This is a genomic window from Dehalococcoidia bacterium, from assembly GCA_028711995.1.
In the GTDB taxonomy this organism is placed as follows: Bacteria; Chloroflexota; Dehalococcoidia; order SZUA-161; family SpSt-899; genus JAQTRE01.
On record JAQTRE010000006.1, the window covers coordinates 1 to 54,718 of the forward strand.

Sequence of the window (54,718 nt, forward strand, 5' to 3'; positions counted from 1 at the left end):
ACGAGTCCTCTTCTTCTTATTGTCATAGGCCAGGCTGGCAAATGTGGGTCCATTTATCACGGCAGGTCTCCTTGAGTTGATCTGCCATTATTATCGCATGATTCGGGACTTAATCAGAGATTCCTTAGTGTAACAACGCTTGCTTTGAATATTCAGGTAATGGTATTGTCGTTCCCGCGAAAGCGGGAATCCATATAACGAATCCTGGATTCCGGATCAAGTCCGGAATGACAGTCATCATTGTAAAGCCATTATCAAAATACTACTGCGCTAGGCAACTTTCTTGAACTCGTCCTTTCCTGCCCCGCAAACCGGGCAAACCCAGTTATCGGGCAATTTCTCAAATGGAGTGCCCGGCGGGATTTTGCTTTCTGGATCGCCTGCTGCCGGATCATAGATATAACCGCAGACACCGCATTCGTACTTATCCATCTTCACGGCCTTTTCCTCCTTCTTTTCGATATAGGATGGGGCAGTCTTGGGAGTTGTGCCCTTCTTGACCTTTTGATAATAGGCATAGGTCAGAGGTTCGCCCTCTTTGATTACTTCTGCCGCCACCACCTCGCCAATGAACATCGTGTGAGTCCCGATATCTTGCTCCCCGGTGACCTTGACCTCCAGATAGGATAACGCATAGTCCGTGAGGATCGGCGCGCCGGTCTGGCCTTTCTTCCATTTGAGCCCCGCGAGCTTGTCCCCATCACGTCCCGATTTGAATCCCAGGCTGCCGATATAGTTAAGCGGAGTATCCTGCTCCAGAATGGAAGCCGAAAAAGCTCTGCTTTGCTTGAGCAGCTCATGGGTGAAGTTGTTTTTGTTGATGCAAATGGAAACCCTCAATGGCTGCGAGGTCACCTGGATCAACGTATTGATGATCTGCGCGTTGTTGATCTTGCCGTTGCTGGCTCCGATTACATGGAGGCCATAGGTCAGACTGTATAAAGCTTTTGGGTCCATTCTGCCCCCTTCAAGTGTTTTTGGAATCTCTGGGGCGTATCATATACGCCCTTACTAATAAGACTCACACCAGAGTTCATAGTATGCCTGCGGATGAGCACAGGCCGGACATTCAGTTGGAGCCTCGGCGCCTTCGTGGATATAGCCACAGTTGCGGCAATGCCACTTAACCACCTTGTCCTTCTTGAAGACCTTGCCTTCCTTGACGTTGGCCAGCAGTTTGCGGTATCGCTTTTCGTGCTCTTCCTCAACCTCCCCGATCTCCTTGAACAGATCGGCGATTTCCTTGAACCCTTCCTCGCGCGCCACCTTTTCCGCTTCCTTGTAAAGCTTGGTCCACTCCAGGTGCTCACCCTCTGCTGCGGCAAAAAGATTGGCTGCGGTGTCACCGATGACCCCCGCAGGGTAGCTGGCGGTGATCTGAACCTCTCCGCCCTTCAGGAACTGAAAGAATCTCTTGGCGTGCTCCTTTTCGTTATCGGCAGTCTCTAGGAATATCGCCGCGATTTGTTCAAACCCGGCCTTTTTTGCCTCGGAGGCAAAGTAGGTGTAGCGATTCCTCGCCTGCGATTCTCCGGCAAACGATGCCAGTAGATTCTGTTCTGTCTTGCTTCCTTTCAGATGATGCATTCTCTACTCCTTTCTTATTCGTGAGGAAATTTTGATTAAATCCAAGTCAACCCCCTGGCCCCCACTCTTGGGGGAAGATTAAAGAATTTGGGGGACACCCCCAAACCCCCGGCAGGGAAGTATCCCTGCACTCTCTGGAATTCCCGTTCCCGTTATCAGAATAGCTCTTCCTCGCTCTCTTCGATCGCTCGTTTCAGCTCTGCCTCAAGCTCAGGCGGCAGTCCTTCGATATCCACTTTCAAAAATCCCCTCACGATCATAGCCGTAGCTTTATCGCGAGTGAGCCCGCGCGCCATCAGGTATTCCACCTCTTCCTCAGCAATCTTCCCCACGGCGGCCTCGTGCGAAAGATCGACTCCGGCCACGCGTCCAATCAGTTCCGGGATGGCATGAATCACGCCTTTCTCTCCAAGGATCAATCCCCGGCATTCCAAATGCCCCTTGACGTCTGGCACGTTTGCCTGAATATCGCCCCTGGCAATGATGGTGCCGCCGGTGGTGATCGTCCGGGAGACGATTTCAGCGCGGGCTCCTTTGCCGTCCAGAATTGCCCGCGATCCCACATCGATATGCGAACCCTCGGGAGCCACCAGCACGCTATTGAATCGGACAATAGAGTTCTGGCCCACGCAATGCGCCGTGGGATACATCTGCATTGAATGCACGGGCTTCATGGATACGTAGTTGTTCAGAAAAATACCGTCATCTTCAATAATGGCCACACTGCGGGGACGGACTTCCACCTCAGGAGCCCAGTTGTGAATCATGGTGAAGGTGATTTTGGCCCCTTTCTTGATATAAAACTCAGACACCCCAAGATGCAACCCTGCCGACATCGGATGAGTGGTGCATCCGGTGATGATATGAAGCTCAGAGCCCTCTTCGGCGATGACCACGTTATGAACCCGCTGGGCCAGTTGCTTGTGCCCCAGGTAAAGACAGGCCTGAACCGGGAAGCTGGTCTTGACGCCGGGCAACGTCCGAATGAAATACCCATCGGTTTCGTTCAGCTCCACGTGCGCCGTGTACTTGTCCGCATCGACCTTCACCGCCTTCCACCAGTAATCCCCCAGCCAGGCGTGCTTTTTGAAGGCCTCGGAAATGCTCATCACCTCCACACCTTCCTGGACCGTGGAAAAATGTACCGGTTTCTGATCCTGCTGAATGAAGGTTCCCGTGCGCTGGCTCAGGTCATCCAGAACCACCCCTACCTTCATCATGATGGCCTTTTCTTCCGGGGTCATTTGTGAAGGGTCTTTATGGTAATCGTGTTCGTCGCTCTTGCCGGTATACTTGCTCAGATCGATATCGGGCCCGAGTGCGGCGGCTTTGCCGATGGCTTTTTCCGCCAGATCGCGGCTGCTTTGAGTCTTCATCTCTGACATACGCGGCACTCCTCAAACCCTTTTTCCTTGATGCACTTCAGGATTTCTACCGACTCGCCATCGGAGATCACCCGGCCATCGATCATCACATACCCTTTCCCGGCATGGACATAATCTAGGATGTGCCCGGTATGGGTGATGATCAGTCCGGAGCGAGTGCGGGAACGGTGCAAATCCTTCTGGAGCAATTCATTGGTCATCTGACCGATCAGCGCCATATTGACCAGGTCCACTCCCGATTCGGGTTCATCCAGAAGCACCAGATCGGGTGCCTGTGCCAGAAGCTGCATCAGTTCCGACCTCTTGATCTCACCTCCGGAAAAACCATAGTTGATCTCTCGGTCCATGAGTTCGACCACATTCAGTCGTTGGGCCAGAGAGTCGATGGCCAGATCATCGGCTTTCCCTCCTGAAGAAGCCACCACTAAGTCCCGGGTTTTCACTCCTCTCACCACCGGCGGGCGCTGGAAAGACATGCCGATTCCCATGCGGGCCCTCTCATCAAGTGATGTGTGAGTGATATCTTGCCCTTTGAAGATAATCTTCCCGCGCGTTATCTTGTAGCGAGGAAAGCCCATAATCGCCATGAGCAGCGTTGTCTTGCCGCTGCCGTTAGGCCCAAAAAGGGCTTGCGTTTCGCCTGCTCCGATAGCGATGTTGACGTCGCGCAGGATTTCCTTATCCCCTATGGCCACAGCCAGGTGTTGTATTTTCAACATGGTTTCTAACCTCCGTCCAAGCTGATATGTTCGCTCTTGGCAAACCATCCGGCGGTATCGATCAGATACTCGCGATAGTCCACCAGAGAAAGATAATGCCCCCGTTCCTCTTGTTCCAGAGCGGTGAAGAATCTTTTTTCAAAATCCGACCCCGCATGACCGCTGTTATCTTCGTAGAATTTGCGGCTCTTCTCTTCCATGTTCAAGGCAAGCTTGATCACTTCCATCTCATTCGAGGCGACTTTGCGCCTGGAGGCAAGCCCCTTCTTGGCTTTGGCGAAAATGGATTTCGTTTTCTTGCCCTTATCGAGAGATTCCTCTATTGCCATCGGCTTCTCGCCCCGCTTCAGGAAGTCGCTGATCTCTCGCGCCTTGGCGGCGTGGGAATCCTCCTCCTGAGCCAGCCGTGCGAAAAGCTCCTTGCCCAGTTCATCCCCTGCCTTTTCACTGGCCTTGAGATAGAATTCCTTGCCCTCGATTTCCATTTGAATAGCCATTTCCAACGGTTCCATCACCCACCTCCCTTTGAGATGCCCGCGATCACTTATCAGCGATCAGCTATGGTTCTGGCCGACTGCTGAATGCCGATGACTGATCGCCAATCGCTACTTCGTTTTCTTGACGTACACTTTATACTGGCCTTTTTCCTCTTCCATTCCCACAAACTGGTTCCCGGTGGTTTTGCACCAGGCAGGCATATCCGATTTGATTCCCTCGTCATCGGCCAGAATTTCCAGCACTTCTCCCACCTTCAGATCCTTCATCTTTTTGGATGTGTGGGCAATGGGCATGGGACAGTAAAGTCCAACGCAATCTAATGTGGCATCTGCTTTCATGAATGCATCTCCTCTATCTGTCATTGCGAGCCCTGGAAGGGCGTGGCAATCTCCATTGATTACCTCACCCCCTCGATCCCCCTCTCCTCAAGGAGCGGGGGAAGAAAAAGAAACTTGGGGGACACCCCCAAACCCCCGATCGAGGTCGAGGGCGGGCCTCCGGCAGAGGGAAAGCCCTCTGCACACCCTGACAACTGATCTTAGATTCCCCGTCACTCCGCTGAAGGCCGGAGTCTATACCAATATTAGAGGGTATCCCTGTCTCCTATACTCTCTCGAAGGGCGATCACAGGGAATCTCCCCTACCGACAATTGATAACTGGTGTTCACTGATCTCAAATAAAGAGATTGACCTGGCCCTCAGAGGCATCGGCCAGATAGGTGGCCACACCGGCAAAGGTATCCACTTCGGGGATAAAGGCTTCTTTCCCGATTCCCATCATGCCCATCGAGGTGGTACAGGCGATAAACTTCACTCCCATCTCATGGGACATGGTTACCAGCTCCTCCAACTGAGGAAAGTTCACGTCTTTCATCAGGCGTTTCATCATCCACGTGCCCGCGCCCATCATGTGGAATTTGGAGAGCTTGGCCCTTTTTGAGCCGCCCCGATTCATGAAGTTGAGCATCTTCCTCATGATCCCTTTGCTCTTGATAGGGCCTTCGTCCTTTTTGATGATATTCAGCCCCCAGAAGGTGAAGAACATGCTGACTTCCATCCCCGAAGAAGCAGACCCGATCGCAATATTGAAAGCGGCCAGAGCCTTATCCATTTCCCCGCTGAAGACAATAATTGTAACCTTTTTTGCCATAAGAAGCTCCTGCATTTAATCCAGACAAGCTTCGCTAAACCCTTATCAACCCCCTCGCCCCCAATCTTGGGGGAACAGAGGGAAATCGGGGGACATCCTTCGACAAGCTCAGGACAGGCTCCCCGAACCCCCGGCAGGGAAGTATCCCTGCACCTTCTTGTTAACTATTTCAGCTTGGCCCCGCAGTAGGGACAAGTGGTCGCATCTTTTGGCACCACCTCGTGACAACTGGCGCAAGACGGCAAAGTCACCCCGCAGGGTTGGCAGAATGGGTTTTTGGCGTTTTTGACTTCTTCATCGCAATAGGGACATCCCGGCCTTTGCGCTTTGTCCTTTTCCCCTTTCAGTTCGTTTCGCATGATTCTCCCTCCTCATGCTCGTGCTTTTCAGGCGACGGCTCTTTTCTGCCCTGTTTCACCAGGTAGTTATCGATAGCTTTATTCAGCGCCTGAGCGCCGAGATTGGAACAGTGAAACTTGTTCTTGGGCAGCCCGTCCAACTCTTTAGCCACCAGTTCCGGCGTGATCTTTTGCGCTTCCTCGATGGTTTTGCCCTTGGCCATCTCGCTCACCATGCTGGAAACCGCAATGGCAGCCCCGCAGCCAAAGGTTTTGAACTTGACATCGCTGAGGCGGTCCTTGTCATCGACCTTGATATAGAAGGTCATCATGTCCCCGCAGACCGGATTGCCCTCCTCGCCGATGCCATCGGCATCCTTGATCCCCCCCACGTTGCGAGGGTTGGAAAAGTGATCCATTACCTTTTCGCTGTAAATAGGCATCGCATCATCCTCCCTTCTTTTCTTTGAGGAACTTGTCATAAAGTGGCGACATCTGTCGAAGCCGCTCGACTATCGGCGGCATCACTTCGAGCACGTAGTCGATATCTTCCGGCGTACTCTCCAACCCCATACTGAACAGCAAAGACCCCTGGGCAATTTCCGGAGGGAGCCCCATAGCCGTCAGCACATGCGAAGCTTTGAGCGCCCTTGAGGTGCATGCCGAACCACTGGAGACAGCAACCCCCTTGGCTGAGAGCATCATCAGCATCGATTCCCCTTCGATGAATTCCACGCAAAAGCTGGCATTGCAGGGAAGCCGGTTTTGCGGATGCCCTGTCAAAATAACATGGTCGATCCCCGATATAAGCCCCTTGATCAATCGGTCGCGCAGAAAGGAGAGATGCTCAATGCGCGATTTCATGTCTCTCCTTGCCAGTTCCGCGGCCTTTCCCATACCCACGATGGCCGGGACGTCCTCTGTTCCTCCCCTCCTCCCGCCTTCCTGGACTCCGCCATCGAGCAAAGGGATTACTCGCGTGCCCTTGCGAACCCATAACGCGCCTGCCCCTTTGGGACCGTAAAACGGGTTTGCCGCCATGCTGAGGGCATCGACTCCGAGGTCGGCGACGTTCACCGGTATTGTGCCGGCAGTGGCTACCGCGTCCGTGTGAAATACAGCACCGGTCTTCTTGACCACCTGCGATATTCTCTTGATATCCTGGATGGTACCTACTTCTCCGTTGGCGTGCATGATGGAAACGAGGATAGTGTCGTTTCGTATTGCAGCAGCCAGCTTATCGATATCCACCAGGCCGTGTTTATCGACCGGAATATGGGTGATCTCAAAGCCGCGCTTCTCCATCGTCTTGGCGGCATTGGCCACCGAAAAGTGCTCGATGGAGGATATGAGAATATGCTTGCCCTTGGTTTGCTGGGCCTGAGCCAATCCCTTGATGGCGAGGTTGTTGGCTTCCGTCCCGCTGGAGGTGAAGATGATCTCCTCGGGTTGGCCCCCGATCAAGTCGGCGACTTTCCCCCGGGATTCTTCCACAGCGTCTCTGGCACCATCTCCCCATCCGTGAATCGATTGAGGATTGCCGTATATTTTGCTGAAGTAGGGGAGCATGGCTTCCAGAACTTCCGGAAGCAACGGAGTTGCGGCGGCATTATCTAGATAAACCTGGCGCATTGAAATCCTCCCTCCCCACGGGCAGAGCCCGGGCACTCGTATTCGAGTCCATTCGATGCCTCGATTTGTGTTTTCTCTCCTTGCGCTGGAACTCAGGGTAGCTGGCCCGACGTCGGGCCAGCTACCCTCTTAATCTATTGCATCAACTCCATGTTCTTACCGCAACAAACCAGGGTTCCCCCACCCACTTTCGTTACGGTGACCTCGTTGCCGCAAATCTTGCAGCGATACTTTTCGCCCTCTTTTTTGACTGCCATTTTCTTTTCCTCCTTTTTATCGGCGCTCGTTGCCAAGCCTTTCAACCTTCAGCTACCCCTGACGATCAGCAAGCTTCCCGTTGAGCTCGGAGAGCTCTCGTAAATGCCCCCTCTCTTCATTAATGATCCTATCCAGCAGCTTGAATGTAGACTTCGGGACAATCCGGCGCATCTCCGAATAGAAAAGTATGGAGTCCTTCTCCGCCCCTATGGCAATCTGAATGGCCGCAGCATCGCTGGTGACTTTCTCTGCCATTTGCCGGGCGGTTTTGTCGTCTCTAAAAATCGCGGAATCAACCAGGGCTTTGAGATATCTATCGAATTCCTCGGCATAAGAAGCTTTTGGGTCATAGCCGCCCAGTACTGAGCGTAATCCCTCAAATATCTGGCCATGCTGCCTCTCCATCGCAGCCAGACCCTTGTACACGCTCTGAGCTGCTACCTCTCCATCCAATTTCGCCAGCGTTTCATAGAATGCAGCGCCGTTGTTCTCGATACCAACGGCAACGTCTATAATCTCAGAACCGGAAAAAAGGATGCTCATCTATTTCTCCTCCGATCAGTCTCGTATTGTAACACCAGCCTTGTTGAGCGTTCCCTTCGAAGCTTTTTTATGGTACTGCCATATTACTTCAAGTGAAGGCTATTGGCAAGAGTCATCCCAGTAGGCCCGGTATCCATTCGAACCATCTTATTTCCGATCCGTTGTGGCTCACTACAGGACCGAATCGATTGATTCGATTCTAACGGCGCGCTTGAATTCCAACTATGACTGAAGTCACATACATATCTCTCATAGTCCCAACTCCAGCTATTGGTGATCAGGCATCAGCAGTCTGTGGGGGCGATCCTCTGTGATCGCCCTAATTCGGGAATGTCAGAGGAGTTTCAGATGGGAGCCTGTTTCCGGCCTTGTGGTTGGAGAAAGGATTGAAAATCCCGTAACTTTTCCGGAGGTCCCTGAATCTCACCGGATGCAGTTACCCTCAATCCCCAGAACTTAATCAGACCATCCCGGCAGCCTCGCCGGTGGAGGCCGGATGTCCATTCCCGGCAGGCGGCGGGCTTGAAAGGATGAATCGAGCAAGCTTTCAAACGAGTGCCTTCCACTGGCTTGAGGAAAACACAGGCTCCATCAGACTGGCGAAGGCAGAAGCTGTCAATCACATATGGGAACGCCTCAACGTATTGCTCCAGAAACTCATCCGAGCTGATGCCCAACTCCTCGGCGATGTGCATGGCCTCCTCCAGACTCAATTTCACCCGATACAGACTGCAGCAAGTACCACATTGGAAACATGGGATATGCGGATCTGCCGGTTTGTAGGAGCAGTTGTCCCTATACGGTAGAGTTCCTTCTTTGGACATCTCAACTGCCAGCTCACCAAATTATGATTGGAGCTGCCTTCCATGATGCTGATTCGAGCCAGTCAAGTCTTCTAGCGGGGTAAGCAGGGCTTCACCTGAGGTTCCCTGATCGGTCTTGATGGCGCGCCTGGGGGGATTCGAACCCACGACCTCAGCCTCCGCAGGGCTACGCTCTATCCAACTGAGCTACAGGCGCGTGTAAACAGTGACTTTTCCCAGAGGCGCAGATTGTTGGTGCCGAGGGAGGGATTTGAACCCACACGTCCTTTCGAACACTGCGCCCTGAACGCAGCGCGTCTGCCATTCCGCCACCTCGGCATTTTGTGTCCATTTTCGAAAAGTGCTGTCTGCTGCAATCAATGCGCAACAGGATGATTGTAGCAATAAAGATCGTGGTCTGCAACTGGCAGTCTCTTCTGCTGATCCCGGATGTCAGGGTTCAGTGGGGAATTCCCCTCTTAATCTGGATCTCGGCTGATTCGAGTGGACCGTAGGGCAGAAGGGCATCACGAAGTCTATTAAGATCAACAGAGATGGGCGCCGAAGAGATTTTGCCCTGATTCGAAGTTGCTTTCGAAAATGGTAGGCCGCACAGGACTTGAACCTGTAACCTACTGATTAAGAGTCAGTTGCTCTGCCATTGAGCTAGCGGCCCACGGATTCGAATTATACCTCATTTTATGCCGTCTTGTCCATATTTAGTCTCTTCCAATACAAGATGAGTTCGGAAGAGCAAATCTTGTGAGCCTGAAAGGGCGTCTGTGAAAAAGAAAGTGCTATCATCGTGCCTAGAAGGAAGGCCTCTTATCTCAAAACGTATCCCGATTTTCACAAGGAGACCGTCATCTTTGACTAGCGCAATATTATAGCGTTAACTCTATATAATCGCATAAATAGTGTTAACCTATTGACACAAAGTGGCAATCTTTCTCAGGCTGCTGCTGATCATATGGGTCTGAGCAGAGAGAACTCGAAGTCGTTTTCCCCGTCGTTCTTTGGGCCTTGATATGACGAGATGTTCATGCCTTCTAAATCTTTAGGCCCATGAACAAATTGACAAAGTGTGGTATAATGCGTTCTATGTTCAATTCCGAATCCCGAAAAGAGCCATCTGAAGGGAACACCGGAGTCATGGTCTACATTCATTACTGTGGCTATGGGCACGGTGAATTTAGCCGCGATGAGCTTCTGGACGATCCTGACAGAGTATTCGGATGGCTGTGCCCTGTTTGTTATAAACCCATCTTGAGCAAACTTGTGGAGTGGAATGGCGGAGACTTTTATGTATAAGCCATCCTCAAGTTCGCAGTCATCAATCACACCCCAAAATCTGCTTCAATAAGAATGGCGCAAACCGTTTTCAATGGTTGGGCATCAGTATCGATATCCTCACCGATCCTCAATCCTTCGTAAGGGCGCCTAAAGAGAGCCCTTGAAGGGGACGCTCTCAGGCCCCTGGAAGGAAGAGTCCAATCACATCGTGTTGGAAAAACACGGCATGCCCATCATGAGCCGCTCCACGTCAAGAAAGGGCCTCAGGGAAGGGAACAAAAACAGGCGAACGATCGTTCATGCAAGTACTCTGATTGACCCAACGAGACGGTACCATCGTGATAGTTGATTCAGTCCCGTGCTTATGTTATATTCCTCATGGGAATTGGAAGCATAATGCTTCAGAGAGAAGCAGATTAACACAGGCATGTAGTTTACATAACATAATCCCCTGAATAAATTGCTGTTCTTGGCCGGTTGAATCATTCCGCATCCAGGAGAATCAATGGTCAGGCAGGGAAAGGAGTCGGCCCGATGTTAGTTCTCTATGAGAAGAAAGACAAAGTGGCAATTATCACCCTCAACCGCCCCGAAGCATTCAATTCGATCAACCCCGATCTTCTACAAGAAATCAGCAATATCCAGATCAAATTCCGAGATGACCCCGATGTTTTGGTCGGTATCGTCACCGGCAGTGGGAAAAAAGCTTTCTGTGCCGGAGCCGATATCAAGACAATGATCCCCAGACTAGCCGATAAGTTATACGTCCAGCCCTCTACAACGATGAGAGGCCTCGATATATGGAAACCCCTGATAGCCGCGGTAAACGGCATGGCGCTGGGCGGCGGCATGGAACTGGCGATGTCCTGCGATATCAGGATTGCTGCGGAGAATGCCGTCTTTGGGCAGCCCGAAGTCAAATGGTCATTCATACCGGGATGGGGAGGCACTCAAAGATTGCCCAGGTTGGTTCCCTCGGCAAGGGCTGCGGAACTGCTGCTCATGGGGAATAACATCGATGCCAATGAAGCTTATCGCATCGGATTGGTCAATAAGGTGGTTCCTCAGGATCAGCTTCTGAGCACGGCTCTGGAATGGGCTGCCAAGATATGTGAGAACGGTCCCATGGCCGTGAGGGCAGCGAAAGAGGCGATGATGAGAGGACTCAATACGAACCTTGAAGACGGCTTGTATGTGGAGAAGTATTTATTCGATTATGCCCTCTCCACCAAGGATGCAGCAGAAGGTTCTGCCGCCTTCTTGGAAAAGAGAAAGCCTCAATATAAAGGAACATAGCTTCCCTGATCGGGTGAAGCTGCAAGTCTGGGAAAAGGAGATGAAGTTATGCAGATAAAGAAGGTAGGGGTTGTGGGATGTGGACAAATGGGGGCCGGCATTGTGCAAACCTGTGCTCAATCCGGGTACGAAGTCGTAGCGTCCGAAATCAACGAAGACCTCCTGCAAAAAGGTTTGGCAGGAATCAAGAAAATTCTGGACAAGAATGTAGAGAAAGGCAAGATGGCCAAGGCCGATGCCGATGCCACTCTGGCTCGGATCAAAGGCACTACCAATATGAATGATTTCTCCGGTTGCGATCTGGTGATCGAGGCAGCCGTGGAGAAGATGCCGCTCAAGAAGCAGATTTTTGCCGATCTGGATAAAATCTGTCCCAAACATGCCATTCTAGCCACCAACACCTCATGTCTGTCGATCATTGAGATCGCATCAGCGACGAAACGCCCTTCTCAGGTGGTGGGTCTGCATTTCTTCAATCCGGTACCGATAATGAAGATCGTGGAGATCGTAAGGACCATCGCCACCAACGACGAGACAATGGAAGCCAGCAAGAAGTTCAGTCTGTCCCTGAACAAGGAAATCGTTATCGCCAAGGATACGCCGGGATTCTTGGTGAATCTTCTGCTGATCCCTTACCTTTATCAAGCAATAACAACCCTTCAAAATGGGGTTGCCTCCAGGGAAGATATCGATGCAGCTATCCGGTTGGGCTTGAATCATCCCATGGGGCCTTTGACGCTGGCCGACTTTATCGGGCTTGATACCGTTCTGTTCATCGGCCAGGCGATCTATGAAGAGTGGAAGGATCCCAGGTACGTGCCACCGACCCTCCTGAAGCAGATGGTCATCTCCGGCTGGTACGGGAAGAAGTCAGGCAAGGGTTTCTACGATTACAAATAATGAACCGAGCTTACCCACAATGTGGGGGTTTTCGAAGCGAGATGCAAAACTAATGAAAAGGAGAGTTCAGTATGGCGGGGATTGTTTCATATGATGCGTACGTTCCTTGGTATCGAATGAAGCGCGACACTATCTTTGCTGCTATGGGGTGGCTAAACGGCGCGCGCGGAAAAGGAGAGAAGGCGATATGCGGCGACGATGAGGACAGCATTACAATGGCAGTAGGAGCGGCCAAGGCTTGTCTCGGAAATCTGGCTCCTGAGAAGGTTGACGGAGTCTTTTTTGCCACAACCACCGCTCCTTATCGGGATCGGCAGGATGCGGGCATTATCACCGGCGCACTTGATCTTAGACCCAATATAAGAAACGCCGATTTCACCGACTCAACAAAGTCCGGCACTGCGGCGCTGCTTTCCGCCATCGATGCTGTTAAAGCAGGATCATCGAAGAATATCATGGTTTGTGCTGCCGACTGTCGGCCGGCCAAATCAGGCGGGAACGAAGAGCAGCTCTACGGCGATGCCGGTGCAGCGCTATTGATCGGCAATGAGAAGGTCGTGGCTACGCTCGAGGGTTTCTATAACATCTCGCGTGACTTCATGGGACACTGGCGCGCTGAGTATGACAGGTTTGAGCATGCTTCCGAAGACAGGTTCAACCGGGATATCGGTTATGTTGCTTTCATTCAAGAAGCTATCCAGGGTCTCCTGAAGCAGCAGAATATCACCATGAAAGACGTTTCCAAGGTGATATTCCCTGGACTTTATGCCAGGGAGCATTCCGCCATATGCAAGAAGATCGGGGCCGAAGCTGCTCAGATTCAGGATACCATGCTGGAGACAGTCGGCGACGCCGGTTCCGCCCAGCCTTTGCTGATGCTGGTGGCCGCGCTGGAAGAAGCCAAACCCGGAGACCTGCTGTTGGTTGCCAGCTTTGGCGGAGGAGCCGATGCGCTCCTGTTCAAGGTGACGGATGAGATCAATAATGTCAAGGGCAAGGCCCGGTTCAAGGGTTATCTCAACAACAAGAAGTATCTCGATAACTACCAGAAGTATCTTGCCTTCCGCAATCAGTTGCCGATTGAGATCGGCGTTCGCGGCGAAGAGGTTATCTTCAGCCAGGTGACCAGACTCTACAGGGAGCGCCGGGGCCTTCTGGGTCTTGTCGGTTCAAAGTGCAAGAAGTGCGGCACTCCTCAGTATCCGGCTCAAAGAATTTGCGTCAGACCGGATTGCGGCGCCATCGATCAGATGGAAGACTATCGCTTTGCGGATAAGAAGTGCAAGGTGTTCAGCTATACTGGGGATAATCTCTCCTTCAGTATCAACCCTCCGACGGTTTACGGCGTGGTGGACTTCGATGGCGGCGGGCGTTTCTGGTTCGATATCGGCAACTGCGAATTGGAGAACGTAAAGATTGGAATGCCGCTGGAGATGAGTTTCCGCAGAAGGTATCATGACGTTCAGCGCGGTTTCGAAGGATATCACTGGAAGGCAGTGCCCATTCGCGCATAGCGATGCGCATATTCTAGGGAGGTAATGAGATGGCGGAAGGAATTAAGAATAAAGCAGCGATAATCGGGATGGGATGCACCAAGTTTGGCGAGCTTTGGGACAAGGGCGCCGAGGACTTGATGATTGATGCATATCTTGAAGCCATGGCAGATGCCGGCATAGAGAAGAAGGATATCGGCGCTGTCTGGTGCGGCACTCACTATGAGGAAGTCAGCGTGGGCAAGGGCGGTATTACCGTAGCCACCACGTTGAAACTGCCCTTTATACCAGTGACTAGGACCGAGAACTTCTGCACCACCGGAACAGAAACCCTCAGGGGAGCTGTTTATGGTGTGGTTTCGGGCGCCTGCGACATCGCTCTGTGCATCGGCGTTGAGAAGCTGAAAGATACCGGCTACGGCGGACTTCCTGAGAACGCCAACGTGAGTACCGGCGGAACCAGAGATAGACTAACCGGACCGAACAGAACCGGCCCGGGATCGTTTGCCATGATGGCTGTCCGGTATTTCAATAAATACAACTTGACTCCGCAGGAAGGAAAAAGAGCCCTGGCGATGATTTCATCAAAGAGTCATCACAACGGTTCTTTGAACCCGAAGGCTCACCTTCGCAAGGAAGTGAGTGTGGAGGCTATCATGAACGCCCCCATCATCGCCTGGCCTCTGGGTCTATTTGACTGTTGCGGCGTGAGCGATGGAGCAGCGGCAGCTATCGTGGTTCGGGCTGATATGGCCAAGAATTTCCGGAAGGACCCTGTCTACGTTAAGGCCCTGCAGATTGCCCTGAGTTCCGGAGAAGAAGTGATGTATACTGACTGGGACGGCGCTCATGTAGAGACCACTTATCGAGCCGCCCAGCAGGCTTATAAAGAGGCCGGAATAACCAATCCTCGAGAAGAACTGAGCATGATGGAAACTCATGACTGCTTCTCCATCAATGAGCTGACCCAGTACGAAGACCTCGCGATTTCTCCTCGTGGCCATGCCAAGGATGATATCGAGGCCGGATTCTTCAATCTGGACGGCAAGATCCCGAACCAGCCCTCCGGCGGACTGAAGTGCTTCGGACATCCCATCGGCGCTTCCGGACTGAGAATGGTTTACGAGATGTACAAACAGTTGCAGGGGAAGGTAGATAATCCCGCGCGGCAGATCAAGAATCCCAAATATGGCCTGACGCACAATATGGGCGGCGTTCCAAATAAGAATATCGTTAGCGTGGCTATTGTTGGTCTCTAGGTTGAACCGGAGCACTCAACAAGAAGTCGTTTGCTAATCTTGAAGGGGGAAAACAATGGTAGGAATTGTTTCATACGGGGCATATGTGCCCTGGTATAGACTGGGCCCCGGCTCTGTCGGCTGGACGGCAAAAGGCGAGAAGGCTGTTGCCAATTGCGATGAAGACAGCATAACTATGAGTGTGGCTGCGGCGAGGAATTGCCTGGGCGATTCTTCACGCAAGGACATTGTCGCCCTGTATTTTGCTTCAACGACAGCGCCTTACATCGAAAAAAGTAATGCCAGCGTTGTTGCTGTAGCCAGTGATCTGGCGTCAGATATCTTCACCGCTGATTTCGGTAGTTCGCTGAAATCGGGAACCAGCGCTCTAAAAGCAGCCCTGGATGCGGCTCGAGCGTCGAATAAACAAGCGCTGGTGACTGCTGCCGATATGCGAACAGCGCAGCCTCGATCCTCGATGGATGAGACGTTTGGCGATGGCGCTGCGGCCATCCTTGTCGGAAGTTCGAATGTGATCGCTGAATGCGAGGATAGCTGCTCCGTTAGCCATGAAATGCTGGATATCTGGAGAGATGCTGGCGACAAGTTTGAGCGGTCCTGGGAGGATCGTTTCGTCATCGAGGAGGGCTATCAGAAGTCATTGCCTCTGGCGATTTCGACTCTCCTGAAGAAACACAATCTGACGCCTAAAGACTTTAACAAAGTAGTGTTCTACGCCCCGGAGGCCAGAAGGCACACAGAGATGGCCAAAAAGCTCGGCCTCGACCCGAAGACTCAAGTTCAGGATCCCATGTTGAATTTGGTGGGCAATACGGGGGCCGCATCCGCCTTGATGACATTGACCGCAGCTCTTGAAGACGCCAAGCCCGGAGATCGGATTCTGTTTGCCGGTTACGGGGACGGCGCTGATGCCTTCATGTTCAAGGTGACTAAAGAGATTGAGACCGCTCGGAAACCCGGGAAAACCATGAAGGACTATCTGAAGTCCAAGAAAATGCTCCCTGATTACGAGACTTATATGGTCTGGCGCGGGTTAATCAGCCGGGCTGCGCCGTCACGGCGTCCTCCCTTCCGGACACCTTCTCCCTCGGCCATGCTGAGAGAGGTGGACAAGAACCTGCGTTTCCAGGGTACCAAATGCGGAGCTTGCGGATATCCTCAGTACCCGCCGCAAACCGTTTGTACCAAGTGTCAGGCTAAGGGACAGGGACAACCCTACAGCTTCGCGGATAAGAAAGCCACTGTATTCACCTATACGCTCGACACCATGGCTCCCACCTTGGATCCGCCAATGGTGGTGACGGCGATCAACTTCGAAGGCGGCGGCAGGGCATTTACCACCATGACCGACAGGGATACCAAGGACATAAAGGTCGGTATGCCGGTAGAGATGACCTTCAGGCAGTTCTATGTGTCGGAAGGAATTCATAACTATATCTGGCGATGCATGCCCGTACGATAAGGCTGGCTAAAGAGAAAAACACGGGATTTGGGAGACCATCTCCTATCAGGAGGAAAGAAAGATGGCAAAAGGAATCAGAGATAAAGTAGCCATAGTAGGTATGGGGTGTACTTATTTCGGTGAGAAGTGGGATCAGAGTGCTACCGACATGATGATCACTGCTGCCTATGAGGCGTATGAAGATGCGGGAATACAGCCAAAGGATATTCAGGCAGCCTGGGTAGGAACAACGCAGGCCGGCGTCCGTGGCACAGTGTTGTCAGCCCCTCTCAAGTTACAATATATACCGATAACCAGAATTGAAAATGCCTGCGCCACAGGCACCGATGCATTCCGCAACGCCTGCTACGGAGTAGCTTCCGGAGCATATGACATTGCACTGGCGCTGGGAGTGGAGAAGATCAAGGATACCGGTTATAGCGGACTGGAGACTTCACTTTCCCGACATAAAGCGCAGGATACCTGGGTTGACCCCGAGGTATTCATGGGAATGCCGGCTCAGTTCGCCATGGCGGCCACCCGATACTTCCACCGCTATGGGTTAAGCCCTCAAGACGGCAAAATGACTTTGGCCAAGATATCGGTAAAGAATCACCATAACGGAACTCTGGCGCCGAAGGCGCATCTTCACAGAGAGATAACCTTGGAGCAAGTTATGAACGCGCCGATGTTTGCTTGGCCGTTGGGACTGTTCGACTGCTGTGGCGTCAGCGATGGTTCCGCCGCCGCGATTGTCACCACTCCGGAAATAGCCAAGAAACTCCGCAAGGATTACGTTCTGGTGAAGGGTCTTGGAGTTGCCTGCGGCGCCGATCAGGCTCAATTGCAGGATGACTACGACTTCACTCATTTCGAGGAGACGGTTATGGCCGCGAAGCTGGCATATGCAGAGGCTGGTATAACCAATCCTCGTGAGCAGGTGAGTATGGCGTCGGTTCACGATTGCTTCAGCATCACCGAACTCATCAACTATGAGGATCTCGGGTTCAGCCCTCATGGCAAGGGTAAGGAAGATGTTGATTCAGGATTCTTCGCGCTTGATGGAAAGCTGCCGGTCAATACCGATGGCGGCTTGAAGTGCTTTGGACACCCCGTCGGTGCAAGCGGGCTGCGAATGATCTACGAACTCTACAAGCAGCTCCAGGGAAAGGCCGATAAACGTCAGCTGAAAGACCCCAAGTTCGGGGTATCTCACAATCTTGGCGGCATACCTGGTCGTTTCACTTGCGCGGTTTGCGTTCTGGGAAAGCAAGATTAGGCTAGCTTTACATAAAGTTACCAGTTAAAGAAAGTGCCTCCGAGGCTAAGAGCCTCGGAGGCACTTTGCTATTGAGCCTTTCAATAAGTAAGTGGTGCAGTACTCCTCCTTCGGGGGTTTTAGGGCCTGCCCCGAGCTTGTCGAAGGGGGTGTCCCCTGAATTCCTTTTTCTCTCCCAAGATGGGGGGCCAAGGGTTGACATTACTTGAACAAATCTTCCATATGTCAGCCGCGCTTTTCGTAATCTTTGCACTGGGTGGCATTGGGGCGCTCGCGATTGTGACAGGCGCTGCGCCAATCCCACTTACAGGTATCGCAAAGAATGCCATTCATCCCCAGGAATTTTCTGACTCGAAACTTGATGTTTTGAAAAAATCCGCCTGCCAACGGAACCTCCCTTCAGCGTCAACGCATGGTCGCACTATATATATTATGTATACTTATGTACTACCTTGCGAATGGCCGCGTAGTAGCTAGAACCGATACTATTATGCCACAACCTCAGCCTCAGCGACAAAGTGGTTGTCATAATGTTACGGCATTGATCACATTGTTCGACAGGCGCACGGATCATCAGAGTAAAGAGGGAAAAGCGCTCTATTTGTGCCGAAGGGTATCGAAGGAGTGACCGCTCGCCCTGAGCCTGCCGAAGGGCGAGCGGTCACTCTAGAATCGAAAGCAGAACATTTCGGATTTGCCTTCCTCCCAGTGCTATCAACAAGTCATGACATTATGTAAAGTTAATCACTTTTCAAGTTTAAACTCCCATCGGCAAGCGCTATCATAAGGGCTAGGGTTTTTGCGGGGAGGCAAGGAAAGGGGCGTTGCCAGCATTTCGGGATTGAAAAAGTGGGCGTAATCGGCCATGAAATCCAGTTCCAGTTTGTGGCACACCAGGTTGATCCGGTCCTCGCGGTTATGTTTCTCGAAAACATCGAGAGCGGGACATCGCTTGACGGTGAGGATGCAGTGATTGTTGTTGATGAGTTCAAAGTCGAGATCGCAGACGCCAGCCCAGGCCGGAGCCACCTGGACGAGTTTCATACAACTGGCCACATCGTTCCCCCGGATATTCAAAGCTTCGGCACACCGTTTGCTCTCTGCTACAGCCGCCTTGCTCCAGACCTTATGTGACAGCTCCCAAGCAAAGTCCTCACCGAATCGCTTTACCATCTGATCAAACCATATCTTGTCCATCGCCAGATACATGAATGATGCTGCGGTCCACATTCGGGTAAGCGCGTCTTTGGATAGATCCTGAGGTTTAAAGTCTGCCTTGAATGGTCCGCTGTAGTCGTTCAATTCTGCCATATTTTCCTCCTCTTAATATTTACTACGATTCCAGCCAATAATCCTTTACATGAAATCCAGTTCCAGCTTCTGGCAGACCAGTTTGATACGCTCCTCGCTGTTCTGCTTCTCAAAAACATCGAGAGCGGGGCATCGATTGACGGTGACGATGCCGTGATTGTTGTTGATGAGTTCGCAGTCAAAATCCAAGTATCCGGCCCAGGCCGGAGCTACCTGGAAGAGCTTCATGCAAGCGGCCACATCGGTTCCCCGGATATTCAAAGCTTCGGCACACCGTTTACTCTCTGCCACAGCCGCCTTGGACCAGGCTTTATGAGACAACTCCCAGGCAAACTCCTCTCCGAATCGCTCCACCATCTGTTGGAACCAGATCTGGTCCATTTTGAGGTACATGAATGATGCTGCCTCCCACATCCGGGTGAGTGCGTCTTTCGAGAGATACTGAGGCTTGAAATCCGCCTTAAATGGTCCGCTGTAGTCGTTCAATTCTGCCATATTCTCCTTTTTCTTTTTAGCAATATTCCGATTATGTTCTGATCACTACCAAACTCTTAGGAATTCCTCTTCTGCTTGATCTCACTGGGTGACAATAACACGAATGCGCGCCATATTATCCACCAGTCCCAGCTTGGCGTTGACATCGCCACTGCGGTTTGAGGTGACCCGCACCACCGGGAAGTAAGTACCGGCCTTGGTGTAGGTGTAGCTGGCGCTGAACTGCATTTTCGATAATGATCCGTCGATTCCGGTGTTCGTGAATGGATAAACCCCGGTGCCTTCGAAGTCCCAGTCAGCCTTGATAAGTGTTCCCGCTCCCGGAGGGACTTCTGCTTCGGCAGAGAAGTTGACTGTCGTTCCCACCTTAACCTCTAACCGATCAGAGGCACTGTTGGCAGTCACTGTGACCACCGGCTGTATGCCACCCCTTTCAGCAGCCGTATCGGCCAAGGTGATCTTGCCATCTTTGTAATCGTAGTTGGTTGAGGGTGCCGGTGCCTTGCCGTTTTCTACCCAGTCTACCAGATCGGCTAGGGCTTGCTGGATATTGCCAGAGTAGTCGATCAAGCGGGTTGACGGGACAGGCGGCTTGCTGGACGATGTCATGGTAGCCATCATTACGCCAGAGTGATCCGCATGATCGGTGTACCACAGCCTGAAGGTATCATTGATGCTTTGGCCAAGGTTCTTCAGGACCATCTCTTGATAGGCAGGACCGGTGGAGGGCCAGCAATCGCGATCAAAGGTATTCAATACCAGAATCATCTTCTTGCCCGGGAATTTGTAATCGTAGTATAAGCCGGCGGGATGTGGGCAAATGGGGCGCTGTGTATAAATGGGATTGTCGTCCACCAGGAAGCGCTCCCACCCCGAGAGTTGCGGCTGAACCTGATAGCGGTGCCAATAGCAGTGGGCCAGATAGTCCCGGTTATCGATCTGAACCTCATCGCCGACCTGCACGCCGGTGAACTGCTGATTGCCAGCCTCGGTGGACGCTAGGCACAAGATCATCCCGTCAACAATGCAGAAGACGATCAACTCGCGTCCGGCGGCTTTTCCATTCCGGATCGTCAGTCGTGCCCCGGGCATTTTCTTGAGCGTAGCATCATCTACATCCAGTTTGACTGCAAATGCGCCGTCACTGGGTTGCCCCATAGCCATCAACAGGGCAATGGTGCCGCCTCCACTGATGACCGTGTTTTCGGTTACTTTGTAAGCCATTATTTCCTTAGCCGTCAGCACCTGGGTCACCCGGGCCGTCTGATTCACAATGCTATCGGCCACCGCTTCGGGATTATCGTGTCCCACATAACCGGGAACCGTCCAGAAATCCGTCCAGTAAGTGGGGTCAGCCGTTTTGAGCAGCTCCGCATAGTACGACCATGATATCAGTTGGCCGTATGGGTAATCCAGCGGCACACCGCGAGGGTATCCGGCCGTATACAGAGCAGCCAGCGCTTCGGCCTCCTCGGTGGTAAGACCCTCAAACGGATCTCCGCTTCCCCCCACCTCGATCGCATCGTTAATCTGAGCCAGTTTGGGTTCCAGCAAACGCTCGGCATTGGCCTGAATGGAGAGGAAGTGACCCTGCGAAGCGTGCGGCGCAACAAATGGAACAGCACCATCCCATACATCGGCGACATTCTCTATACAGTTGAGCGACCGGACACCTCCGCCGCTGCCACCGTATACATAACTGTTATGGGGCTCAGCCCCGTACATCTCGGCAGCCACCAGCTTGGAATACCGGGCCGTTTCAGCGCTCGCCCGGTAAGCGAGAATAGTCATATCTCCTTTAAGGCCGGACATATCCGAACCCAGATGGCCCTGGTTGGACTCGATAAGATAGCCTCCAAGACTGAAAGCGGTTTCAATTAGCTTTTGTGATGCGGAGAAGGCAGACGATACGGTGTCTTCGCTGCCTCCCTGGCTCCCTTCCAGGAACTGGAACATCCTCCCGTTATATTGCTCCGGCGGAGGCAAGTAGAACGAGAATCGGGTGTCGGTATCCTTGAAACCGCCGTGCACATAACGATGCCTCACAGGAGAGTTTCGCCACTCGTCCACATCGATGTACGGCGCTCCGAAGAATTTGTCCTGAAGCACCGTGGGAGGCTTCTGTACTGTTGATGCCGGTGTAGTTGCGGCAGGAGTTGTCGCGGATGGGGACGTCTGTGTGGGTGTTGTTATATCTGGAGTATTTGTTACCGCCTCTTCATCGTCATCGCAAGCTACTATCAACGGAATCACCAGGGTCAGTGCCAGCAACAGAATTGCAGGTTTATGCCAGAACCTGATCTTGTGAGACACATGTCACCCCTTTTATTTTATTGGTCACCCTTCGGCAACACTAACTGCAAATGTGGCAACTATCTTCAGGCAAGTGCCACTATTGTCCAAGTTTGAACTCCCATCGGCAGGCGATATCCCTGGGAGTTTGTCGCGGCGGTAGCAAGACAGGTGTAGCCTTCATCTTTGCATTGAAAAAGTGGGTGTAATCATTCATGTAATCCGCTTCCAGCTGATGGCAAACCAGTTCGATGCGCTCTTCGCCGTAATGCTTCTCGAAATTTTCAAGGGCGGGGCACCGCTTGATGGTGACGACGCCATGATTCTTGTTAATGAGTTCGTAGTCGAGATCGTGGAAGCCGGCCCATCCCGGAGCTACCTGGAAAAACTTCAGGCAAGCGGCCACATCATTCCCCGGATATTCAGAGCCTCAACACTCCGTTTTCTCTCCGCTACCGATGCCTTTGACCAAACTTGAAGCGACATTTCGAAGGCAATATTCTCACCGAATCGCTCCGCCACCTGCCCGAACCATATCTTGTCCATTGCAAGATACATGACAGATGCTGCCATCCACATCCGGATGATCGCATCTTGAGTGAGATTCTGGGGTTTGAAGTCTGCCCTGAATGCTCCACTGTAATCTCTCATTTCCGCCATAGTAACCTCCTGTTCAGTAAGCTGCTCAAGAGTTACCGTTTAATCAGAGCTTCCTTAGCATATGATTCAAGTTGCTGCCCTTGCATTATGTCAACTCTTGGTATTTCATCAGGCGATCGCCTTCCAGAGAACCGGGATAAAAATGCGTCTCCGGTTCTTTATCTCATCAGACTGAACCGCCGTTTGGCTCCCGGCATATATAACAATGTCTCGGTATGCAAAACACCGGCTGAACCTCTCAGATCATCTCGAATAAACTGTGAGAGCTCCGTTGAATTGTGAAAGATGGCCAATATCAGCAACTGAAAACTGCCGGTAGTTATCGCCAGATGGTTAACCCTCTTATCCAGAAGCAACCTGTCCGCCAGAGCCACTATCTCGCCGGGATGGACTTTCACCAGTAAGGCAGCCTGCACATCGAACCCAAAGGCCTTAGGGTTAGCAACGCTGACCACTTGCAGGATGCTGTCATCGAAAAGCGATTGCAGTTTCCGGCTGACAGACAAGCGGCTGAGACCGAGAATATTGCTCAGATCGGTCATGCTCGCTCTGGGCTGCGATTCCATCTCCTTGATCAACCGGAGTTCTTGCGGATCAAGCTCGCGCGGCTTGGCCTCCCGTGGGCCTGCTTCTTCGCCCCTCAGATACTTCCACGAGTTTTTCATCATCTTCAGGACGGTCATGGTTTCAAAATCTGCCAGATCGGGATTGGCGCCCAGATCTTCACTGATAAAGACGAAGAGTTCCTGAGAATTTCGAAAGGTCGCCGAAAGGAAAATCTCATAACGGCCGGTGGTGGCAATAATAGCTCGTGCGGATCGGCGCTCTCTCAGATAGTCAGCTACACTGTCGGCCTTGCCGGACCGGGTGTTGATTCCGATCAGCACCATGAGTGGAAACCCCAGGGCTCGCCGGTCCGGGATGGCCACAATGCTGATCACCTCCAGGTCAATAAGCCGTTGTATTCTGCGGCGAACAGTGGAGGGACTCATGCCGAGATTTGCAGCCAGCTCAGAGTTGCTTTGCCTGGCATCAACCTCCAGTTCCTTGACCAGCATCAAGTCGATCTCGTCGATTTTCTCTGCCTGGGATAATGGCATATCTTCCATCTCACATCAGAATTCACCCATCGATATTACCATAGCAGTTTTTCGTATAGTAGCATATGACGAATATGAAATACAATATACCATATAACTAAGCATTATGGCCACATTGTGGTCGTCATAGTGTGAAACTGATTTTTGGAGGTGGCCTAAAGCGGTGAACAACGAAAGCATCATGCCGGGCTGAAGCGTTTTTGAACGTCTTCTGCCACCATACGACCGCTCTTGATGGCTGCCAGAGAGCACCACCACCCTTGAGGAGCCGATCTGTCGCCCGCGACGTATAACCCATGGACCGGCGTTTTTATGGACAGGTTGCCTCGCCCGGGAATGTTTCCGGTGACGCCCCAGTCTCCTCGGGCGACCCTCACTTTCAGCAACTCTGCATTCTTGGCTAAATCGGGCATATTCTGCCGCAGATCCTCCATGGCCAACACAATCTCTCTCCTGATGTCATATGGCGGGTAGATCGAACCGGGAACGCATAACGCCTCGAGCAGATGCTTCCCTTTTGGAGTCATCTCCGGGCACAAGGGAGTGAAATCCAGGATCATGAAGGCCCGTTTGGATTCCGTGAAGCAATAACAGGACGAACCTTCCAGCGATGGCAATTGCTTGTCGGTGACAAATTCAAAAAGGATCATCGGTGACCCGAGAATGTTATCGACATCCTTAAGGTAGCCGGGGCTGAAATTCTCCTTACCCGCCAGTTCGGCCATCTGACGGGGCGGAGCATTGCTGATAACTGTCTGGGACACGATCTCGATTTGTTCGCCATCTTTTTGAACCACCACCCCTGTGGCTTTGCCGCCCTTGACCTTGATTGACAGTGCTGGACAGCGAACCCACACATCACCACCCATTCGCTTGATGGCGGCGACCATGGCATTGGTGAAATCGCCGCATCCTCCCGGTGGATAGGCCCAGGTCATCACTGCTCCCTGGGTGATGTGGCGGAAGAATTCACCTGCAGGCAATTCATAGCTGTTAACTCCGATGCCGCAGGTGAGAAAATGGAACAACTTCAAGATCAGGATATTGTTGGTATGTTGCCGGGCCCATTCATCCATGGACATGGAGTAAGAGGGTTCAGCCCAAGTGATGGCCTGCATCCAAGCCGAGTAGACCCGGTCAGCTTCGGCGTCATCATGAGCGGCCTCACCGATAAGAGCCTTCCACATGCCCTTTTGTGGGGCGATGAAATCCTTCCCCCTGATACGAAACCTGAATACCGGATCAGGAACGCGAAGTTCCAGCTCGGCGCCGACCTCCCGGCAGAGTTCTCCGTGAATTTCATCGCCGATCATTCCGGCTCCGGTGTTAAGCTTGAAGCCATGATGATCGAGCGTCTGGCATCGCCCCCCGGTAAACGGCAGCTTCTCAACAATCTGAACGCTATATCCTGCCTTCAACAAAAGGGCGGCAGAGGTGGTCGCCCCGACTCCGCTCCCGATGATAGCGACATCGCATTTGATCTGTTTCATGCCTGCACCTCATGGAGGGCGTCCATGGGACAGGTACCGACGCAGTCGAGGCACTCGGTGCACTTCTCTCGTTTCATCTCGATCACCCCGTATCCCTCCAGCGCACCGAACTCACAAAACGCGGTGCAGATCTGGCAGCCGATACATTCTTCCATATCGACAACGATCATGTGTTTCCTCCTTTTTGGGTTTTGAGTGTGCGTATGTAAGGGCTTTCCTTGGCTAATCGCGGTCTGGCGGCATGCGATAGTTCGCGACTGACGCATGCCACTCAGAAGCGTAAGAATTCAATTGTACTCCTTGCCGATCAATTCGCTCACCATGACAGTCTTCATTACCTGAGCCACGCCATTATCTCCAATCTCACGGCCAGACACATCCCTGCGTCGGTTTCGAAAACCGATTCAGCCCCCATCAGGCGGATCCTAACCACCATTCTTAACAGCCTCTAGGGGCAACCCCCGTGGAACTCTGCCCTGCCGGGTTGTTTAGATGACTTTCTCTTCTTTGAGCCTGCTGATATCCTCCCAACTGTATTCAAGAATGTTTTGAAGCACCTCTTCGGTATGCTCCCCAAACTCCGGTGAGGGCAACCTGATCGATGGCGTAGAGCCGCCGACGCGGATTGGGGTGACCATCATCTGAGTCCTACCGTAAGTGGGATGCTCAAACTCGGCTATGTAGTTATTGGCCCACACCTGCGTGTCTTCCAGCAAATCAGAGAAGGTGTTAACCGGCTCGACGACGAAATCCCCTTCACAACCCAGAATATCGAGCCATTCCGCCCGGGTCTTGGTTGCAAAGACCTCGTCCATAATGGCAATGCATTCGGCTGCATTCGCACTTCTCGCCCAAATATTCTCGAATCGTTGGTCTTTTTCCAGATGCTCCAAACTTGTAACCTTGCAAAAGGAAGGCCAGTATCGGTCTGCCTGAAGCATGCCCAACGAAATCCATTTGTCATCCTTGCACCTGTATTCGTTCCAGAACGGATTGGGCGTACTGGTCCTGGCGTGCCGCGGCACTTCTACACCCATTATCAACTTGGCATCAACATTCATACTAAGCAGATGCATCATGCTGCCGAGCAGCGAACACTCCACCTCCTGTCCCTGCCCAGTTCTCTCCCTCTTCAAGAGTGCGGCCACTATACCAAAAGCGGTCATTGAGGCTCCCATGTGATCGGCGATGGCACCGTTTATATAGCTGGGCGGAGTGTCCGGTTGTCCGATAATGCTCATAAGCCCGGATCTGGCTAATGCCAGCCTATCATAAGAGGCCCTGCCCGCATTTTGGCCATTGGATCCCCATGCCGAGCCCAGCGCGTATATCAAGAGGGGATTATATGTGGACAAGGTGGCGTAGTCAACGCCCAGTCGGATCGCTGCATTCATACGCAAGTTATGCACAAAGACATCCGACTTTCCCACCAGCTTGTATAGAATCTTCCGGCCTTCCTCCTTTGTCAGGTCTAGAGTGATACATTTCTTGTTGAAGTTGGCGTGCTCAATCATCACATTGCGCTCTGACCCACCCATTTCCAGCTTTGTCTGAGTGATACTTCCGCGCATAGGGTCGCCAGTGATCGGAGACTCTATTTTTATTACTTCCGCTCCCAGGTCTCCCAGCATCCTTGGGGCCACACTCTGGAACCAGGTGGTTGCGTCCAAAACACGAAACCCTTCAAGTGGCAAAGTCATGGAGGTCCTCCTCAATTGATTGTTTGTCACGGAGATACCGATAAACTTAAGATGGCTTCCCAGGCTGGGAGGACTTTGAGTTTTTCTTGATGGAAGACTCAAAGTCCTCCCGGAGACAATGCCGATAGTTCAGCAGACAAGGACTATTTCCCAACCGGAGTAAGCTTGCCATCTTTGAACTGCATCATATGTCCTGCGTTGGTGTGAGTGCCATCAGGATTGATTTTGAACGGCCCCCCTGGTGCATCATTCCACATCAGATTGCCCGAGCGGGCCGCCTTCGCTATATCCTCAGGCTTATCCGATCGGGCCAACTCTATGGCCTTCAGGGCCATCTCAGGAGCATAATACAGAACAGCATCGTTTGTACTGGGGTCACGTCCGGCTGTCTCCGGAAAGCTTTGCTCAAATTCTTGAGACCCCGCATAAGGCAACCCGGGCCCCCATACAACCCAATGGTAAGAGCCTTCGGCTCCCTTTTCCTTCAAGGCAGTGCCGCTTGAAGACACGCTGGAGCCGACAACCTTAATATCGCCCCAGCCGCCCAGTTCTGGCATCTGCTTGAACACATTAACATAGAAACTCTCAGTACCACCGCTATCTGCAATAAGGACATCGGGTTTTTCCATCCTGATGCGGGTAAGGAAGGACGAGAAGTCTATGGTGCCGGAAGTGACGTATTCTTCGTAGACAACCTTTATCCCGGCTGCATTGGCTATTCCCTTCATCTGAGATCCACGTGTACGTATCTCTTGCATATCCCCCATAAGAAAGCCCATTGTTTTAGGTTTGAGATCATTCACTGCAAAATCCATCACCATATTTGTGGCACTGGACATATTGGGATAGACGCAGCGTATGGTGTACGGCCTGTTGCTCAGATCCGCTGGGGTAGAACCTACACTGAACAACGGCACTTTAAGCTCTTCCGCGGAATCGGAGGAGGCCGTGAGAGCGGATGCTGTTGCCCCGCCATAAATCACTGCCGAAACTTTATCTTCCAGCACCAGTTTCTTATAGCCGGACGTATTATCGGCTACCTGAGTCTTGTCATCATACTTGATCCATTTGACGGGCCTTATCACTCCCCCGACATTAATGCCTCCCTTCTTCTCCAATTCCTTGTCCACCACCTTTAATACCCCGTCAACAAGGAGGCCCGCAATGCCTGCCGGACCGCTCCAGCTGCAAAGAACGCCGATCTTTATCGGCTCCTGGGAAATCGTCGGTGCAAGTGTTGTTGCCCCAGGAGTCGTTTCTGCAGGTGTTGTTGCCATCGATGCGGCGGATTCTACTTCATCATCGTCATCACAGGCGACCAGAGCAGGCATTAAAAGTGCCAGAACCAAGACTATCGCTGCCAGTTTGTACCATGGAATACTTCTGGTTCGCATCGCTGTCCTCCTTATAGTTTATGCTGTTACTCAGGTGTACACCGAATAGCATCCAAAGCAGGTTTTGTTGCGATGTCGTCTCATCCTGTGTCGTTTCACCTCCTCATTTTGATCAACTCCTCTGCCAAGGCTCCAGCACATCGACCGCTTATCCCTAACACATTTGACAATCGAGCATCATCACTCGGAGATTTCGGCAACTACCGCATTCCTCAATCTCTTCTGTGCAGCTAACTTTAACCCAGTCTCATGAAACCGACTCTTCCGCGTTGCCTCCTTTCAGGGCATATGCCCCTTGTTCAGGCCCAAGGGCTCAAGACTGCGGATTTTCCTTCTTCCCCCTGTTCTGGCTGGTTTTGGATTAGTTTCAGGTATGTGGCCTCCATAATTGCTATTGTTTTTCATGGAGACACCGATCAACTCAAGATGGCTTCTTGCGTGGGAGCACATTGACACCTTCTTGATAGAGGACTCAATGTGCTCCCACAGACATTCCCGATAGTTCAACGGAAAAACAACTACTCCCCAACCGAGATAAGCTTTCCATCCTTGACCTGCATCATATGGCCTGTGTTATTGTGAATGCCATCTGCAGTGATCGTGAACGGTCCACCCGGTGCATCCTCCCACAAAAAGTTGCCCGAGCGGGCCGCCTTCGCTATATCCGCAGGCTTATCAGAGCCGGCCAATTCTATGGCCTTCAGGGCCACGCTCAGAGGATAATACATATTAACATCGACTGTTTGGACGCGTTTCCCTAATACCGCCTCGTAGGCTTGCTCAAACGCTTTGGCCCCGGCATAAGGCAATCCAGGCGCCCATAGAACCCAATGATAAGAGCCTTCGGCTCCCGCCTTATTCTCTAAGGAATTCAAGGCATTGCCACCTGAAGCCGAACTGGGGCTCACCAACTTGATATTGCCCCAGCCGCCCAGTGCAGGCATCTGCGTGTAGAGATTGATATAGAAAGTCTCAGACCCTCCACTGTCAGCAAAAAGCACATCGGGATTATCCATCCTGATGCGGGTGAGGAAAGGGGAGAAGTCAACAGTTCCAGATGTAACGAACTGTTCGTAGACAACCTTTACCCCGGCTGCGCTACACCTTTCCTTCATCATGGATGTCCGGTCACGCGTCTCTTTCATGTCCCCCACAAGAAAGCCCACCGTCTTGGGCTTAAGATCCTTCAGCACAAAGTCCATCACCATCGTTGACGCACTGAACAGATTCGGCATCAAACAGCGTATGGTGTAAGGCCTGTTGCTCAGGTCCGCAGGGGTGGATCCTAAGCTGAACAATGGTACATGGAGTTCTTCCGCGGAATCGGAAGCGGCGGTAAGACTGGTTGCGGTTGCCCCACCAAAAACCACTGCTGATACATGATCATCTAGTACCAGCTTCTTGTAACCAGCCACATTATCGGCCACCTGAGTCTTATCGTCGTACCTGACCCACTCGATTGGCCTTATCACGCCACCAACATTGATGCCTCCCTCCATCTTCATTTCGTTGTCTACCAACTTAATTAAGGTGTCGGCCGTGGTGCCGGCGATGCTTGCCGGACCGGTCCACGACATAAGAATTCCGATCTTTACCGGCTCCTTGGAGACAGTCGCTGCAGGGGTTGTCTTTTCCAGCGTGGTCGTTGATGGCATTGTAGCGTCCTCTTCATCATCGTCATCACAGGCAACCAGAGCGGGCATCAAAAGTGCCAGAACCAAAACCATCGCTGCCAGTTTGTGCCATCGAATATTTCTGGATCGCATCGCTATCCTCCTTCACACTTTGTGCTTTACTCAGGTGTATACCGAATCGCATCCATAATCACGGCAGGTTCTGTTACGATGTCGTCTCATCCTATTTCTCTCACCTCCTCATTTTGATCGACTCCTCTGCCCAGAGCTCCAGCACATCGACCACTTATCCCTAACACCTTCGACAATCGAGCATCATCACTCAGAGATTTCGGCAACTACCCTATCCTCAATCTTTTCCCTTCAAAAATGTGCTTAACGGAAATATAGGAAGAATCAGACCTCTTTCTGCACCGTGCCAGTCCTTTTCGTCCGCCGGACAAAGATCACATCTCTCACCTCTCCTACAGCCCGTCCCTCGCCCACGTTCTCATGTGATTTTGGAGCATGGGAATATCCAAGACCCAGACTGGCACCTGCGCTACTCAACCTCCATCTACTTCTAGATCACTTCCTCTTCTTTGAACTTTGTTATATCCTCCCAGTCATACCCGCACACCTCAAGCAGGATTTCTTCCGTGTGTTGTCCGAAGTCCGGAGCGGGCCGGGTATGAGTTGCAGGAGTCTCACTGAAACTCACAGGAAAACCCATTCGCTTGATTTTCCCTAGGACCGGATGGTCATAGTCGCAAATATATTGGTTTGCCAACACCTGCGGATCGGAGGGCAGATCACATATGTTATTTACGGCAGTGGCGGTGACCTTCTCTTTCTGCAGTTTCTCCAACCATTTGTGGCGCGGCTCTTGGGCAAACACACCGTCCAGCAACTTGATGAGCTCTGAGCAATTTTGCCACCGTTTCTGCATGGTATCGAACCGGGGATCATTTTCCAATTCCGGTGCGTCGATGGCACGACAAATAGGCCCCCAATCGGTCTCTCGATGAGCTGCCAGCGCCATCCAATTCCCGTCTTTGCACTCGTAGAAATTATATGTAGGAGCAAACATACTTTCTCTTCGCAATCTCGGGGCTTCCTTGCCAGTGAGCAAAAAGATATCCAAATCCATAGCTAGCAGATTCATTGATGACGCAAGCAGGGAAGACTTCACCTCCTGCCCGATCCCGAATCTCTCTCTCGCCAGAAGCGCGGAAATAACCCCAAGGGCGATCATTATCCCCGCGGTCACGTCCGAAATGCCATGTGGCGGCCAGCAAGGCCCGGAGATCGATCCATATCCGCACGCCATAGTAATTCCGCTTCGAGCCGAACCCAAAAGATCGAACGAGGGCATTTCGCTCTCGGGCCCTTCGTCTCCAAAACTCGAGGTGCTGGCGTAGATCAACCTGGGGTTCACGGCACTCAGGTTTGCATAATCAAGGCTGAACTTCGTGACGATATCTCTCTGGAAACTGGTAACAAATACGTCAGAATTCTTGACCATGCGATAGATTATTTCCTTGCCCATTGGCTTAGTCAGATCCAGAGCCATGCCTCGTTTATTGCGGTTAACACGTTCAAAATGAGCATGGCGCCCCCCGGGCAAGGCTAATGGGAGCCCACGATCCGCACGAAGACCCCGATACTGATCTCCTACACCTCTTTGCTCTATGTGGCAGACGTCAGCGCCCAGATCTGCTAAAATCGCGGCTGCCTCAGGAACAGCATGCCACTGCCCCCAATCAACAACTCTGATCCCTTCAAGTATTCTTTTCACGATTCTCACCTCCTCCTGTTGTGCCTTGGAATGTATTAATCCGCCGAATCTAGGCGAGGCTGGAGCATCGTCCTCTAACGATACCAGTTTTGATCGTTATTCAAGTTCCAACTCCCATTGACAGGCGATGTCTTTAGGGCTTTTCCGTGGAGGCAGTAAGAGGGATTTGACTGTTATCCTTGGATTGATGGCATGCGCGTAATCCTCAAAATAGCCCTTCTCCAACGTATGACAGACGAGCTTCATTCGCTGCTCATCATTGTGTTTTTCAAAATGTTCAAGGGGGCCGCATCTCTTGAACGTCACTATGCCGTGATTTCTGTTCTTCATCTCAAAATCACACTCGCATATTCCAGCCATCCCTGGAGCCGTTTGCCAAACCTTGAAACATGTGGCGACATCATTTCCTGTAATATTCAGTGCTTCAGCACAGCGTTTGCTTTCCGCTACCGCGGATTTAGTCCAAGCCTCTTGGCTCAATTCCCAGGCAACCGACTCTCCGAACCTTTTGGCTACCAGTTGAAACCAATGGCTATCCATTTTGAGGTACATGAATGATGCTGCCAACCACATCTGGGTGATTGCGTCCTTGGAGAGATGCTGCGGTTTGAAATCTGCCTGGAATTCTCCGCTGTAGTCGCTCAACTCTGCCATTGTGCCCTCCTCTTCAAATGTATGCAGGCGTAATTCTTTCGCCCGGCAGTGCAACTGATCGTCAGATTATGCACAGTTAAGTATCTGTAGCCGAAGGGTTGCGTTTACTGTTGAAGCTTCCATTCCCATTGGCAACAAGGAGTTTCATCCTTGCTCTTGCGGGGAGGCAACTTGAGTGGCGTCACTTTTATGGCGGCATTGAAATAGTTGGCATGGGCCTGGAACGTGGGTTGTTCCAGTTCGTGGCAAATTCTGAAATCTCTCCCTTCCCCTTCTCTCTCGAAGTAGAAGAGGGAGGGACAGCGGTTGACCGTCACAATGGCGTAATTCGGATCTTTGAGATCAATAGTGTAATCGAAGAACCCCATGGTGAAACCAGGACTGAGCCGGAGTGCCTTCAGGCAGGCGGCTACATCATTTCCCTTAATGTTCATCGCTTGGGAAATTCTCCGGGGATCGTAGGTGTAGCACTTATCCCAGACAATCAATTCGCAAGCCATGGCTTCGTCATCGCCATGCCTCTGTTTTATTAGTGAATACCAGTATCCGTCAGTGGCCAAGAATATTCGGGCATACTCGTCCAGCAGCCTGATGAGAGCTTCCTTGGAAAAATCCTCAAATTTCAGGTCCGGTTTGAAATGCCCGCTGTAGTCTATGAGTTCTGGCATGTCATCCTCCTTCAGCTGTGTTTATCGCCTGGCTCTGAGGGCAACTACCCTGAAAAGATGACTGGTCGCCATGAATCTGGACTGCTGTCACGGGGTGTTTTCTGCACCCAATCGGTTTTCGTTACTCAACATCGATCCTGGTGCGTCTTTGTCAATCTCTTATCTAATCAGTCCGAATGGGCATTTGGCTCCTGGCATGTAGAACACCGTCTCGGTGTCCAAAACACCTGCCGATCCTCTCAAATCATTCCGAATGAAATAGGAGAGATCATTTGCATTGGGAAAGATTGCTAATATCAGCAACTGAAAGCTGCCGGCGGTTATTGCCAGATGGTTAACCCGCTTGTCGGGAAGAAGCCTGTCCGAGAGAGCGATAATCGCTCCTGGTTGGACCTTCACCAAGATTGCGACCTGTACGTCAAAACCAAGGGCCAGAGGATTGGCAACGCTGACCACATGCAAGATATTGTCATCGAAAAGGGCCTGCAACTTTCGGCCGACGGACAACCGGCTAAGGCCAAGTTTCTTGCTCAGATCAATAATGCTCGCCCTGGGCTGCAACGTTATCTCTCTAATCAGCCTCCGCTCATGCGGATCAAGCTTCCTCAAATTGGCCTCCCTGGGGCCTGTTTCCTCACCCTTCAGGTACCGCCATGAGTCCTTGACCATCTTCAATACAATCATGGTTTCAAAGCCATCCACATCGGGGTTGCTGCCCATTTCCTGAGTCATAAACAGCAAGAGTTCCTGTAAATTGCAGAAAGTCGCCGGCAGAAATACCTGGTAGCGGCCGGTGGTAGCGATAACGGCTCGCGCAGATGGGAGTTCTCTCAGATAATCAGCCACATTGTTAGCTTTTCCGGGCCGGGTGTTGATTCCGATCACTGCCATCAGTGGAAACCCCAGAGCCAGCCAATCCGGAATCGCCACAATGCTGATCATCTCCGCATCAATGAGCCGTTGCATTCTGCGCCGGACGGATGGAGGACTGATGCCGAGCTTCGCACCCAGTTCAGCATTGCTTTGTCTGGCATTGACTTCCAGCTCTCTGACCAGCATCAAGTCCAGCTCGTCGATCTTCTCTGCCGGGGATGGTTGCATATCCTTCATTTCAATCACAGGGACTGCGCATGTTGAAAACTATATTGCCATATCGATTGTTGATATGATAACATATAGCTGATTTGAAATGCAATACGGCATATTTATAATCATTACGAAAATATAGTCCCGAAAATAATTCTATACTGCTCTTAAATTTTTGACGATGCTACATGCTACAATAGTAGAAACGACAAGGAGGTGATCCGTGCGCAAACTGAGCAGACTGTTTGAGCCGATCATGGTAGGGAATGTGGAGCTGAAAAACCGTCTGGTCATGCTAGGCATGTCAACGGGGCTCGCGGATAATTATAGGGTAGGCGATCGGCTGACCGGGTTCGTCAGGAGATCTGCAAGCGGCGGAGTTGGTTTGATCACGCTGGGTTGCTGTTATCCCTCTGACTTCGATTCGACTCAGCCGCTCTACACTGCTACTCCTATGGGTGTTGGCTTGTGGAGTGATGAATTCATCCCTGGACTGCGCACTTTGACGCAGGCAGCTCATGATAATGGCGCCAAGATATCCTGCCAGATGTTACTGAACTATGAATGGAGGCTTAGCAAGGATGCGCCCCTGGAGGCGGTCGGACCATCAGAAGGGCCAGGAGGACCGGGAGTTCGTCATGTCAGAGAATTGACAATTCCAGAGATTCACCAAATCGTTGAGCACTTTGGGGAGGCTACCAGAAGAGCACGAGAAGCTGGGTTTGATATGGTAGAGTTCCATGCAGGAATAGGCTACTTCATCAACCGCTTCCTGTCGTCTTATTCAAACAAACGGACCGATGAATACGGGGGAGACATTCAAAAAAGGTTGCGTTTCTTTCTGGAAATCATCGATCTTGCCAAGAAGAAGGCAGGCAACGATTACACCTGCATATGCCGCATCTCAGCTGATGAGTTCATGGACGGGGGTAATACCATTGAGGATACCAGGCAGATAGTGCCTGTGCTGGAGAAGGCAGGCATTGCCGCTTTTAATGTGCAGATGGGGTGGCATGAAAGCACGAAACCGATGATCCAACAGTGGGTGCCGGCCGGGGCTTTCGTCTACGCGGCGGAAGAAGTCAAGAAGCTGACCAGTCTACCGGTAGTTGCCGCCTACAGGATTGACGACCCAGTTCTAGCTGAGGAGATCGTAGCAAAGGGGAGAGCCGATCTTGTGGGCATGGGGAGAGCTCTGCTCGCCGATCCCGAATTGCCCAATAAAGCCAGAGAGGGGCGTTTTGAGGATATCCGCCGTTGCCTGGCTTGTTGCCGGTGCATCGAGACCGTCATGGCAGGTAGCCCCGTGGTTTGCAGCGTGAATGCAGGGCTGGGAGTAGTAGAGACACCAAAGCCTACCCCGGAGAGCAAGAGAGTTGTTGTCATCGGAAGCGGGCCTGCCGGAATGGAGGCGGCCAGGGTGGCAGCGATGCGAGGTCATAAAGTAATCCTCTGCGAGAAGGATCAAAGACTGGGCGGCCTTATGATATTGGGAGCCGTCTTGAACGATAAGCTTGAAAACCTGGTCAAGTGGATGAGCAAACAGGTGAAGATTCTGCCTATCGATATTAAGCTTGGAACTGAGGTAACCCCGGCCCTGCTGGAAAGCATGAAGCCGGATGTGCTGATTGTAGCTCCCGGCGGTGAGGCCGTCACCTTGGAAGTGCCTGGCATCCGGGGCAAGAATGTGATTGCCGGTTATGATATCAAGAATCTGTTAAACGGAATCTCGCCTGGAAAAGGTATCCTGTGGGGGCTTAGCGCTGTTGTTGCCAAACGCGCCGGCGGCCACCCTTCGCTGATGAGGATGTTCATGGGCATGCCCTTTCCGATCGGAAAAAGGGTAACCATTATCGGCGGGCAATTTGCAGGTTGTGAGCTTGCTCTCACCCTGATGGAAAAGGGCAAGAAAGTCACCATTCTGGAAGAATCCAAACGTCTGGGTTCAGATATCGGGTCAGCCTCAAGATGGGTAGAACTGGACATGCTGAAAAAGGGCGGGGTCAAAATGGAAACCCTGGTCAAGGTGAAGGAGATTACAGATAAAGGGGTCAGGGTGATTCGTGCAGGGGGTGGCGAGGAGTTCTTCGAATCGGATACTGTGATATTGGCACTGGGGCTCAGGAAAAACTCTACTCTGGTCAACGGGCAAGAGGGAAAACTCCCTGCTGTTTATTTGATCGGTGATGCCACAGGGGACAATGCGGTTAAGAGAATCAGCGGGGCCATCGCTTCGGGATTTGAAATCGGCAACACTATTTAGTGGGGGAACGTTTCAACGTGCCCCTAAATGAGGAGGGAATCATGAACTACGAGACAGTCCTCCTTCAGAAGGAAGACAAGGTAGCAACAATTATCCTGAACCGACCTGAAAAACTGAACACGATGAGCCCCGAACTGATGTCTGATTTGACGAAGGCAATCGGCGAGGTGGAAAGGGATGATGAAGTCAGGGCGGTCATCGTCACCGGAGCGGGCAGGGCCTTTTGCGCCGGAGGAGATGTGCACAAACTCCTTGCGCCTTCCAGAGATCCGTTAAAGATTATGGGGCTTGCCCATGATGGGGCCAAGATGGTCTCCGCCATGCGGAACCTTCCCAAGCCGCTGATCGCGGCAGTCAACGGCCCCGCCATAGGGGGAGGTTTCAATATTGCCCTTGCCTGCGACATCATCATCGCGGCTGAAAACGCCAGCTTCTGCTCTGCCTTTGTCTTGTTGGGATTGCACCCCGACACCGGAGGAATATATTTCCTGACCCGGCTGGTTGGCACTGCCCGAGCCTGCGAATTGATCTTCACAGGGAAGACCATAGGTGCTGCGGAAGCGGAGAGAATCGGTTTAGTGAACCACGTGGTTCCTGCAGATAAGTTGGAGACGACAGTCAGAGAACTGGCAACCCGATTGGCCAACGGCCCGTCAATGGCAATCGGTCTGGCCAAGGCTTCCATCTATCAATCATTGACCATGGATATGGCCTCAGTGCTGGAACTTGAGGCCAGGTCTGTCGGTATGACACTTGCCACTGAAGATGCCAATGCCGCAATAGACGCATTCCTGGAGAAAAGGAAGGTTGTGTTCAAAGGAAAATGAAAATCGTAGCAGTATTAGGGAGTCCGAGGAATGGCGGCAGCAGCGACACACTGGCTGAAGCATTTCTCAGGGAGGCGGAGCAACTCGGAGCGCAGATCGAACGATTCCGGCTGAGCAAGCTGAATTACAGGGGATGTCTGGGATGCGGCCGCTGCAAGACCGATAGCCAAGAATGCATCCAGAGGGATGACTTGACCCCCGTCCTGCAGGCCGTCCGCCAATGTGACGCTCTCCTTGTTGCATCGCCGGTCTATTTTCTGGATGTATCTTCACAGACGAAGGGGTTTATCGACAGGTGCTATTCTTTCTGTGAGCCTCACATTGTCGGCAGTCCCTCCCGGAGCAAACTGCCAAAAGGAAAATCCATTGTATTTGTAGTTACCCAAGGAGCCGACGCGGAATCTTTCGCCGATCTCCCCCAGCGATACCGATTCGTCTTCGATATGATCGGCTTTGCCCCCGTACACGTGATCCGTGGCTGCGGGCTCGGGTTCAAGAAGGATGCCGTTGCCAGGCGCGAAGACTTACTGAAAGAGTCCCGGGAAACGGCTCGCAAGGTCATTCAAAACATGAAACCACTGGAAAAGTGAAACTGCACCTTATCGGTGACGCTGCTGGAGCACGGAGGATTTCTGATGCTATTCGCGAGGGCTGGGAAGTCGGCTGCTGGATATAACCAGATAGTTTTCTCCGGGGCAACAACGTTGCCCCGGAGAAGCTTTTCTTAATTATAGTCTAGTCTTTCTCGTATCTGGCTCTGCCCATTCTCCATGCCTTCGGGGCCTTCTTGTCCCGGAAGTACATGGCTTCCTTGAGTCCCATATCTCTTCTGTATTTGAGGAAGTTGAACTCGTTATCGGCATAGGAGAGGTTGGTGAACCAGCCGTGGCCGGTCCAGGACTGGACGAAACTCAGGCCGTAGCCGCGGTTTTCCAAACCCTGTTCAATCAGGCCATGGCCCATGCAAATGCCGTCCATCGGCAGCAGGTTGATTGCCTGAACATATTCGTCGGTTGTCTTGCGCAGATCTTTCTCATCCACAACCTCTGTGCAAAGGCCGTTGCGGGACATGTCCTCAGCTACCATCGGCTTGGCGGTGAGGATACATTCCTTCGCCTTCTTGACGCCCAGATTCTCGATGAGGATATTGGTGTTGCCGAAAGGTCCAAGATACCGATAAGCCGGATGGGTGAAAAGGGTCCCTTTCGCGGCAATGACGATATCGGCGACCAAGGCATTGGTAAAATGCTGGCCGTAGCACAATCCCCTGACCTCGAAGATGCTGGTCTTCATTCCGCGGTGAATGGCCTGCTCAATACCCCTGTTTCCGAAAACCACATCCCTATCCGGAATCATGCGCGACATCTGGGTGGGGCGCTTCTGTGTTTCTTTCGTTTTGCCATCGCCGTATCCGATGTATCCGCCCAACTCATTGGCGTCATTGCCGCCGCCGAAATCGGTCCCCGGGTCGCATGCCAACACATAACTCTTAACTTGATCGTTCTTGTTGACGTTCTCGTAGATGAACTCGGTCAGCCAGCGCCAGAAGGCGATGGGCATGGAGTTCTTCTTGTCCGCATATTTCTCGACGATCCTGACCGACTTGACCTCGGGCTGCCACTGGACATCTACCATGTCCTCGTAGAGGATGCTGTCCACATTGTTCGTGTGGTGTTTGAAGAGTATTTTCCTTTCTTCTGCCATTAGATTCCTCCCTTTTTATTTTTACGGCAAAACTTTCTGCTAACGCCACTCTTTTGGCGATATGCATTCCTTTACTTTTCTTTTTTCAGTCCGGCAGCTGCCTCGGTGGGTTTTCCGGCCAGAGACACTGAGTAGCAAGCCATCGATGTCTCATAGGCGATTCCCTCTTTCAGTCCCTGCGTCCACCCTGCGTTGATCGCTTTCTTGGCCGCCTGTATCGTAGCCGGGTGTTTCTTGGCGATTTCCTGAGCCAGCTTCTTGACCTCCGGCATCAATTGTTCCCTGGGATATACATGATTAACCAGCCCGATTCGCAATGCTTCCCTGGCATCAATCCTGCGAGCGGTGTAGGTGAGCTCTTTGGTGTATCCCGGACCGATAATTTTCGGCAGACGCTGGGTACCTCCGATATCGGGAATCGTGCCGATATTGACTTCAGGCAAAGAGAAGAGAGAATTTTCTGCCGCAATCCTTATATCGCAGCACAGAGCTAATTCCAATCCTCCGGCAAAGCAATACCCGTGTATTGCCGCGATCACAGGCACGACGAGATCTTCATAAAGGGTGAATATCCTGCCCATGTTGGTAAGTCTATCGGCAGCGTTGCGATGAACCCGACCTGCTGTCGGCAGTCCACCTTCTGCCACAAATGCTTTTACGTCCAAACCGGGGCTGAAGGCTTTATCCCCAGCTCCAGTGAGTATAACTACGCTTATTGCGGGGTTATTGGTTATATCCAGAGCGGCCTTCTCAAGCCCTGCAAAAACATCGGAGTCAAGGGCATTTATAGCGTCGGGACGATTCAGAGTGACGGTGGCAATCGCTCCCTCGACTTCTAAAAGCACTTTGTTATCCATGTATCCTCCTCGTTTGGCTCACTCACATTGCCACATTCACATCAGCTGCCTGAGATACACCTCGGATAGCAATGTCGGTGAAAATGTCGGCAATCTCATCCGGGCCGCGCTGGCCTTCGGGATGATACCACGCCGCCACCGAATTCGTCGTGGCTACCAGTATCATAGTAACGATATGGGTATCGCAAGGGCGAAAAACACCCTCCTGTACCCCTTGATCCAGAATCAGCCGGAATCTCTCGATATATGCCCTCTGCAATTGTCTTAACTCGTCTTGCTGTTCACGTTCAAGATTGCGCAACTCAAACCCCAGGCCAGCTTCATCACGTCGTTCCAGAAAGAAAATCATGTGATTATTGAGGAATCTGCGCATCTTGTCCATAAGGGTCACTTCATTTTTCAGAGCGGAATCGGAGGTTTCTATCAGATCAAGAACGGCCTTTTTCATGATGGCGTAGAGTATCTCGCCTTTGCTTCGGTAGTAATAGTACAGCGCAGCCTGCTCCACCCCGACCGAAGCCGCCAGATCTCGCATACTTGTACCGTGGTAACCTTTGGTGAAAAACAACCGCGCGGCAGCCCGATAGATTTCCTCTTGCCTGGTCAGTTCCTTTTCCATCTATTGCTCGTCCTGCAAGCGAATCCTCTATTGGCACACTTTCAGTTCCGGTGCAATTCTCGGTGCATCAGATGCAGTGGGGAAGTGATTTATTGAACACTCATTAAATTGCAACCACTAGATTACACCATATTTCCTGAGCGGTGTCAATGGATTATTTAGATCGTTGACTTGCAATTTGAACCCATGATAAAATCTACGCAATTCAATATTATCTGCTCTTCGAGCCGTACACCTAAACCACGCTGGCATGGGGTCACGGCCGGAGAATTCTCGCCAGAGCACGAGCGAGGATTCCAAGGGTAACTTGCGGAAACGGAGATGCCTCCCAGATTCGGAAAGGAGAGAAGTGAACTTCAACCACAAGTCAGTTTGTGGAGTGGGTGGTGTGGCCTTGGTAACAATCTCTTTCCCCGTTTCCTTTTTTCTTGATTGGCTGTTTTCACTAGTTAAAGTACAGAGCTCCATCGAATTCCGTAGGCTACTCCTCTATTTCAGAACGGAGGTGTTATGAGAGACTTCCTGTTTCCGACTATCGAGCTAACACGACGTGACTTTCTCAAGGTGGCCGGTGGAGCGGCTGCACTTCTGGGGCTCAGCCAGGCACTCACTCCCCAGATGGCAAAAGCACTGGAAGAATCTATCGGCAAGCCGGCCGTCATATGGCTGGAAGGACAGGATTGTACCGGATGCTCGGAGTCCTTTGTCAACAGCCTCGAACCTGTAACCACATCCATACTATTGAACAGTATCTCCTTGCGCTACCATGAAACGTTGATGGCGGCATCGGGATATCATGCGGAAGGAGCCCGGCAGGAGACCATCAAGCAAGAGAAAGGCAAATATATTCTGGTGATCGAAGGGTCGATCCCGCTAGCTGAGGACGGCAAATATTGTGTCATTGCGGGAGCACCCTTCAAGGAAATCGTCCGGGAAACAGCAGCCGATGCAGCGGCGATTATCTGTGTCGGATCTTGTGCCACATACGGGGGCATTCCGCGATCCGGCCCAACCGATGCCGTTGGGTACTTATTCCGGGGTACCCAGAAGCATCACGAATATGATGATGTCACCGGCAACAAACCGGTAGTGAATTTGCCCACCTGCCCGGTTCATCCGGAACGGTTGGTGGCGACGATTGTTCACTACCTGACCTTCGGCACCATCCCTCCGCTCGATCATTTCCTTCGCCCCAAAGCCTTCTATGGTTTTAACCAACATGATAACTGCGAACGCAGAGGTCAATTCGAGGCGGGCCGCTTTGTCACTGATTGGGGAGACCCTTCTCAACAGGGCTACTGCCTCTACATGAAGGGATGCCGCGGCCCTGTAGCCAATCAGGATTGCTGGAAGCGGCGCTGGAATCAGCGGACCAATTATTGCATTAAGGCCAACACGCCATGCGTTGCCTGTTCCGAACCTGAATTCTTTGAATGGTTCAGTCCGGTCTATGAACGTCAGTACGATATTTCCGTGCCGGGAATTGGGCGAGTGGATATCGATAAAGTAGCGGCATCTGTGGCTGGCGCCACGGCGGCAGGTATTGGCGTGCACATGCTGGCCAGCCATATTAAGGGAAAACGGGATGATTCTTCTGCAGACACTGAACCCAAAACAGAAGCGAAGGAGAGCTAAAATATGACACGTATTGTCATTGACCCTTTGACGCGCATCGAAGGCCACCTCAAGATTGAAGTGGAGGTGGAGAACGGGAAAGTCGTTGACGCCTGGTCTGCCGGAATGATGGCTCGAGGCTGGGAAGTGTTGCTCAAGGATCGAGACCCCAGGGATGCGCCCTACCTCAGCAGCCGTGTCTGTGGAGTGTGTGAAGGCGTACATACGGTGGCTTCGGCTCAGGCTCTTGATCATGCCTTTGGCGCCGAAATCCCTGAGGCAGGCCGGATCATGCGCAACCTTTTCTGCTCCGGCCTCTACATGCACGATCACTTCATTCATTTCTATGTCCTCTCGGCGCTGGACTATCTGGATATCATGGCAGTGGCCAGTTATAACGGGAGCGATCCCGGTTTGAGAGCGCTGCGAGACAAGATCGCGGCGTTAGCCAAGAACAAGGACACCTCTCCTTTCACACCCCGATACAAACTGGATGAGTTTTGCGTCACCGATCCCGAAACAGTTACCACGCTGGTGTCACATTATGTCAAGGCTGTGGAAATGAAGGCCAAATCCTCCAAGATGCTCAATATCATTTGCGGCATCCAGCCGAACCCGGCCACCATCATGGCGGGCGGTTGCACGGCAACCCCTTCAGTCGAGGAACTTCGGGAATTCCGGACTCTATGGGAAGAGCAGCTGGATTTCGTCGAGAATGTCTATCTCAAAGACGTGATCGCTGTGGGCACGGGGCCACTGTTGCCGCTGGCGCTGAATGGATTCGGCGGAGATATGAATCCAGACTATCACGGCAACTATATGTGCTACCCGATGTTCCCGCAGGATAACCCGGCCAGTGAAGCCGATTATTCTTTCGGCGGCAGCAACCATCTGGTCAAAGGCGGGGTCATCTTTAATACTCAGTTGAATGCGACGGGGGCAGTGGATTACGGGAAAATCACAGAGTCGGTAACAACCTCCTGGTATGATTATCCGGCGGGAGTGGATAATCTCCATCCGAGCGAAGGCCTAACCAAATTCAACCCCAACAAGCCAGGTGCTTATTCGTTTATCAAAGCGCCTCGGTATGATGGACAACCGATGGAGGTTGGCCCACTAGCCCGTGGTTTGGTCAATCAATTCCCAGAGCTAATGGATTTAATCAACGCCGGTGCCAAGCCGGGAGCGATAGCTCGCCATTTCTGTCGAGCTATCGAGTCTAGAGATGTGGGAAGGGCTGGGCTGGCCTGGATCGATCGCCTGATTGAGCTGGCTTCCAAGGGCCCAATCGTCGGTATGAATGACAAGAAGGTTCCAAGGTCCGCCAGAGGAATGGGGGTCTGGGATGCGCCCAGGGGAGCGCTCGGCCACTGGATTGAGATCGAAGACCACCGCATCAAGAATTACCAGCTGGTGGTGCCGAGCACGTGGAACGCTTCTCCTCGCGATGAGAAAAGCGTCAGAGGAACCTATGAGCAGGCCCTGATCGGCACGCCGGTGCCGGATGTGGATAACCCGATTAACCTGGTGCGCATCATCCGCTCGTTTGACCCTTGTTTGGCTTGTGCCATTCACCTGATCGATCCGGAGACAAACGATATCAAGGTCTACAAGGTGGCTTAGGGGGAACATGATGGCTGATTTACAAACGCAACTGAGCAGACATCCGATCGCATTTCGTATCCTTCACGAGATCATGATGATCTCCATCTTCCTGCTGATCGTCACCGGATTTTACATCCATCGTCCTTTTGTTGAAGGCGGCGGATTCCTGATGACCACAGCCCGGGGCGTACACTATTTCTTCGCGGCGATTCTCATGGTCACTGCAGTTACGCGCATTCTGTGTATGTTCATCGGGAAGAACCGGGATTGGCGATCCTTCCTTCCGACCTGGTCCGATTTCAAACTGCTGCCGGGCTTTCTCCTTTATTACGCCCTGATTGCCAAAGAACCAAAGCTCAAAAAGAAGTACAACCCGCTGCAGATGATCTCCTATTCCTTTGTTTTTGTGATGGTCCTCTTCCAGATCGTCAGCGGCTTTGCCATCCAGTATCCCAATGGCTGGCTGCAATGGTTCAACACCGGCCTCTTCAATAATGTTGTTCAGGTGAGGATGGCGCATTACATCGTGAACTGGGCATTCGTCTTGTTCATCATGATTCATGTGTATTTGACCATCCGGGAGTCCTTCCATGAAGTGAAGGAAATGCACCTGCTTGCCAAGTCCGAAGAGGGCCATCCCGGCGGCAAGGAGCCAATTCATTCATGACGAAAGAGACCGGTCAGCAAGCAACTCTGATATTAGGGTTGGGCAATGTGCTCATGGGCGACGAAGGCTTTGGCGTCCATGTTGTTCGCCGATTGAAGGGGATTGATCTGCCCGGCAATATCAGGGTCGTGGAGGGAGGTGTAGGTGGCTTTGGACTGCTGAATCACCTCGATGGTGTTGAAAGGCTGCTCATAATCGATGCGATGATGACCGATTCACTCCCCGGGGAACTGCTGATCGTCAAGCCGGGCCCAAATCTGACAGAACCTTCAAAAAGGGTCCTTTCCTTTCATCAAATCGGAGCGCTGGAACTGGTGGCGATGGGTCAGTTGCTCGGCTATGAACCGCAGACTTCATTCATGGTTACCCGGCCGGAACGAATAGAGATGGGCATGGAATTATCGCCGTCTGTGGAGAAAGCGGTCGGTCGTGCAGCCAGGCTGATAGAGGAAATGTGCCGGGGCGATTTTGCCATGCTGGAAAGGAGTGAAAATTCATGCACACTGTAACGTTCATTACTGTGGCCATATTTATGTTGATTGCCGCTGTCTTCTCAATCTTTGCGTTGGTTAAATTATCAAGAAACGATGCCGGAGCGAAGAGTACACTGACCGCAGGATTTGTTTTCGCGCTTTTCGGCGTTATGTTCGGCTCGCTGTTCTTCCTTGTCGGTGGGAACTGAATTGCCGGTGCGGGATTGAGAACGGAGCCACAATACAAAGCCGACTGAGAAGAAAGCTGATCCTATAGTCTGGCCAACAAATCCGGGCGGTTGCTGGCCACCCCATCGAAGCCCATCTTTTCCAGCTGACGCATCACCGGCAGGTCGTCCACAGTCCAGGCAAAGACCCGGTAACCAGCCCGATGGGCTGCGGTTACCGCCTCCGGGGTGATGAACTGATACCGCAGCATGACCGCATCGGCATGAGCGGCTGCAATGATCCCTTTGATACGCCAGGGCAGGATATGCCGGATGATCTGACTTGCGACCGGTGTCAAGTATCGTTTTCGCGGGGGATAGGAAAGTCCGAGGGATACCTCAGGGGCCAGCATTTTGAGCGTCCGCAGGCTGGATGGAATCACCGAACTGATGATCACATCGCTCAGGACTTTGTGTTGTCTGAGTACTTCCAGCACCTCGCCTTCGTATCCCGTTTCCTTCAGATCGACGTTCATCTGTGCCCGGCCTTTGAGCAACGAGACGGCTTCATGCAATGTTGGGATGACCTCGCCATGGCCAACGTCAATCCCTCGCAGCTCCATCAACGAATGATCCCGCACATTGACTCGAACTCCTGTGCTCGCCGCCATATACGGATCATGGATAAGCACCAGTGCGTCGCGGCAGCGGCGCACGTCGAATTCAACCATGTCTACTCCGAACTGGAGGGCCAGCTCAAAGGAGCGCAATGTGTTCGGAGGCGCATACACTCCCGCCCCTGTGTGTCCGATACGCAATATCTTCGCCATACATCATTTCTGTGATCGACGCCACTTCACTGTTCTCTACTACTTGTTGGGATGCTCTGATTAAGTTCTGATCAACCCCCTTGCCCCCAATCTTGGGGGAGGAAGGGGGTCTGGGGGACACCCCCAGACCCCCGGCAGGAAGTATCCTGCACCACTTAATCAGAGGTTCCCTTGCTTACAAGGACGAACGTGACACTCTCCGTTCGTGGTGAGCCTGTCGAACCATAAAAGGAGGGCTTCTTTCGACCTGCGCCAATATTATGTCAACTACATGGCGGAGCCTCTCTCATTTAAAAACACCTTCATCGGTCAGTCTTTTGATCTCGTTTTCGGACATCCCCAGCAGTTGCCCATAGACATAGTCATTATCTTCGGGAATCCGACCGGTTGGTCCGAACGTGCAGGGTGTCTCCGAGAAGTTGACGGGTACCGGCATTGCCAAAGAGGGGCCAGCAAAAGAAGCGTCCCGATCAAAAGGATAAACCGGATACATCGTTTCCTGATAGAAGTTCCTCTGTTTTAAGTGAGAACTTTCAACAAGATCGGAACACTTGGAGACGATCCCTGCAGGTATTCCGCCTTTTTGCATTTTCTCCATTATCTCCTCGGCACTTTGGCTCATGCTCCACTCGGAAATCAACTGATCCAGATCGGCGGCATTTCGGATTCTGCCGGCCAGGTCAGCGAACTTGGTTTGCTTTGTCCAAGCCGGATTGCCGAGGATGGTGCAGAGAGCTTCCCAGTGTTCATCGGTGGAAGCGGCAATGACGCACCATCGATCATCACCTTTGCAGGGATAGGCTCCATGAGGAGAAGCGAACGGGGATCGATTGCCGATCCGATTGGCCACGCGGCCATTGGCCAGATAGTCCATGATCTCAACGGCAAAACAGCTGATGGACATCTCATAAAGCGGAACCTCAATGAACACACCTTGTCGCGTACGTCGCCTCTTGGCAAGAGCTGCTACCGCCAGAAAGGACATATAAGTGGCCGAATGGAAATCAGCAAATGCCGTTCCATTCCATGTCGGTGGCCCGTCAGGGAAACCGGTCATGTGAACCAGGCCGGCCATGGAGGTCAAGGCTGCTCCGTAAGCCTTGTTCTTAGCGTAAGGCCCCTCACTTCCCATGGCCGAACCCCACACCATAACGATGTCCGGTTTGATTTCCCTGACCGATTGGTAATCCAGCCCGAAGTTACGCAGCGCCTCATGGCCGATATTGGAGATCAGAACATCACACTTCTCTATCAGTTTGCTGGCCACTGTCTTGCCTTCAGGGGTGTGCAAATCCAAAGCCACATGCCGTTTTCCTGCCTCAAAATCGGGGACGACGCTCCCTGCAGGCTCAGGCCCTCCTCTCCATGAAGAATCAATTGCCTTAGAAGAAGAAACCCTGATCACCTCGGCTCCCTGACTTGCCAGTATGCGACCGCAGAGAGGAGTGGCGACATATAGGCTTACCTCAAGAACTCGTACTCCGTTCAATGTGCCTTTGGTCATCTTCTCTCCTTCTGATTGACCCCTATATAACCCCGGCGTGTCGTAGCGTGAGTAATTCATCCTTTGTCATTCCAAGTTCCCCGGCGTACACTTCATTATTGTGTTCACCGAGAAGAGGGGCAGTTCGCTGCAAGTTCCAACCTCTTATCCCATCCAGATACAGAGGCGAACCGATATAGCTCAACCGGCCTGCCACCGCGTGGTCTGCTTCGACGAAAAAGCTTCGGTGAGTCAGTTGAGGACAACGGGCTATATCCTCGGGTGTGTTGACGGGCAAAATCACAAAGCCTCTTCTCAACCCCTCAGCAAAGAGCTCTTTCTTCCCAAAACGTCGGACGAAACGGCTCACGAAGCTCCTTACAATATCTGCAACGTGCTTACGGCTGTATACCGGCCCTTTGTACATGGGATCAAGCAGTTCATCCCCTCCACCCCAGTCACTTACCAACTGAGCGAACGTATCCCATTCTGCAGCGGACGCAAGGCAGAGAAAGACCCATCCGTCTTTACACTCGTAGATGCCCCAAGGTTCCGCAGCAGGTCTGTTGTTTCCGCTACGGACCATGTTTATATTCTCCAGGCTCCAGAACTGATGGGCCAACTTATCTTCCACAAAGGTGATAAGCGCCTCCTGTATCGAAATGTCTATATATTGCCCAACCGCGGAGACCTCTCGATGGTACAGGGCCATCATGATGGCGGATGCTGCATATAAGGCTGCCGGTGGAAAAGACTGACTGCCTCCCAATTTCAACGGGGGACCATCCGGATTTCCGCAGATTTGCATTACGCCAGACATGGCCATGCTGATCAGGTCTGTGGATTGATAGTGGTGAAGAGGCCCTGATTGTCCGAATGGAGTGATCGAAGCCATCACCAGCGCCGGATTGATCACTTTGAGCGCTTCGTAATCCAGCCCCAGGTTTTTGAGGTATCCGGGGGGGGAAGTCTCCAGCAGAACATCAGCCTTCCGAACCAGTTTCTTGAGAATGGCCTGCCCATCCGTATGTTCGAGGTTCAACGTGACGCTTCGCTTGTTGGTATTGTTGTGCAAAAAAAAGAGACTCTTGTCCAGATGGGGATCGTCATGGACAAACGGTGGCCATCGCCTGGTCCTGTCACCCTCTGGAGGCTCCACCTTGATGACATCTGCCCCCAGGTCAGCAAAGAGCTTGCTGCAATGGACCCCCTTCTCATCGGCGAGGTCAATCATTCGGAATGCGCCCAGCAATGTTTCCTCATGCGTCATTTTCTGTTGGACTCCTTCCTGAGCAAGTCGATTACATCCATCCCCGTCAGGCCGACATTCTTCCCCCTGAAGTATATCATCCATCTTCGATAAATCGAAAGCGCCTGGCATCGGTCATCCTGATGCCAGGCGCAGATTAGCCTCCGGTGGTTATTTATACCATTTGAAGGGTTAGAGTGATGAGTGGTTATTCTGCTTATGTTGCCGAGGCGCTCCTTCGATGGCGAGGATCGGCCAGTAGATCGAAAGCAGTCAATGCTTGAGCGGCAATCACAATTTGTCCGGCACCAGGTTGAACTTGTACCCCTGTTTACGCAATGCGTCACCGATGGCAGCCAGATCGCTGGCCTCGACGTGAACGGCAAATAGTTTCTCGACTTCCCTCCCCGGGGGGACGGTCATCAGAGTGACGATCCTGGCATGATGACTGTTGAGGACTTGGATGATATCAGGCAGGTCCTCCTGTTTGGTCTCGCTCTCGAAATACAGATTGGCACCGTGTTCCCTGGGGCGCATGATTTCCTCGAAAAGCCGGATGAGGTCCGTTGTGGTGATGATGCCGATCATTTTCCCGCTCCCATCAACCACCGGCAGGGCTCCAACGCGATGTTTGCGGCCGACTGATGCAGCCTGACTCACATAGGCATCTGGCAAAATGGTGACGACGTCGCTGGCCATGACTTTCTGCACCGTTGTAGTCGAGATCGAGTCGCCGGAATGCCTGCCAGATTGAGACGATCCGAGAGAGGCGATTGACTCCCTCAGCCGCGCATCGGTCAGCATTCCGATCAGTTTCCCGTTTCCATCTACCACCGGCAAATGGTGTATGCGATTATCCCGCATCATTGTCTGTGCCATATGGATCGGAGTATTGGGAGTGGTGGTAATCACTGGTGTTCGCATGCACTGGCGTATAAACATCTCAAACCTCCCGAATCAAGTTTCTCAAACAAGAATCTGTTGATAGTGTGCTCTATATGTGATGCAGATTCGTGGATATATCCTACTCTCTTCTCGCTAAGCAATCAAGCCTTCCGGTGCTGCTATGGGCCTGAAGAGGCAGATACCGTGAGTTCACCTGCTAGAGATCATCTTGGCAGATGGCCATTTCCCATTCCCCTCAACAGAAGGCGCAACGGAACTATAGATATCAGAAGGGGCTGCTTTCCAATTCAGATGCAGCCCCCAAATCCCCGCCGTACATAAAGAGCCGGATACAAATACCTGCAACCCCTTTCCAGATGCCTTCTCACTTGGAGCAAGTCTTATTGGTTGGCCTCTTTGATGTTCTCAATATAGGCTTTCATCGTTGCGTTTATATCGGCCAGCGCGTATACCTCAAAATCCATGAACGCACCGATGGGAATGGAAGCAATCGTTTGAGCGGCGTCATCTGCATCGGGAAGCTCCCATATGATTACAGCTCGCCCTCCGGGAATCGCATATGCCTCCAGAACCTTGCCGATCTTCTTCTGTTCCCCGATCCAATCGAGGGTCGCCCTTAACATCTGTCTCATGGGCGATTTAGGAGACGTGGCCGCTACGTCTTTCATGGCACAAAAGCTGAGGAACTTCATCTTCATCCTCCTTTCGGCTCTTCTTGTTTGCGGGGGATTGATTATATATCCACAAGCCGCTAAAGTCAACAGTGAGTCTCTTCCAGCACCAGATGAGCTTGAAGGGAGGGCCGATTTTCATCGGCCTCAAGCGCCGTCAAATGGGCAGGTAATCGGTCCCAGTTTCGAGTATCAAGTGGTACGATGCAGCCAGTGGTATCATATTTGCCGGGCTGCACTAACAGGCTGTTGAAAAAGAGGTGAAGGATTCCTCTTCTTCCCCCAAGAGTGGGGGCCAGGGGGTTGATTAGGACTTAGTCGAGTTTTCTTATCTCTTCTCCGCCACATAAATATCCGCTTCGATCATTTGCCCGTTTTCGAAGAAATGATGGGCGAAATAGAGGTTTCCCTCATCATCGAGAGAGAGGTCGTCATTCAAAACTACCCGTTGGGGCTCCTGCCATGCTGAATCGATTCTGTGGGAAACGTAAATCCCGGTAGTGCCATCGATGAGCTGCTTTTCCGCGGGCACCTTCACGTCCGGGGTGAAGAAGAAATAGAGGGTGTTGCCGTCGGGTGTGACAAAAGGCGAATCTTCTGTTCCGGCGCTGCTGATCGGAGCGGACACCGGCACTGGGATTGCCCACTGGCTGGAATGGAGCACAGTCGGATACACAGCCGTTTTGGGAGTGACCTTGATTGCATTCGACGGCATCTTGCTTTCTCTGGGCATAATTTCCAGAGAGCCCTATTCATCGGCGCATCCGGTGAATAGGATCAAACACACCGATATCCCAACCATGATCACTTTCCACATATGCTGCCTCTCATTAGCCTTCTGTCCAATGGCGACACAAATCCAGGACCCTATTCTAGCATAAACGGACATGAGAGCGTTGCTCGAGTTATTGGGCTTCCGATATGATGGTACAATAATGGTAGATGTCCGAGCATACAGAGCAGATGAGATGAAAACCCTATCACAATGGTTTGATCGGAGGAGAAACGTCTGGAAATGGGCAATCAAAGTATTGCTCTTGCTTCTGTTGGTCTTGCTGGTGTTGTTCCCCCGGGTGGACCGTTTGCCGGTGACAATTCACCGCTACTTCAATCCTAATAGTCTGGTAGATCCCCAGTCTCCTGCCTTAGATCCGCTGATCGATGAATTCGAAAAATATCGTCAGCCGGATTGGTCCAAGACGGAGTTGATGAATTACATTGAAGCTTTTGTCTATTACAAGATTCCCTATGCTTATGATTGGAACACCTGGGCCAATGCCGACTATTTGCCGACCGTTGAAGAAGTGATTAAGAAGGGCAAAGAGGATTGTGACGGCCGGGCGGTCCTGGCAGCTTCGATGCTGCGCCGATACGGTTTCGATGCCACCCTCGCCGGAAACTTCCAGCACATCTGGGTCAAGACGGAGGTTGGGGAAACCATGGGACCGGGCGAGAGATCGTTTATGGAATACACCGAGGAAGGCAGGCGATTCAATTGGGATGCTTTACGGGATATGCCGAATGAATACAGCTTTAACATATCGGTCTTCCCGCTGTGGCGGGAGTTGATTATTGCGATAGGGGCATGGCTCATCTTGAAGGGACGTCATCTGAGCTTCAGCGAGGGCCTGATATGGCTGGGGCTGGCAGTGGTCGGCCTGTTGCTGATCCGCGGCGGAGGCTATGACTCAGAGAGCTTCAAAAACTGGCTGGGATCGCTGATCCTCGTGTTCGCGGTGATAGCGCTGGTGGTGCGATCTTACCAAACCAACAAACGGGAGTCGCCGCAAGGCCCCTACAGCGCGTAAAGCTCTCGCCCGTAGGTGGTCACCCAGTTCTTTTTGAGAACCTTCAATGTTTCTTCAATCTTGTCCACGCTGAGGATGACAATGGGTTGGCCGCTCTCTCCCCTGCCTAGGTAGGTGTAAATGGACTGGATGTTGATTCCGGCATTGGCTAAGGGTTTGAGCACTGCTTGAAGCGCGCCGGGATGGTCGGGGACTTCCACTGCGATCACATCACGCTCGCGCACAGTATAGCCGCGGCTCTTGAGCACATTGAGGGTCTTATCGGGATTATCGGTGATGAACCGCACGTTACTGACATCGGAAAGATCGCCTGCCGCCAGAGCCCGGATGTTGATCCCTTCATATCCCAGAAACTCGCTCACGCGCAGAAACTGGCCCGGCTCATTCTCCAGCGTCATGGAAATCTGTCTTACCGTAGTCATGGCTCACTCCTCACAAGTTATATCCTGCCATCAGCGCTTTCTTGTTGATTTCGATCAGCGATTTCTTGCTCTTGAGCGTATCTTCCAGCACGTGGAACAGGGAATTGACCGAAACCAGATTGCTCTTCTTGCAGAAGGATCCCAGCATGATCATATTGGCCGATTTGGGGCTCTTGAGTTCCTCGGCCATGGCGTTGGCAGGGACTTCAACGATATCGATATCGCCCCGGGTGACTGTGGTTCGGGTTATCGAAGAATTGATGAAGAGGACTCCCCCGGAATGCACATGGTTCTGATATCGATCCAGGGACGGTTGATTCATCACCACCAGAAAATCGGGGGATGAAGCCACCGGAGAGGCAATCTCTTCATCGGATATGGCCACGGTGCAATGGGCGGTGCCGCCGCGAACCTCCAGCCCGTAAGCGGGCAGGTAGGTCACGTATTTGCCTTCCTCCATCGCCGCTTCCGCCAGGTTGAGGCCCATCGAGAGCACCCCTTGGCCGCCAAAGCCTGTAAACATCGTCTTAATCAGCATCTTCTTTCTTCCCGGTTGTATCTTTGATTACGCCCAGCGGAAAGACCTTGACCATCTCCTTATCGATCCACTTCCAGGAGTCCAGAGGTTCCATCTTCCAGTTGGTGGGACACGGAGAAAGAACCTCCACCATGGAAAACCCCAGGCCATCGATCTGCGCCTGGAATGCCTTTCGAATGGCCTTCTTGGTCTTGCGGATATTGGCCGGAGAATTGACCGCCGTCCGCTCAAGATATACTGTGCCATCAAGCAGAGCCAGCATTTCGCTCATTTTGATAGGGCTTCCCTCTTTGGCCGCATTCCTGCCCAAAGGGGTGGTGGTGGTCTTCTGGCTCAACAGTGTGGTCGGAGCCATCTGTCCGCCGGTCATTCCGTAGATGGCGTTATTGATGAAAATGGTGGTCAGATTCTCTCCCCGGTTGGCGGCATGGATGGTCTCGGCAATGCCGATGGCGCAGAGATCGCCGTCTCCCTGGTAGGTGAAGACGATGGCCTCGGGATTGACCCTCTTCATACCGGTGGCCACTGCCATTCCCCTGCCGTGCGCTACTTCGGCCATGTCGACATCAAAATAGTTGTAGGCAAAGACGCAGCATCCGACGCCGGGAATTCCAACCGCGATGTCCCGGAGGTTCATCTCATCGATCACCTCGCCGACAAGCCGGTGCGCAATGGAGTGACCGCACCCGGCGCAGTAGTGGAACTGGACTGGCTTCATGCATTTGGGTCGACTGTATACCTTGTTCACTTCTCCGCCCTCAGCCCTTTCTGATAATAAAGACGATTGATTACCCGGAAGACCTCGTCTGGTGTAGGAATCACGCCTCCCGGCCTGCCGTAGAAGGAGATTTCTCCTTTACCTGCCAAGGCCAGCTGAACATCCTCCAGCATCTGCCCCATGTTCATTTCAAAGACCAGGAAGTGGTTGGTTTGATGGATCAAAGCTTGAACGGCTTCCGATGGGAACGGCCAGAGAGTGATCGGCCTCAGTAGTCCCACCTTCAGCCCGCTTTCCCGCGCCCGCTTGACCGCTCCTTTGGCGATTCGAGCGGAGCTCCCGAAAGCCACCACCACCAGCTTGGCATCTTCCGTCAGGAAGGTTTCGGAGGTGGTTTCATTCTTTTTGATCAGCTGATATCGCCTGAAGAGGCTCCAGTTGAGCTCTTCCAGCTCAACTGGCTTTGAGGTCAGCACTTTTATAATCCGGCTGGGCCTTCCCTGTGCGCCTCTCAAGGCGGGGCTTCTGATCGGCAGCTCAACCGGGGCTTCGTGTTTGAACTCCACGGGCTCTTTCATCTGGCCCACCATGCCGTCGCCGAGGATGATCACCGGAATCTTGTACTTATCGGCCAGATCGAAGGCGCGATGGGTGAGATCGGCCAGTTCCTGCACCGAGGAGGGAGCCAGAACAATCGTGCGATAGTCTCCATGCCCGCCGCCTCTGGTGGCTTGAAAATAATCCGATTGAGAGGGGGCGATGCTTCCCAGTCCGGGACCTCCCCTCGACATATTGACGATGACGGCCGGAAGCTCGCAGGCGGCCAGATATGAGATGCCTTCCTGCTTTAAGCTGATCCCCGGACTGGAAGAGGATGTCATTGTCCTCACTCCCGCCAGGCTCGCGCCGTAAACCATATTGATAGCGGAAAGTTCACTTTCCGCCTGGATGAAGGTGCACCCTTTTCTCTTGGGCAAATTTGTGGCCATGTACTCCGTCAGCTCATTCTGAGGGGTGATCGGATAGCCGAAATAGGAGGCGCATCCGGCCCGGATGGCCGCTTCCCCGATGGCGCTGTTGCCGTCCATGAGAACCTTAGTCACGGTACACCTCGATCACGATATCCGGGCACACCACCGCGCAGGTGGCACAGCCGGTGCAC

58 protein-coding genes, 3 tRNA genes and 1 riboswitch are annotated in these 54,718 nt (G+C 52.3%); of the genes, 15 read left to right on the forward strand and 46 right to left on the reverse strand.

What is annotated here, in order from left to right:
* Positions 1-270: 270 nt before the first annotated feature.
* The 17 genes from PHV74_02000 to PHV74_02080 form a co-directional block, all read right to left on the reverse strand.
* On the reverse strand, positions 271-957 hold the full coding sequence (locus tag PHV74_02000) for a rubredoxin (protein MDD5093138.1): 687 nt from the start codon (positions 955-957) through the stop codon (positions 271-273).
* 54 nt (positions 958-1,011) lie between these two features.
* Positions 1,012-1,587, reverse strand: a complete 576-nt coding sequence (locus PHV74_02005) for a rubrerythrin family protein (protein ID MDD5093139.1) — start codon at positions 1,585-1,587, stop codon at positions 1,012-1,014.
* Between the two features lie 155 nt (positions 1,588-1,742).
* Entirely contained in the window at positions 1,743-2,963 is a 1,221-nt protein-coding gene (locus PHV74_02010) for a SufD family Fe-S cluster assembly protein (protein ID MDD5093140.1), read from the reverse strand.
* Positions 2,960-3,691 (reverse strand): ABC transporter ATP-binding protein, encoded by a 732-nt coding sequence (locus PHV74_02015; protein MDD5093141.1) that lies wholly within the window; start codon positions 3,689-3,691, stop codon positions 2,960-2,962. The genes PHV74_02010 and PHV74_02015 overlap by 4 nt, the downstream gene beginning before the upstream one ends.
* 5 nt (positions 3,692-3,696) lie before the next feature.
* Complete coding sequence (locus PHV74_02020) at positions 3,697-4,203, reverse strand: ferritin family protein (GenBank protein MDD5093142.1); 507 nt, start codon at positions 4,201-4,203, stop codon at positions 3,697-3,699.
* A 93-nt stretch (positions 4,204-4,296) separates the two neighbouring features.
* Positions 4,297-4,527, reverse strand: coding sequence for a sulfurtransferase TusA family protein (locus PHV74_02025; GenBank protein MDD5093143.1), 231 nt, complete (start codon positions 4,525-4,527; stop codon positions 4,297-4,299).
* Between the two features lie 335 nt (positions 4,528-4,862).
* On the reverse strand, positions 4,863-5,339 hold the full coding sequence (locus PHV74_02030; GenBank protein MDD5093144.1) for a DsrE/DsrF/DrsH-like family protein: 477 nt from the start codon (positions 5,337-5,339) through the stop codon (positions 4,863-4,865).
* A 164-nt stretch (positions 5,340-5,503) separates the two neighbouring features.
* Positions 5,504-5,698 (reverse strand): zinc ribbon domain-containing protein, encoded by a 195-nt coding sequence (locus tag PHV74_02035; GenBank protein MDD5093145.1) that lies wholly within the window; start codon positions 5,696-5,698, stop codon positions 5,504-5,506.
* On the reverse strand, positions 5,683-6,114 hold the full coding sequence (locus PHV74_02040) for an iron-sulfur cluster assembly scaffold protein (protein MDD5093146.1): 432 nt from the start codon (positions 6,112-6,114) through the stop codon (positions 5,683-5,685). Before PHV74_02040 ends, PHV74_02035 begins: the two co-directional genes overlap by 16 nt.
* Positions 6,115-6,124: 10 nt before the next feature.
* Positions 6,125-7,309, reverse strand: a complete 1,185-nt coding sequence (locus tag PHV74_02045; GenBank protein MDD5093147.1) for a cysteine desulfurase family protein — start codon at positions 7,307-7,309, stop codon at positions 6,125-6,127.
* Between the two features lie 134 nt (positions 7,310-7,443).
* On the reverse strand, positions 7,444-7,566 hold the full coding sequence (locus tag PHV74_02050) for a desulfoferrodoxin FeS4 iron-binding domain-containing protein (protein ID MDD5093148.1): 123 nt from the start codon (positions 7,564-7,566) through the stop codon (positions 7,444-7,446).
* A 52-nt stretch (positions 7,567-7,618) separates the two neighbouring features.
* Complete coding sequence (locus PHV74_02055) at positions 7,619-8,110, reverse strand: ferritin family protein (GenBank protein MDD5093149.1); 492 nt, start codon at positions 8,108-8,110, stop codon at positions 7,619-7,621.
* 344 nt (positions 8,111-8,454) lie between these two features.
* On the reverse strand, positions 8,455-8,934 hold the full coding sequence (locus tag PHV74_02060; GenBank protein ID MDD5093150.1) for a YkgJ family cysteine cluster protein: 480 nt from the start codon (positions 8,932-8,934) through the stop codon (positions 8,455-8,457).
* A gap of 119 nt (positions 8,935-9,053) precedes the next feature.
* Positions 9,054-9,130: transfer RNA gene (locus tag PHV74_02065), tRNA-Arg, on the reverse strand.
* 36 nt (positions 9,131-9,166) lie between these two features.
* Positions 9,167-9,252, reverse strand: a tRNA-Leu gene (locus PHV74_02070).
* 262 nt (positions 9,253-9,514) lie between these two features.
* A tRNA-Lys gene (locus PHV74_02075) sits at positions 9,515-9,589 on the reverse strand.
* A gap of 290 nt (positions 9,590-9,879) precedes the next feature.
* Complete coding sequence (locus tag PHV74_02080; protein ID MDD5093151.1) at positions 9,880-10,254, reverse strand: hypothetical protein; 375 nt, start codon at positions 10,252-10,254, stop codon at positions 9,880-9,882.
* Positions 10,255-10,740: 486 nt separating this feature from the next.
* On the opposite strand from PHV74_02080, the gene PHV74_02085 reads away from it, so the two are divergent.
* The 6 genes from PHV74_02085 to PHV74_02110 all read left to right on the forward strand — a co-directional run bounded on the left by PHV74_02085 (position 10,741) and on the right by PHV74_02110 (position 17,874).
* The gene (locus PHV74_02085; protein MDD5093152.1) at positions 10,741-11,502 is read left to right on the forward strand and encodes an enoyl-CoA hydratase-related protein; all 762 of its coding nucleotides are present in this window, start codon (positions 10,741-10,743) and stop codon (positions 11,500-11,502) included.
* 54 nt (positions 11,503-11,556) lie between these two features.
* A complete protein-coding gene (locus PHV74_02090; protein ID MDD5093153.1) occupies positions 11,557-12,402 on the forward strand; it encodes a 3-hydroxybutyryl-CoA dehydrogenase in 846 nt (281 codons plus the stop codon).
* Between the two features lie 71 nt (positions 12,403-12,473).
* Positions 12,474-13,916, forward strand: coding sequence for a 3-oxoacyl-[acyl-carrier-protein] synthase III C-terminal domain-containing protein (locus tag PHV74_02095; protein ID MDD5093154.1), 1,443 nt, complete (start codon positions 12,474-12,476; stop codon positions 13,914-13,916).
* Between the two features lie 29 nt (positions 13,917-13,945).
* A complete protein-coding gene (locus tag PHV74_02100) occupies positions 13,946-15,154 on the forward strand; it encodes an acetyl-CoA acetyltransferase (GenBank protein MDD5093155.1) in 1,209 nt (402 codons plus the stop codon).
* Between the two features lie 55 nt (positions 15,155-15,209).
* Positions 15,210-16,616 carry a hydroxymethylglutaryl-CoA synthase gene (locus tag PHV74_02105; GenBank protein ID MDD5093156.1) on the forward strand — a complete coding sequence of 469 codons (1,407 nt, stop codon included), beginning with the start codon at positions 15,210-15,212 and terminating at the stop codon, positions 16,614-16,616.
* 61 nt (positions 16,617-16,677) lie between these two features.
* Entirely contained in the window at positions 16,678-17,874 is a 1,197-nt protein-coding gene (locus PHV74_02110) for an acetyl-CoA acetyltransferase (protein ID MDD5093157.1), read from the forward strand.
* A gap of 225 nt (positions 17,875-18,099) precedes the next feature.
* On the opposite strand, the gene PHV74_02115 is transcribed toward PHV74_02110, so the two are convergent.
* From PHV74_02115 to PHV74_02190, 16 genes are all read right to left on the reverse strand, one after another.
* On the reverse strand, positions 18,100-18,261 hold the full coding sequence (locus tag PHV74_02115) for a hypothetical protein (GenBank protein ID MDD5093158.1): 162 nt from the start codon (positions 18,259-18,261) through the stop codon (positions 18,100-18,102).
* Positions 18,262-18,618: 357 nt separating this feature from the next.
* Positions 18,619-19,185 (reverse strand): DUF6125 family protein, encoded by a 567-nt coding sequence (locus tag PHV74_02120; GenBank protein ID MDD5093159.1) that lies wholly within the window; start codon positions 19,183-19,185, stop codon positions 18,619-18,621.
* Between the two features lie 45 nt (positions 19,186-19,230).
* On the reverse strand, positions 19,231-19,680 hold the full coding sequence (locus tag PHV74_02125) for a DUF6125 family protein (GenBank protein MDD5093160.1): 450 nt from the start codon (positions 19,678-19,680) through the stop codon (positions 19,231-19,233).
* Between the two features lie 81 nt (positions 19,681-19,761).
* Complete coding sequence (locus PHV74_02130) at positions 19,762-21,993, reverse strand: tannase/feruloyl esterase family alpha/beta hydrolase (GenBank protein ID MDD5093161.1); 2,232 nt, start codon at positions 21,991-21,993, stop codon at positions 19,762-19,764.
* Between the two features lie 79 nt (positions 21,994-22,072).
* Complete coding sequence (locus tag PHV74_02135; protein MDD5093162.1) at positions 22,073-22,378, reverse strand: hypothetical protein; 306 nt, start codon at positions 22,376-22,378, stop codon at positions 22,073-22,075.
* Entirely contained in the window at positions 22,363-22,632 is a 270-nt protein-coding gene (locus tag PHV74_02140; GenBank protein ID MDD5093163.1) for a DUF6125 family protein, read from the reverse strand. The genes PHV74_02135 and PHV74_02140 overlap by 16 nt, the downstream gene beginning before the upstream one ends.
* A 158-nt stretch (positions 22,633-22,790) precedes the next feature.
* Complete coding sequence (locus tag PHV74_02145; GenBank protein MDD5093164.1) at positions 22,791-23,741, reverse strand: Lrp/AsnC family transcriptional regulator; 951 nt, start codon at positions 23,739-23,741, stop codon at positions 22,791-22,793.
* 170 nt (positions 23,742-23,911) lie between these two features.
* Positions 23,912-25,222: an NAD(P)/FAD-dependent oxidoreductase gene (locus tag PHV74_02150; protein ID MDD5093165.1), complete on the reverse strand. Its 1,311-nt coding sequence runs from the start codon at positions 25,220-25,222 to the stop codon at positions 23,912-23,914.
* The gene (locus tag PHV74_02155) at positions 25,219-25,392 is read right to left on the reverse strand and encodes a 4Fe-4S binding protein (GenBank protein MDD5093166.1); all 174 of its coding nucleotides are present in this window, start codon (positions 25,390-25,392) and stop codon (positions 25,219-25,221) included. The genes PHV74_02150 and PHV74_02155 overlap by 4 nt, the downstream gene beginning before the upstream one ends.
* A 318-nt stretch (positions 25,393-25,710) precedes the next feature.
* Positions 25,711-26,922 carry a CoA transferase gene (locus tag PHV74_02160; GenBank protein MDD5093167.1) on the reverse strand — a complete coding sequence of 404 codons (1,212 nt, stop codon included), beginning with the start codon at positions 26,920-26,922 and terminating at the stop codon, positions 25,711-25,713.
* A gap of 143 nt (positions 26,923-27,065) precedes the next feature.
* A complete protein-coding gene (locus PHV74_02165; GenBank protein MDD5093168.1) occupies positions 27,066-28,316 on the reverse strand; it encodes an ABC transporter substrate-binding protein in 1,251 nt (416 codons plus the stop codon).
* 518 nt (positions 28,317-28,834) lie between these two features.
* Entirely contained in the window at positions 28,835-30,082 is a 1,248-nt protein-coding gene (locus PHV74_02170) for an ABC transporter substrate-binding protein (GenBank protein MDD5093169.1), read from the reverse strand.
* Positions 30,083-30,512: 430 nt separating this feature from the next.
* The gene (locus PHV74_02175) at positions 30,513-31,727 is read right to left on the reverse strand and encodes a CoA transferase (protein MDD5093170.1); all 1,215 of its coding nucleotides are present in this window, start codon (positions 31,725-31,727) and stop codon (positions 30,513-30,515) included.
* A 96-nt stretch (positions 31,728-31,823) separates the two neighbouring features.
* On the reverse strand, positions 31,824-32,381 hold the full coding sequence (locus tag PHV74_02180; protein MDD5093171.1) for a DUF6125 family protein: 558 nt from the start codon (positions 32,379-32,381) through the stop codon (positions 31,824-31,826).
* Positions 32,382-32,485: 104 nt separating this feature from the next.
* Positions 32,486-33,049 carry a DUF6125 family protein gene (locus tag PHV74_02185; protein ID MDD5093172.1) on the reverse strand — a complete coding sequence of 188 codons (564 nt, stop codon included), beginning with the start codon at positions 33,047-33,049 and terminating at the stop codon, positions 32,486-32,488.
* A 159-nt stretch (positions 33,050-33,208) separates the two neighbouring features.
* Complete coding sequence (locus tag PHV74_02190) at positions 33,209-34,159, reverse strand: Lrp/AsnC family transcriptional regulator (GenBank protein ID MDD5093173.1); 951 nt, start codon at positions 34,157-34,159, stop codon at positions 33,209-33,211.
* Between the two features lie 199 nt (positions 34,160-34,358).
* Between PHV74_02190 and PHV74_02195 the strand changes: the two genes are divergently transcribed.
* The 3 genes from PHV74_02195 to PHV74_02205 are packed head-to-tail and all read left to right on the forward strand — an operon-like array spanning position 34,359 to position 37,815.
* Positions 34,359-36,398, forward strand: coding sequence for an NAD(P)/FAD-dependent oxidoreductase (locus PHV74_02195; protein MDD5093174.1), 2,040 nt, complete (start codon positions 34,359-34,361; stop codon positions 36,396-36,398).
* Positions 36,399-36,439: 41 nt separating this feature from the next.
* Positions 36,440-37,225, forward strand: a complete 786-nt coding sequence (locus tag PHV74_02200; GenBank protein MDD5093175.1) for an enoyl-CoA hydratase/isomerase family protein — start codon at positions 36,440-36,442, stop codon at positions 37,223-37,225.
* Positions 37,222-37,815, forward strand: coding sequence for a flavodoxin family protein (locus PHV74_02205; GenBank protein ID MDD5093176.1), 594 nt, complete (start codon positions 37,222-37,224; stop codon positions 37,813-37,815). The genes PHV74_02200 and PHV74_02205 overlap by 4 nt, the downstream gene beginning before the upstream one ends.
* Before the next feature lie 145 nt (positions 37,816-37,960).
* Here the strand turns inward: PHV74_02205 and PHV74_02210 are convergent, their stop codons facing one another.
* The 3 genes from PHV74_02210 to PHV74_02220 form a co-directional block, all read right to left on the reverse strand.
* A complete protein-coding gene (locus PHV74_02210) occupies positions 37,961-38,929 on the reverse strand; it encodes an enoyl-CoA hydratase/isomerase family protein (GenBank protein ID MDD5093177.1) in 969 nt (322 codons plus the stop codon).
* Positions 38,930-39,000: 71 nt separating this feature from the next.
* Entirely contained in the window at positions 39,001-39,786 is a 786-nt protein-coding gene (locus tag PHV74_02215) for an enoyl-CoA hydratase/isomerase family protein (GenBank protein ID MDD5093178.1), read from the reverse strand.
* Positions 39,787-39,808: 22 nt separating this feature from the next.
* The gene (locus PHV74_02220; GenBank protein MDD5093179.1) at positions 39,809-40,405 is read right to left on the reverse strand and encodes a TetR/AcrR family transcriptional regulator; all 597 of its coding nucleotides are present in this window, start codon (positions 40,403-40,405) and stop codon (positions 39,809-39,811) included.
* 208 nt (positions 40,406-40,613) lie between these two features.
* A riboswitch (molybdenum cofactor riboswitch) is annotated at positions 40,614-40,766 on the forward strand.
* A 149-nt stretch (positions 40,767-40,915) separates the two neighbouring features.
* On the opposite strand from PHV74_02220, the gene PHV74_02225 reads away from it, so the two are divergent.
* The 5 genes from PHV74_02225 to PHV74_02245 are packed head-to-tail and all read left to right on the forward strand — an operon-like array spanning position 40,916 to position 44,973.
* Entirely contained in the window at positions 40,916-42,040 is a 1,125-nt protein-coding gene (locus PHV74_02225) for a hydrogenase small subunit (GenBank protein MDD5093180.1), read from the forward strand.
* 3 nt (positions 42,041-42,043) lie between these two features.
* On the forward strand, positions 42,044-43,642 hold the full coding sequence (locus PHV74_02230; GenBank protein ID MDD5093181.1) for a nickel-dependent hydrogenase large subunit: 1,599 nt from the start codon (positions 42,044-42,046) through the stop codon (positions 43,640-43,642).
* Between the two features lie 7 nt (positions 43,643-43,649).
* Positions 43,650-44,291, forward strand: a complete 642-nt coding sequence (locus PHV74_02235) for a cytochrome b/b6 domain-containing protein (protein MDD5093182.1) — start codon at positions 43,650-43,652, stop codon at positions 44,289-44,291.
* On the forward strand, positions 44,288-44,800 hold the full coding sequence (locus PHV74_02240) for a hydrogenase maturation protease (protein ID MDD5093183.1): 513 nt from the start codon (positions 44,288-44,290) through the stop codon (positions 44,798-44,800). The genes PHV74_02235 and PHV74_02240 overlap by 4 nt, the downstream gene beginning before the upstream one ends.
* Positions 44,788-44,973: a hypothetical protein gene (locus PHV74_02245; GenBank protein ID MDD5093184.1), complete on the forward strand. Its 186-nt coding sequence runs from the start codon at positions 44,788-44,790 to the stop codon at positions 44,971-44,973. The genes PHV74_02240 and PHV74_02245 overlap by 13 nt, the downstream gene beginning before the upstream one ends.
* A 62-nt stretch (positions 44,974-45,035) precedes the next feature.
* On the opposite strand, the gene PHV74_02250 is transcribed toward PHV74_02245, so the two are convergent.
* From PHV74_02250 to PHV74_02275, 6 genes are all read right to left on the reverse strand, one after another.
* A complete protein-coding gene (locus tag PHV74_02250; GenBank protein ID MDD5093185.1) occupies positions 45,036-45,761 on the reverse strand; it encodes a glycerophosphodiester phosphodiesterase in 726 nt (241 codons plus the stop codon).
* Positions 45,762-46,047: 286 nt separating this feature from the next.
* Positions 46,048-47,265: a CoA transferase gene (locus PHV74_02255; protein MDD5093186.1), complete on the reverse strand. Its 1,218-nt coding sequence runs from the start codon at positions 47,263-47,265 to the stop codon at positions 46,048-46,050.
* Between the two features lie 22 nt (positions 47,266-47,287).
* The gene (locus tag PHV74_02260) at positions 47,288-48,514 is read right to left on the reverse strand and encodes a CoA transferase (protein ID MDD5093187.1); all 1,227 of its coding nucleotides are present in this window, start codon (positions 48,512-48,514) and stop codon (positions 47,288-47,290) included.
* A 270-nt stretch (positions 48,515-48,784) separates the two neighbouring features.
* Positions 48,785-49,435, reverse strand: a complete 651-nt coding sequence (locus PHV74_02265) for a CBS domain-containing protein (protein MDD5093188.1) — start codon at positions 49,433-49,435, stop codon at positions 48,785-48,787.
* Between the two features lie 344 nt (positions 49,436-49,779).
* Complete coding sequence (locus PHV74_02270) at positions 49,780-50,091, reverse strand: muconolactone Delta-isomerase family protein (GenBank protein MDD5093189.1); 312 nt, start codon at positions 50,089-50,091, stop codon at positions 49,780-49,782.
* 307 nt (positions 50,092-50,398) lie between these two features.
* Positions 50,399-50,785 (reverse strand): hypothetical protein, encoded by a 387-nt coding sequence (locus PHV74_02275; GenBank protein ID MDD5093190.1) that lies wholly within the window; start codon positions 50,783-50,785, stop codon positions 50,399-50,401.
* A gap of 172 nt (positions 50,786-50,957) precedes the next feature.
* Between PHV74_02275 and PHV74_02280 the strand changes: the two genes are divergently transcribed.
* Complete coding sequence (locus PHV74_02280; GenBank protein ID MDD5093191.1) at positions 50,958-51,878, forward strand: hypothetical protein; 921 nt, start codon at positions 50,958-50,960, stop codon at positions 51,876-51,878.
* On the opposite strand, the gene PHV74_02285 is transcribed toward PHV74_02280, so the two are convergent.
* Genes PHV74_02285 through PHV74_02300 form a run of 4 tightly spaced genes read right to left on the reverse strand, consistent with a single transcriptional unit; the run spans position 51,866 to position 54,659 of the window.
* Complete coding sequence (locus PHV74_02285) at positions 51,866-52,300, reverse strand: ACT domain-containing protein (GenBank protein MDD5093192.1); 435 nt, start codon at positions 52,298-52,300, stop codon at positions 51,866-51,868. The two genes, PHV74_02280 and PHV74_02285, sit on opposite strands and share 13 nt — an antisense overlap.
* Before the next feature lie 10 nt (positions 52,301-52,310).
* The gene (locus PHV74_02290; GenBank protein ID MDD5093193.1) at positions 52,311-52,838 is read right to left on the reverse strand and encodes a 2-oxoacid:acceptor oxidoreductase family protein; all 528 of its coding nucleotides are present in this window, start codon (positions 52,836-52,838) and stop codon (positions 52,311-52,313) included.
* Entirely contained in the window at positions 52,828-53,556 is a 729-nt protein-coding gene (locus PHV74_02295) for a thiamine pyrophosphate-dependent enzyme (GenBank protein ID MDD5093194.1), read from the reverse strand. The genes PHV74_02290 and PHV74_02295 overlap by 11 nt, the downstream gene beginning before the upstream one ends.
* 26 nt (positions 53,557-53,582) lie before the next feature.
* Complete coding sequence (locus tag PHV74_02300) at positions 53,583-54,659, reverse strand: 3-methyl-2-oxobutanoate dehydrogenase subunit VorB (GenBank protein MDD5093195.1); 1,077 nt, start codon at positions 54,657-54,659, stop codon at positions 53,583-53,585.
* Between the last annotated feature and the right edge of the window lie 59 nt (positions 54,660-54,718).

Coding starts and splice junctions, on each gene's coding strand:
- PHV74_02035 (MDD5093145.1), bottom strand. CDS start 5,698: ATGCGAAACGAACTGAAAGGGGAAAAGGACAAAGCGCAAAGGCCGGGA.
- PHV74_02275 (MDD5093190.1), bottom strand. CDS start 50,785: ATGCCGTCGAATGCAATCAAGGTCACTCCCAAAACGGCTGTGTATCCG.
- PHV74_02145 (MDD5093164.1), bottom strand. CDS start 23,741: ATGGAAGATATGCCATTATCCCAGGCAGAGAAAATCGACGAGATCGAC.
- PHV74_02200 (MDD5093175.1), top strand. CDS start 36,440: ATGAACTACGAGACAGTCCTCCTTCAGAAGGAAGACAAGGTAGCAACA.
- PHV74_02000 (MDD5093138.1), bottom strand. CDS start 957: ATGGACCCAAAAGCTTTATACAGTCTGACCTATGGCCTCCATGTAATC.
- PHV74_02110 (MDD5093157.1), top strand. CDS start 16,678: ATGGCAAAAGGAATCAGAGATAAAGTAGCCATAGTAGGTATGGGGTGT.
- PHV74_02005 (MDD5093139.1), bottom strand. CDS start 1,587: ATGCATCATCTGAAAGGAAGCAAGACAGAACAGAATCTACTGGCATCG.
- PHV74_02270 (MDD5093189.1), bottom strand. CDS start 50,091: ATGAAGTTCCTCAGCTTTTGTGCCATGAAAGACGTAGCGGCCACGTCT.
- PHV74_02185 (MDD5093172.1), bottom strand. CDS start 33,049: ATGCCAGAACTCATAGACTACAGCGGGCATTTCAAACCGGACCTGAAA.
- PHV74_02085 (MDD5093152.1), top strand. CDS start 10,741: ATGTTAGTTCTCTATGAGAAGAAAGACAAAGTGGCAATTATCACCCTC.
- PHV74_02295 (MDD5093194.1), bottom strand. CDS start 53,556: ATGAAGCCAGTCCAGTTCCACTACTGCGCCGGGTGCGGTCACTCCATT.
- PHV74_02055 (MDD5093149.1), bottom strand. CDS start 8,110: ATGAGCATCCTTTTTTCCGGTTCTGAGATTATAGACGTTGCCGTTGGT.
- PHV74_02150 (MDD5093165.1), bottom strand. CDS start 25,222: ATGAAACAGATCAAATGCGATGTCGCTATCATCGGGAGCGGAGTCGGG.
- PHV74_02230 (MDD5093181.1), top strand. CDS start 42,044: ATGACACGTATTGTCATTGACCCTTTGACGCGCATCGAAGGCCACCTC.
- PHV74_02125 (MDD5093160.1), bottom strand. CDS start 19,680: ATGGCAGAATTGAACGACTACAGCGGACCATTTAAGGCGGATTTCAAG.
- PHV74_02205 (MDD5093176.1), top strand. CDS start 37,222: ATGAAAATCGTAGCAGTATTAGGGAGTCCGAGGAATGGCGGCAGCAGC.
- PHV74_02215 (MDD5093178.1), bottom strand. CDS start 39,786: ATGGATAACAAAGTGCTTTTAGAAGTCGAGGGAGCGATTGCCACCGTC.
- PHV74_02225 (MDD5093180.1), top strand. CDS start 40,916: ATGAGAGACTTCCTGTTTCCGACTATCGAGCTAACACGACGTGACTTT.
- PHV74_02240 (MDD5093183.1), top strand. CDS start 44,288: ATGACGAAAGAGACCGGTCAGCAAGCAACTCTGATATTAGGGTTGGGC.
- PHV74_02020 (MDD5093142.1), bottom strand. CDS start 4,203: ATGGAACCGTTGGAAATGGCTATTCAAATGGAAATCGAGGGCAAGGAA.
- PHV74_02190 (MDD5093173.1), bottom strand. CDS start 34,159: ATGAAGGATATGCAACCATCCCCGGCAGAGAAGATCGACGAGCTGGAC.
- PHV74_02105 (MDD5093156.1), top strand. CDS start 15,210: ATGGTAGGAATTGTTTCATACGGGGCATATGTGCCCTGGTATAGACTG.
- PHV74_02095 (MDD5093154.1), top strand. CDS start 12,474: ATGGCGGGGATTGTTTCATATGATGCGTACGTTCCTTGGTATCGAATG.
- PHV74_02100 (MDD5093155.1), top strand. CDS start 13,946: ATGGCGGAAGGAATTAAGAATAAAGCAGCGATAATCGGGATGGGATGC.
- PHV74_02255 (MDD5093186.1), bottom strand. CDS start 47,265: ATGACCAAAGGCACATTGAACGGAGTACGAGTTCTTGAGGTAAGCCTA.
- PHV74_02260 (MDD5093187.1), bottom strand. CDS start 48,514: ATGACGCATGAGGAAACATTGCTGGGCGCATTCCGAATGATTGACCTC.
- PHV74_02015 (MDD5093141.1), bottom strand. CDS start 3,691: ATGTTGAAAATACAACACCTGGCTGTGGCCATAGGGGATAAGGAAATC.
- PHV74_02210 (MDD5093177.1), bottom strand. CDS start 38,929: ATGGCAGAAGAAAGGAAAATACTCTTCAAACACCACACGAACAATGTG.
- PHV74_02010 (MDD5093140.1), bottom strand. CDS start 2,963: ATGAAGACTCAAAGCAGCCGCGATCTGGCGGAAAAAGCCATCGGCAAA.
- PHV74_02280 (MDD5093191.1), top strand. CDS start 50,958: ATGAGAGCGTTGCTCGAGTTATTGGGCTTCCGATATGATGGTACAATA.
- PHV74_02060 (MDD5093150.1), bottom strand. CDS start 8,934: ATGTCCAAAGAAGGAACTCTACCGTATAGGGACAACTGCTCCTACAAA.
- PHV74_02235 (MDD5093182.1), top strand. CDS start 43,650: ATGATGGCTGATTTACAAACGCAACTGAGCAGACATCCGATCGCATTT.
- PHV74_02160 (MDD5093167.1), bottom strand. CDS start 26,922: ATGACTTTGCCACTTGAAGGGTTTCGTGTTTTGGACGCAACCACCTGG.
- PHV74_02220 (MDD5093179.1), bottom strand. CDS start 40,405: ATGGAAAAGGAACTGACCAGGCAAGAGGAAATCTATCGGGCTGCCGCG.
- PHV74_02285 (MDD5093192.1), bottom strand. CDS start 52,300: ATGACTACGGTAAGACAGATTTCCATGACGCTGGAGAATGAGCCGGGC.
- PHV74_02290 (MDD5093193.1), bottom strand. CDS start 52,838: ATGCTGATTAAGACGATGTTTACAGGCTTTGGCGGCCAAGGGGTGCTC.
- PHV74_02265 (MDD5093188.1), bottom strand. CDS start 49,435: ATGTTTATACGCCAGTGCATGCGAACACCAGTGATTACCACCACTCCC.
- PHV74_02030 (MDD5093144.1), bottom strand. CDS start 5,339: ATGGCAAAAAAGGTTACAATTATTGTCTTCAGCGGGGAAATGGATAAG.
- PHV74_02165 (MDD5093168.1), bottom strand. CDS start 28,316: ATGCGAACCAGAAGTATTCCATGGTACAAACTGGCAGCGATAGTCTTG.
- PHV74_02155 (MDD5093166.1), bottom strand. CDS start 25,392: ATGATCGTTGTCGATATGGAAGAATGTATCGGCTGCCAGATCTGCACC.
- PHV74_02250 (MDD5093185.1), bottom strand. CDS start 45,761: ATGGCGAAGATATTGCGTATCGGACACACAGGGGCGGGAGTGTATGCG.
- PHV74_02180 (MDD5093171.1), bottom strand. CDS start 32,381: ATGGCAGAGTTGAGCGACTACAGCGGAGAATTCCAGGCAGATTTCAAA.
- PHV74_02025 (MDD5093143.1), bottom strand. CDS start 4,527: ATGAAAGCAGATGCCACATTAGATTGCGTTGGACTTTACTGTCCCATG.
- PHV74_02050 (MDD5093148.1), bottom strand. CDS start 7,566: ATGGCAGTCAAAAAAGAGGGCGAAAAGTATCGCTGCAAGATTTGCGGC.
- PHV74_02045 (MDD5093147.1), bottom strand. CDS start 7,309: ATGCGCCAGGTTTATCTAGATAATGCCGCCGCAACTCCGTTGCTTCCG.
- PHV74_02120 (MDD5093159.1), bottom strand. CDS start 19,185: ATGGCAGAATTGAACGACTACAGCGGACCATTCAAGGCAGACTTTAAA.
- PHV74_02245 (MDD5093184.1), top strand. CDS start 44,788: ATGCACACTGTAACGTTCATTACTGTGGCCATATTTATGTTGATTGCC.
- PHV74_02170 (MDD5093169.1), bottom strand. CDS start 30,082: ATGCGATCCAGAAATATTCGATGGCACAAACTGGCAGCGATGGTTTTG.
- PHV74_02140 (MDD5093163.1), bottom strand. CDS start 22,632: ATGGCGGAAATGAGAGATTACAGTGGAGCATTCAGGGCAGACTTCAAA.